Annotated in this window: 47 protein-coding genes and 1 pseudogene; 34 read left to right on the top strand and 14 right to left on the bottom strand. The window is 66.6% G+C overall.

Annotated features, from left to right (window positions below):
• Positions 1 to 1,465, top strand: a 1,465-nt coding sequence (locus MRY84_RS08245; RefSeq protein WP_291505243.1) for a dipeptide ABC transporter ATP-binding protein, incomplete at its 5' end; no start/stop codon positions are given.
• Between the two features lie 370 nt (positions 1,466 to 1,835).
• On the opposite strand, the gene MRY84_RS08240 is transcribed toward MRY84_RS08245, so the two are convergent.
• Both MRY84_RS08240 and MRY84_RS08235 read right to left on the bottom strand, forming a co-directional pair.
• Positions 1,836 to 2,423 carry a lipocalin family protein gene (locus MRY84_RS08240; RefSeq protein ID WP_291505246.1) on the bottom strand — a complete coding sequence of 196 codons (588 nt, stop codon included), beginning with the start codon at positions 2,421 to 2,423 and terminating at the stop codon, positions 1,836 to 1,838.
• Between the two features lie 282 nt (positions 2,424 to 2,705).
• Positions 2,706 to 3,080 carry a FlxA-like family protein gene (locus MRY84_RS08235; RefSeq protein WP_291505242.1) on the bottom strand — a complete coding sequence of 125 codons (375 nt, stop codon included), beginning with the start codon at positions 3,078 to 3,080 and terminating at the stop codon, positions 2,706 to 2,708.
• A gap of 171 nt (positions 3,081 to 3,251) precedes the next feature.
• On the opposite strand from MRY84_RS08235, the gene MRY84_RS08230 reads away from it, so the two are divergent.
• The 9 genes from MRY84_RS08230 to MRY84_RS08190 all read left to right on the top strand — a co-directional run bounded on the left by MRY84_RS08230 (position 3,252) and on the right by MRY84_RS08190 (position 13,558).
• Positions 3,252 to 3,680, top strand: coding sequence for a VOC family protein (locus tag MRY84_RS08230; protein WP_291505241.1), 429 nt, complete (start codon positions 3,252 to 3,254; stop codon positions 3,678 to 3,680).
• Between the two features lie 156 nt (positions 3,681 to 3,836).
• Positions 3,837 to 4,790: a hypothetical protein gene (locus tag MRY84_RS08225; protein ID WP_291505240.1), complete on the top strand. Its 954-nt coding sequence runs from the start codon at positions 3,837 to 3,839 to the stop codon at positions 4,788 to 4,790.
• 30 nt (positions 4,791 to 4,820) lie between these two features.
• On the top strand, positions 4,821 to 5,273 hold the full coding sequence (locus MRY84_RS08220) for a hypothetical protein (protein ID WP_291505239.1): 453 nt from the start codon (positions 4,821 to 4,823) through the stop codon (positions 5,271 to 5,273).
• Between the two features lie 203 nt (positions 5,274 to 5,476).
• Complete coding sequence (locus tag MRY84_RS08215) at positions 5,477 to 6,703, top strand: hypothetical protein (protein ID WP_291505238.1); 1,227 nt, start codon at positions 5,477 to 5,479, stop codon at positions 6,701 to 6,703.
• On the top strand, positions 6,700 to 8,916 hold the full coding sequence (locus MRY84_RS08210; RefSeq protein ID WP_291505237.1) for an ATP-binding protein: 2,217 nt from the start codon (positions 6,700 to 6,702) through the stop codon (positions 8,914 to 8,916). Before MRY84_RS08215 ends, MRY84_RS08210 begins: the two co-directional genes overlap by 4 nt.
• 10 nt (positions 8,917 to 8,926) lie before the next feature.
• Entirely contained in the window at positions 8,927 to 10,357 is a 1,431-nt protein-coding gene (locus MRY84_RS08205) for a hypothetical protein (RefSeq protein ID WP_291505236.1), read from the top strand.
• 79 nt (positions 10,358 to 10,436) lie between these two features.
• Positions 10,437 to 11,846 (top strand): leucine-rich repeat domain-containing protein, encoded by a 1,410-nt coding sequence (locus MRY84_RS08200; protein WP_291505235.1) that lies wholly within the window; start codon positions 10,437 to 10,439, stop codon positions 11,844 to 11,846.
• 60 nt (positions 11,847 to 11,906) lie between these two features.
• The gene (locus MRY84_RS08195) at positions 11,907 to 12,827 is read left to right on the top strand and encodes an ankyrin repeat domain-containing protein (protein ID WP_291505234.1); all 921 of its coding nucleotides are present in this window, start codon (positions 11,907 to 11,909) and stop codon (positions 12,825 to 12,827) included.
• Positions 12,779 to 13,558 carry an ankyrin repeat domain-containing protein gene (locus tag MRY84_RS08190; protein WP_291505233.1) on the top strand — a complete coding sequence of 260 codons (780 nt, stop codon included), beginning with the start codon at positions 12,779 to 12,781 and terminating at the stop codon, positions 13,556 to 13,558. The genes MRY84_RS08195 and MRY84_RS08190 overlap by 49 nt, the downstream gene beginning before the upstream one ends.
• A gap of 75 nt (positions 13,559 to 13,633) precedes the next feature.
• Here MRY84_RS08190 and MRY84_RS08185 read toward each other — a convergent pair whose 3' ends face one another.
• Positions 13,634 to 14,527: a LysR family transcriptional regulator gene (locus tag MRY84_RS08185; protein ID WP_291505232.1), complete on the bottom strand. Its 894-nt coding sequence runs from the start codon at positions 14,525 to 14,527 to the stop codon at positions 13,634 to 13,636.
• 106 nt (positions 14,528 to 14,633) lie between these two features.
• Here MRY84_RS08185 and MRY84_RS08180 point away from each other — a divergent pair, with 106 nt between their 5' ends.
• The 4 genes from MRY84_RS08180 (at position 14,634) to MRY84_RS08165 (ending at position 19,860) form a co-directional block, all read left to right on the top strand.
• Positions 14,634 to 16,028: an acyclic terpene utilization AtuA family protein gene (locus MRY84_RS08180; protein WP_291505231.1), complete on the top strand. Its 1,395-nt coding sequence runs from the start codon at positions 14,634 to 14,636 to the stop codon at positions 16,026 to 16,028.
• A 143-nt stretch (positions 16,029 to 16,171) separates the two neighbouring features.
• The gene (locus MRY84_RS08175; RefSeq protein WP_291505245.1) at positions 16,172 to 16,522 is read left to right on the top strand and encodes a hypothetical protein; all 351 of its coding nucleotides are present in this window, start codon (positions 16,172 to 16,174) and stop codon (positions 16,520 to 16,522) included.
• Positions 16,523 to 16,564: 42 nt separating this feature from the next.
• Positions 16,565 to 17,557, top strand: a complete 993-nt coding sequence (locus MRY84_RS08170) for a tripartite tricarboxylate transporter substrate binding protein (RefSeq protein ID WP_291505230.1) — start codon at positions 16,565 to 16,567, stop codon at positions 17,555 to 17,557.
• 182 nt (positions 17,558 to 17,739) lie between these two features.
• Positions 17,740 to 19,860, top strand: a complete 2,121-nt coding sequence (locus MRY84_RS08165) for an alpha/beta hydrolase domain-containing protein (RefSeq protein ID WP_291505229.1) — start codon at positions 17,740 to 17,742, stop codon at positions 19,858 to 19,860.
• Between the two features lie 193 nt (positions 19,861 to 20,053).
• On the opposite strand, the gene MRY84_RS08160 is transcribed toward MRY84_RS08165, so the two are convergent.
• Together MRY84_RS08160 and MRY84_RS08155 are read right to left on the bottom strand one after the other, a co-directional pair.
• The gene (locus tag MRY84_RS08160; protein ID WP_291505228.1) at positions 20,054 to 21,205 is read right to left on the bottom strand and encodes a zinc-binding dehydrogenase; all 1,152 of its coding nucleotides are present in this window, start codon (positions 21,203 to 21,205) and stop codon (positions 20,054 to 20,056) included.
• 129 nt (positions 21,206 to 21,334) lie between these two features.
• A complete protein-coding gene (locus MRY84_RS08155; RefSeq protein ID WP_291505227.1) occupies positions 21,335 to 22,234 on the bottom strand; it encodes a LysR family transcriptional regulator in 900 nt (299 codons plus the stop codon).
• A gap of 89 nt (positions 22,235 to 22,323) precedes the next feature.
• Here MRY84_RS08155 and MRY84_RS08150 point away from each other — a divergent pair, with 89 nt between their 5' ends.
• On the top strand, positions 22,324 to 23,280 hold the full coding sequence (locus MRY84_RS08150; protein ID WP_291505226.1) for an EamA family transporter: 957 nt from the start codon (positions 22,324 to 22,326) through the stop codon (positions 23,278 to 23,280).
• Between the two features lie 66 nt (positions 23,281 to 23,346).
• On the opposite strand, the gene MRY84_RS08145 is transcribed toward MRY84_RS08150, so the two are convergent.
• From MRY84_RS08145 to MRY84_RS08120, 6 genes are all read right to left on the bottom strand, one after another.
• A complete protein-coding gene (locus MRY84_RS08145) occupies positions 23,347 to 23,670 on the bottom strand; it encodes a hypothetical protein (RefSeq protein WP_291505225.1) in 324 nt (107 codons plus the stop codon).
• 148 nt (positions 23,671 to 23,818) lie between these two features.
• Positions 23,819 to 24,397 (bottom strand): ATP-binding protein, encoded by a 579-nt coding sequence (locus MRY84_RS08140; RefSeq protein ID WP_291505224.1) that lies wholly within the window; start codon positions 24,395 to 24,397, stop codon positions 23,819 to 23,821.
• A gap of 205 nt (positions 24,398 to 24,602) precedes the next feature.
• Positions 24,603 to 25,589 carry a dienelactone hydrolase gene (locus MRY84_RS08135; protein WP_291505223.1) on the bottom strand — a complete coding sequence of 329 codons (987 nt, stop codon included), beginning with the start codon at positions 25,587 to 25,589 and terminating at the stop codon, positions 24,603 to 24,605.
• Complete coding sequence (locus tag MRY84_RS08130) at positions 25,586 to 26,449, bottom strand: AraC family transcriptional regulator (RefSeq protein WP_291505222.1); 864 nt, start codon at positions 26,447 to 26,449, stop codon at positions 25,586 to 25,588. The genes MRY84_RS08135 and MRY84_RS08130 overlap by 4 nt, the downstream gene beginning before the upstream one ends.
• A 201-nt stretch (positions 26,450 to 26,650) precedes the next feature.
• Positions 26,651 to 27,613, bottom strand: coding sequence for an NAD(P)/FAD-dependent oxidoreductase (locus MRY84_RS08125; RefSeq protein WP_291505221.1), 963 nt, complete (start codon positions 27,611 to 27,613; stop codon positions 26,651 to 26,653).
• On the bottom strand, positions 27,576 to 28,064 hold the full coding sequence (locus MRY84_RS08120; RefSeq protein ID WP_291505220.1) for an Rrf2 family transcriptional regulator: 489 nt from the start codon (positions 28,062 to 28,064) through the stop codon (positions 27,576 to 27,578). Before MRY84_RS08120 ends, MRY84_RS08125 begins: the two co-directional genes overlap by 38 nt.
• Before the next feature lie 250 nt (positions 28,065 to 28,314).
• Here MRY84_RS08120 and MRY84_RS08115 point away from each other — a divergent pair, with 250 nt between their 5' ends.
• A complete protein-coding gene (locus tag MRY84_RS08115) occupies positions 28,315 to 29,037 on the top strand; it encodes a class I SAM-dependent methyltransferase (protein ID WP_291505219.1) in 723 nt (240 codons plus the stop codon).
• A gap of 121 nt (positions 29,038 to 29,158) precedes the next feature.
• Here the strand turns inward: MRY84_RS08115 and MRY84_RS08110 are convergent, their stop codons facing one another.
• Entirely contained in the window at positions 29,159 to 30,097 is a 939-nt protein-coding gene (locus MRY84_RS08110; RefSeq protein ID WP_291505218.1) for a LysR family transcriptional regulator, read from the bottom strand.
• Positions 30,098 to 30,215: 118 nt separating this feature from the next.
• Here MRY84_RS08110 and MRY84_RS08105 point away from each other — a divergent pair, with 118 nt between their 5' ends.
• The 10 genes from MRY84_RS08105 (at position 30,216) to MRY84_RS08060 (ending at position 40,936) form a co-directional block, all read left to right on the top strand.
• Positions 30,216 to 30,614, top strand: a complete 399-nt coding sequence (locus tag MRY84_RS08105) for a 4-oxalocrotonate tautomerase family protein (protein ID WP_056063965.1) — start codon at positions 30,216 to 30,218, stop codon at positions 30,612 to 30,614.
• Between the two features lie 53 nt (positions 30,615 to 30,667).
• On the top strand, positions 30,668 to 31,141 hold the full coding sequence (locus MRY84_RS08100; protein ID WP_291505217.1) for a cupin domain-containing protein: 474 nt from the start codon (positions 30,668 to 30,670) through the stop codon (positions 31,139 to 31,141).
• A gap of 309 nt (positions 31,142 to 31,450) precedes the next feature.
• Positions 31,451 to 32,749, top strand: a complete 1,299-nt coding sequence (locus MRY84_RS08095; RefSeq protein WP_291505216.1) for a hypothetical protein — start codon at positions 31,451 to 31,453, stop codon at positions 32,747 to 32,749.
• Between the two features lie 156 nt (positions 32,750 to 32,905).
• Positions 32,906 to 34,117, top strand: coding sequence for an ROK family transcriptional regulator (locus MRY84_RS08090; RefSeq protein ID WP_291505244.1), 1,212 nt, complete (start codon positions 32,906 to 32,908; stop codon positions 34,115 to 34,117).
• A complete protein-coding gene (locus MRY84_RS08085; RefSeq protein ID WP_291505215.1) occupies positions 34,114 to 35,604 on the top strand; it encodes a sugar ABC transporter ATP-binding protein in 1,491 nt (496 codons plus the stop codon). Before MRY84_RS08090 ends, MRY84_RS08085 begins: the two co-directional genes overlap by 4 nt.
• The gene (locus tag MRY84_RS08080) at positions 35,585 to 36,637 is read left to right on the top strand and encodes an ABC transporter permease (RefSeq protein WP_291505214.1); all 1,053 of its coding nucleotides are present in this window, start codon (positions 35,585 to 35,587) and stop codon (positions 36,635 to 36,637) included. The genes MRY84_RS08085 and MRY84_RS08080 overlap by 20 nt, the downstream gene beginning before the upstream one ends.
• Before the next feature lie 193 nt (positions 36,638 to 36,830).
• Positions 36,831 to 37,808: a substrate-binding domain-containing protein gene (locus MRY84_RS08075; protein ID WP_110961224.1), complete on the top strand. Its 978-nt coding sequence runs from the start codon at positions 36,831 to 36,833 to the stop codon at positions 37,806 to 37,808.
• Between the two features lie 114 nt (positions 37,809 to 37,922).
• A complete protein-coding gene (locus MRY84_RS08070; RefSeq protein ID WP_291505213.1) occupies positions 37,923 to 38,927 on the top strand; it encodes a sugar phosphate isomerase/epimerase in 1,005 nt (334 codons plus the stop codon).
• Positions 38,928 to 39,081: 154 nt separating this feature from the next.
• The gene (locus MRY84_RS08065; RefSeq protein ID WP_291505212.1) at positions 39,082 to 40,245 is read left to right on the top strand and encodes a Gfo/Idh/MocA family oxidoreductase; all 1,164 of its coding nucleotides are present in this window, start codon (positions 39,082 to 39,084) and stop codon (positions 40,243 to 40,245) included.
• Between the two features lie 121 nt (positions 40,246 to 40,366).
• A complete protein-coding gene (locus tag MRY84_RS08060; RefSeq protein WP_291505211.1) occupies positions 40,367 to 40,936 on the top strand; it encodes a sugar O-acetyltransferase in 570 nt (189 codons plus the stop codon).
• Between the two features lie 22 nt (positions 40,937 to 40,958).
• Here the strand turns inward: MRY84_RS08060 and MRY84_RS08055 are convergent, their stop codons facing one another.
• Entirely contained in the window at positions 40,959 to 41,315 is a 357-nt protein-coding gene (locus tag MRY84_RS08055) for a hypothetical protein (RefSeq protein WP_291505210.1), read from the bottom strand.
• Positions 41,316 to 41,520: 205 nt separating this feature from the next.
• A complete protein-coding gene (locus MRY84_RS08050) occupies positions 41,521 to 42,987 on the bottom strand; it encodes a PLP-dependent aminotransferase family protein (protein WP_291505209.1) in 1,467 nt (488 codons plus the stop codon).
• Between the two features lie 133 nt (positions 42,988 to 43,120).
• On the opposite strand from MRY84_RS08050, the gene MRY84_RS08045 reads away from it, so the two are divergent.
• The 8 genes and pseudogenes from MRY84_RS08045 to truB all read left to right on the top strand — a co-directional run.
• A complete protein-coding gene (locus tag MRY84_RS08045; protein WP_291505208.1) occupies positions 43,121 to 43,897 on the top strand; it encodes a c-type cytochrome in 777 nt (258 codons plus the stop codon).
• A 16-nt stretch (positions 43,898 to 43,913) separates the two neighbouring features.
• Positions 43,914 to 45,194: a c-type cytochrome gene (locus MRY84_RS08040; protein WP_291505207.1), complete on the top strand. Its 1,281-nt coding sequence runs from the start codon at positions 43,914 to 43,916 to the stop codon at positions 45,192 to 45,194.
• 47 nt (positions 45,195 to 45,241) lie between these two features.
• Positions 45,242 to 45,640 (top strand): thioredoxin family protein, encoded by a 399-nt coding sequence (locus MRY84_RS08035; RefSeq protein WP_291505206.1) that lies wholly within the window; start codon positions 45,242 to 45,244, stop codon positions 45,638 to 45,640.
• Between the two features lie 319 nt (positions 45,641 to 45,959).
• The gene (gene rimP, locus MRY84_RS08030) at positions 45,960 to 46,553 is read left to right on the top strand and encodes a ribosome maturation factor RimP (protein ID WP_291505205.1); all 594 of its coding nucleotides are present in this window, start codon (positions 45,960 to 45,962) and stop codon (positions 46,551 to 46,553) included.
• 77 nt (positions 46,554 to 46,630) lie between these two features.
• Positions 46,631 to 48,118 carry a transcription termination factor NusA gene (nusA, locus tag MRY84_RS08025; protein ID WP_291505204.1) on the top strand — a complete coding sequence of 496 codons (1,488 nt, stop codon included), beginning with the start codon at positions 46,631 to 46,633 and terminating at the stop codon, positions 48,116 to 48,118.
• Between the two features lie 24 nt (positions 48,119 to 48,142).
• The gene (gene infB, locus MRY84_RS08020) at positions 48,143 to 51,004 is read left to right on the top strand and encodes a translation initiation factor IF-2 (RefSeq protein ID WP_291505203.1); all 2,862 of its coding nucleotides are present in this window, start codon (positions 48,143 to 48,145) and stop codon (positions 51,002 to 51,004) included.
• 18 nt (positions 51,005 to 51,022) lie between these two features.
• A complete protein-coding gene (rbfA, locus tag MRY84_RS08015) occupies positions 51,023 to 51,403 on the top strand; it encodes a 30S ribosome-binding factor RbfA (RefSeq protein WP_291505202.1) in 381 nt (126 codons plus the stop codon).
• Positions 51,400 to 51,698: pseudogene (gene truB / locus MRY84_RS08010) on the top strand (tRNA pseudouridine(55) synthase TruB); the annotation flags it as partial. The gene rbfA and the pseudogene truB, both read left to right, overlap by 4 nt.

The raw sequence follows: 51,698 nt of genomic DNA, 5'->3' as shown, positions 1-51,698 counted from the left end.
TCTGGCGGGAGATGCAGCCATCACCGGCCAAGCACACCTGCAGGGCCGTGGTGACTTGCTGGCTTTGAGCGAGCGCGAAATGCGTGGTGTGCGCGGCGGCGACATCGCCATGGTGTTCCAGGAGCCCATGACAGCACTCAACCCGTTGATGACCATCGGCGCACAGATCGCAGAGATCCTGCAGCTCAAGAAGGGCCTCACGGGGGCACAGTGCGCCCAGGCGGCCATCGAGTTGCTGGCCAAGACGGGCATCCCCGAACCCGCGCGGCGGGCGAACAGTTTTCCGCACCAGCTCTCGGGCGGGCAGCGCCAGCGCGCCATGATCGCCATGGCCCTGGCCAGTGAGCCCCAGCTGCTGCTGGCCGACGAGCCCACCACCGCACTCGATGTGACGCTGCGCGGCCAGATTCTCGACCTGCTGTCCGAGTTGCAGCGCAAGAGCGGCATGGCCGTGCTGCTGATCACCCACGACCTGAACCTGGTGCGCCGCTTTGCCGACCGCGTGGCTGTGATGGAGCAGGGCGTGCTGGTGGAGCAGGGGCCCGTGAGCGAAGTGTTCGGCGCGCCGCAGCATGACTACACCCGGCGCCTGATCGCCAGCCAGCCGCGCCGCGAAGTGGCGCCAGCCCATGCGCCAGCCGGCGCGCCTCCGGTGGTGAAGGCGCAGGATCTGCGCGTGGTCTATCCCACGCCCCTGCCTGGCATTCGCGGTTGGTTCAAAAAAGGTGAATTCGTGGCGGTGCATGGCGCCACGCTTTCGCTGCTTCCGGGCGAGACGCTGGGCGTGGTGGGTGAGTCCGGCTCGGGAAAGTCCACGCTGGCGCAGGCCATCCTGGGCCTGCTGCCTTGTGCGGGCCACCTGCAGGTGGGCGGACAGGCGTGGCAGCAACCCGCCATGCGCAATACCCCGGCCAACCAGCAGTTGCGGCGCCGTGTGCAGGTGGTGTTCCAGGACCCGTTCTCCTCGCTCTCGCCACGCCTCACGGTGGAGGAGATCGTGGGCGAGGGCCTGAAGGTCCACCAGCCCGCCCTGGGCACGGCCGAGCGGCGCGCCCGGGTGGAGGCCGTGCTCGCCGAGGTGGGCCTGACCGAAGCGCAGTACCCGCGCTTGCTGGAGCGCTATCCCCACGAGTTTTCGGGCGGCCAGCGCCAGCGCCTGGCCATTGCGCGCGCACTCATCGTGCAGCCGCAGGTGCTGGTTCTCGACGAGCCCACGAGTGCGCTGGACGTCACCATCCAGCAGCAAGTGCTGGGCTTACTGCAGCGGCTGCAAAAGGAAAAGGGCCTTTCCTACCTGCTCATCACCCACGACGTTCAAGTCATCCGGGCCATGGCGCACAACGTGCTCGTGATGAAGGACGGCGTGGTGCTGGAGAACGGCAGGGTCGATGCCGTGCTGGACGCGCCAGAGCACCCCTACACCCAGCGCCTGGTGGCGGCTGCTGGTGTGGCGGACGGCGCGTGAAGTTCGGATGGATGGGGTGAAATGGTCTACGGATCCCCTGCGCGAATCCCACTGGACACCAGTGTGCGCTGCGGATGGGCTGCAAGGCGCAAACCCAGCAATAGCCGTAGCTATTGCGAGAAGTTGCAACGCTGCAGACCGCCCGAAGCCGCAGATGCACGCGGCGCGGTGATTCGTGCAGAGGGTCCCTGGCGCTTGAGAATAAAGCGCATTTTGCTATTTAACTTGTAGCAAACGCCGGGTTGCTATTGAATATCTCAGGCTTGGTACCAGGGGTGGCCCGCATAACTCCCTGCGGTCGGCGATGGCGCGGCCGGAAAAATCCGCACTACCGCCGACTCGCGAGGGTTGGGCGGGCCATCCCCCGTCTTCAGGTCATGACCGCACGGCGCGCGAGTTGCTCGCCAGCCGGCGGTGCCCACTGAATCCGATGCACATCGATGCCCATGGCCTGTGCGCGCTCCAGCAGGTGCTCCTGCACATGCCCTGGCAGAGTGGGGGTACGCGACAGGATCCACACGTAATCCTTGCTGGAGCCCACCACCATGGCCCATTGGTAGTTCTCGTCCAGCGCCACCACGTTGTAGCCGCCATAAAAGGGCCCGAAGAAGGAGACCTTGAGTGCCGCGCGCGTGGGTTCGTCCACAAATCGGGCTACGCCTTCGGCTTCCTTCCATTCCTTGCGCACCGGGTCGTAGCCTCGGTTCACCACCTTCACGGTGTTGTCTGCGCTGCGCGTGTAGGTGGCGCTGGCTTGGGTGAGACCGCGCTCGAACGTGTTGTCGACGCGGGCGACCTCATACCAATGGCCGGTGTAGCGATTCACGTCAAATCCCGTGACAGGCTGGATGCCATCAGGCGTGCGTGGTGTGGAGCATGCGGCCAGGGCCCACAGCGCAGCCAGCGCCGCCAGCCACAGCAGCCCCCGTGGCAGTACTCGCCACAGTGACACCAGCATGCGGGTTTGCTTGCCAACTGGCGTGGCCGGTGATGCTGGGCTGGCGGTGCGAGAGTCGGCCGGGACAGCGGCGCTGCGGTCGTCGGCAGTGCAGGCTCCCACGACAAGAAGCCAAGGGGAATGGCGGCTGGAGGGGGTGGACATGGGGGCTCGCTTTCTGTGGAGCTGTGGTGCGCCCAATGTCGCAGCACCCGCGGCTGGCACCTGTAGGTGCGCGCTGGCAGGGGTTGTCGGTTCGGTGCTCAGGCCGGTTCTGGCGCGAGGACCAGCGCCGTGCGCCCCTCAGGCAAAGGTATCGACCGACTTTCCCAGGCCCGGCTGCGCTCCGGCGCGGCGCGGCTGCACCGTGGCACTGCCTGTCCTTTCCCGCGCTGCCCGTGCGTCTTGCTGCTGCTGCAGCTGGGCCTGCGCCTTGTCCATCTGCTCCTGCTGCATCTGGCGCTGCAAGGCGGTAATCTGCTGCTGCACCATCTGGATCTGGCTTTGGAGCAGCTTGGCCTTCTCCTGCTTGGCCTTCGCGTCCATATCGGAGCTGGCCACGCCGCGCAGTTCCTCGGTCAGGTCGCGCAGCTGCTTCTGCAGGCGGTTGATGTTGCTGGCATTGCCCGCGCCGGCCCCGGCGTTGGACGAAGATGAGGTGGCGCTGGTGATCTGCATGCAGCGTTATCGGCAATCTGGCGGAGAACTCAAGGGTTGGCACCTGGCAGCGCCGTGGTCAAAACCCGCATGACGCGGTGACCGCGGCAGGCGAAGAGAGAATGCAGCTGCAGCTGCAGCTGCAGTTGCGCCCTTTTCGACGCCACGCGCTTTGTTGCAGGAGGAGTGTTGATGTCCATCCATCTCGATCACCTCATGGTGCCCGCGCGTGACAAGATCGCCGCGGCCCGTCTTCTGGCTGAACTGCTGGGCGTGCCCTGGTCCGCCACCGGAGTCGGACCTTTTGCGCCCGTGTTCGTGAACGACGGCTTCACCATCGACTTCGATGAGTGGCCCGAGCCCATCCCGCGCATCCACTACTGCTTTCGAGTGAGCGAGGCAGAGTTTCACGCCATCCTGGCGCGCATCCAGGCGGCAGGCATTCCGTACCGCAGCGCTGTGCATGGCCCGGTGGACAGGCAGGTGGATACGACCCATGGTGGACGCATCGTGTACTGGAACGAGCCAGATGGCCACCAGTGGGAGATGCTGACGGTGAGCTATGCGCGTCCACCGCGGCGCGCACCTGAAGCGTCAAGCGATGCGGTCAATGGACCTTAGCGGCGGCATGGCATTTCGCGGTGGTCTGAGGGTCAAGCCGGTTGACGGCGTGTCAACCGGAACGAGGTCGGGCAATGGACAAGCTGGTGAGGGCGAAGCTCGGTTGAAGTCGCAACAATTCGTGCACTTCAACGCGAACACCCTGATCGCCGAACCATGTCGCAAAACGCTCATACCCTGCACCTGTTCTTCGAAGACGCCATCAAGCTCAAGATGGCCCAGCTGGCCTTCCAGTACCTGGCCGCTGACAACACCGAAGAAGCGCGGCGCTGGGCCGCCATGCTCGGTGTCGAAGACCTGGAAGCTCTGTGGGACCCAGAGTGGTTCAACCAGCAGGTGACGGCCGCCCGCACCCATCTGCTGCTGTGCTTCGATACCGGCACGAGCGGCGATCTGCCCCTGCGCGCACTTGAAGCACTGTTCGCGCATGGCCTGCAGTCCGCTGTGCTCGAAGTCTTCTACGACCAGGTCGGCGAAACCGAACGGATGCACTTCGACCAGGGCCGCTGGGTGTCGCGCAAGGACTTCTTCAGCGCCCACCCGCAGTGGCGCACCGTGGTGGAGCCTATGGAGGAGCACAGCACGCCGGGCGAGGGCGTCAGCGGCGCTGCCCAGGGTGAAGAGGAGGGCGACCGCTACGCCTGCTCCAAGGACCCCGCCAAGCCCACCAGCGTGGCCCAGCTGCGCAAGGATGCGGCCCGTCGCAAGAAAGAAGCCGAGGAGGCCGCCCAGGCCTTCATCAACATGGCCCGCACCATGGGCAAGGCCGGCAAGTCGCCCGTGCAGGGGCTCGTCGCCGTCCTGCTGCTGCGTGCCGGGTTCAAGGGGCTGCTCCAGGCCATCGTCTTCGCGGTCGCCACCATCCTGCTGTTCAAGGGCTTTTGGCTGTGGCTGGGCCTCGGCCTGGTGCTGGCCATCGTGCTCCCGCTGTACTACATGCTGAGCGAGTACAAGGACATCCACGGCGACGATGACGAGGACGAGGACGACAAGGGCGAGGGCAATGACGGCGGCGATGCAGGCGACGGCGACACCAGCGCCAACCCAGCCCCCGACCACGGCAAGCCCGCCGCCCTCGGCGCACCCACTGCCGATCCTGCCGGCCGCTGAACCGGTGCACGCCAGCAAGGAGCAGACGACATGCTGACGCCAATCGAATGGTGGGGTGGGCTGATCTTCGTGCTGGGCGCGGCCGCCTACAAGCTGGTGATGGGCGCGCTCGAGAAGAACGACGAGGGCATCTCCTGGTACCGCGGGTTCATGCACGCCTTCTTCGTGCTGCCCGCCGTGGTGCTGGCCGCATCCTTCTATCCGCTACAGGCCCCATGGCTGCAGTACGGCTATTTGGGCGTGCTGGGCGCGTCGCTGCTGATCGTCGCGGTCATGCTGGTGCAGGAGATCTCGGGCAACGGTGCGGGGCCAGAGGAGGTGGCAACAAAGCAGAAGACGCCGCAGGCCCACGACCACGATGCGGGTGAGGAAACAGACGGGCTGATGACGCTGGTTGGCGCGGTGGTGCTCTACAGCCCCGTGCTGGCGGCGTGCGGCCTGGGTTGTACCAAGGCCTGGCCCCTGGTGCAGCAGCTGCTGTGACGTCTGTGGTTCAACTCGCGTTTGGTGGCCCTGGGGCCTTTCGGCGGCCGCTCGAATGCGGATCACAATGGTGTCAGTGAACATTTGGTAACTTGGCCATTGCAGATGGCAACTGGGTACCCGACGCCGACCGGCCAGCCCTGTTTCCTTTTTTCTTGACTTTCATATCGTCCGGCGCCGCTGTGCGCCACCTTTCCCAGTCCATGGCCAAAGATTTCTTCTCCGACTTGCTTTCGCTGTACATGCGGCGCATCCGCGCCAGCGCCTCCGGTGTCGCTACCGAGATCGGCCTGAGCCGCGAGGCCGTCAACAACTGGCGCAACGGCGTGTCGGTGCCCAATCCCCGCTCGCGCGACAAGGTAGTGGCCTGCACGCGATACCTGCGCCTGACCGAGGGCGAAGCCAACCGGCTGCTCAGCGCTGCGGGCTTCGAGCCCGAGTTCCCTCTGCAGGCCGAATCCTCCGGTGTGGCGCAGCAGCCCTTTGCGGCGTTCCAGGACCGGCTGTTCGCCCAACTGGCGCAGGCCGTGCCGTACCCCATCTCGCTGCTGCTCTCGCCCGCGCACTGGGGGCAGCCACCGTTCCGTCAGGAACTCCTGCAGCGTGCCCGGGCGCAGTACGGCGACGGCGCGGTGCTGCACATCCAGCCGCCGTACAGCGTGAGCACCGTGCCGGCCGAGTACTTCGCCGCCATCGGCCGCCAGTGCGGGCTGGGCGACGTGGCCTCTGACTACGAGTTCGAGTCCGCGCTGGAGCGCCGCCTGCTCGGAGGCGAGCGCCTGTTCTGCCTGGTCAGCCGCTTCGAGCAGGGCACACCCGCGTTGCGCGAGACCCTGGCCGGCATCCTGCGCAGCCTGAGCGAAATGCACAGCGGCCGCCTGCACCTGCTGCTGTGCGGCGGCGAGGCGCTGGCCGACCTCAAATACCGCAGTGGTGATCTGTCGCTGCTCAACATCGCGCAGGTCAACCACTGGCCCGACCCGTCGCTGGAGGACCTCACCGCACTGGCCCGCCAGCGCTGGCCCGAGCAGCCCTGGGCGCAGCCCGTGCTGGCCGCGCTGCAGGATCTCAGCGGTGGCCATCCAGCGTTGTTCGAGGAGGGGCTGCAGTGGCTGGTCGACCAGGGGGCGGACGAGGCGCAGGCCCGCTCCCCCGCGCTGCGCAGCCACTTGGCCAGCAGCGCTCGCCTGTGGCAGACCTTCTTGCCGCTGGCCCAGGCGCCGGCCACGCGCGAGCGCCTGGCCCAGCTGCTGCAGGCCGACGAGCTGGGCCGCGCGCGCCCCTACCTGCAGGACGACGAACTGCGCCGCCTGTTCTGGGGCAACCTGTTGCAGGTGCGGGGCTCGGGCGAAGCGGCACGGCTGCATTGGCGCAGCGCCACCATCCGCGAGGCAGGCCGGATGGTGCTGGACTCGTGCCCGGCTGCATGAGCGCGCTGCCCTCCAAAGCCGTGGTCCGCGCGGTGTTGATCGCAGTTGTCACGCTGTTCGTGGCGAGCGCTCTGCTCACGCCCAAGCTCAATCCCTTCACGCGCGAAGCCGTGCTGGGCTCGGAGAACGCGGGCGTCGTGTGGGGCGAGCTGGTGCAGTGGCGCGTGGCGATGATGCAGGCCCACAACGAGCTGGACGGTTGGCCCGAGGACATTCGCCAATACGCGCCGCCCATTGGCAACCCGCAGCTGCGGGTCAGCTCCCCGCGGCCGTATGTGCTGCAGGCCGACATCGCGGCCAACCCGGAGCTGGGCAAGCTCGCTGGCACGCAGGTGGTGGTGCAGCTGAAACCCGGCACCACTACCTGGAGCTGCCGACCCGGGCGCCCGCCCATCCCGAGCGGCTACCTCCCCATCAACTGCCTGGAAGGCCAGAGCGACGACTTCGCGCCAGTGCCAGGGTCCGAGCGCGACCCGTTCGACGGCCTGCGCAAGCTCATTTACTGGTGCGCCGCGATCTTCGCGGCGGGCGCCGTGGTCTGGGTGGCGCGCCACCCGTTGCTCGGGCCCGCGCAGCTGCAGCCTGCGCGCCTGCGTCGCACGCCGCTCGCGCGCCTGCCGCGGCTGGACCGCCTGCTCGCGTGGACGGGGCGGCGCGAATCCACGCTGCTGGCCGCCGACATCCGCCTGGTGGACTGGCGGCGCGCGGTGCAATGCGCCCAGCCCGGCGCGCGCGATGCGGCCGCGGAGCTGGTGCGCGCGCTCGCCGAGCGCGTGTCCGCCCGCAGCCAGACCAGCACCGGCTGGTCGCTGCCGGGGCTGGTGTTCGAGTGGCAGTTTCCGCCCGATCTGCCCGTGTCACTGGACCGGTGCCTGGTCTTTGCGCCCACGCCCGGCGTGGACGAGGCCACCCTGGTGCGCCAGCTGCGCGCCGCGCAGACGGGCAGCGACGTGCTGCTCGTCCTGGGTCAGCACAGCGTGGAAACGCCCGAGCCGCTGCTGCAGGCGCATGGCGACGACCGCGCCAACCTGCACGTGCTGGTCGACAGCGCCAGCCAGACCGAATGGCTGGTGAGCGGCCAGGCGCTGCAGGTGCTGCTGCGCCTGCTGGCGGCGCAGCTGCGCATCACCCGCATCTCGCCCTACCAGACGCGCGGCGGCATCACGCGCGAAGGCTCGTTCTTTGGCCGCGCGCAGCTGCTGGCCCGCGTGGTCAGCCGCGAGCCCGCCAACTACTTGGTGGTGGGCGGGCGCCAGTTGGGCAAGAGCAGCCTGCTCAAGGCCGTGCAGCGCCGCCTGCAGGGCCACCCGCACACCGTGTGCCACTACGTCTCGCTGCGCGACCACCGCCTGGCGCCGCGCATGGCGCTGCAGTTCGGCCTGCCGGCCGACACTCCGCTCGAAGCCATCGTGGACCATCTGCAGGCGCAGTACCAGGGCAAGCGTCTGGTGCTGCTGATCGACGAGGCCGACCTGTTCTTCCGCGCCGAATCGGGCGGCGGCTATGCGCAGCTTTCCACCCTGCGCTCGCTCAGCGAAGAAGGCCGCTGCTGGTTCATGCTGGCCGGCTTCTGGGATCTGTACGCCACCGCCGTGCTGGACTACCAGAGCCCTCTGCGCAATTTTGGAGAGGTGCTGGCCATTGGCGGCCTGGAGCGCACCGCCTGCCGTGAGTTGGCCACCGAGCCCCTGCGCCGCCTGCGCCTGGGCTTTGCCAGCGACGCGCTGGTGGAAAAGCTGGTGGACGCCAGCGGCCAGCGCGCCAACCTGGTCGCCATCCTGTGCCAGGAATGCCTGGAGGCGCTGCAGCCGGGCGAGCGCGCCATCGAGCAGCGCCATCTGGATCAGGCGCTGGCCTCGCAGGCCGTGCAAGACGCGCTGGCCGGCTGGGCGCGCCTGAGCCAGGACGACGCCGCCTGCCGGCTCGACCGCATCGTGGTGTACCACACGGCCCAGGCCGGGCAGAGCAGCTTGGCCAGCCTGGCCCAACTGCTGCAAAGCCATGGCGTCATGGCCGACGCGCAGGCCCTGCGCCAGTCGCTGGCGCGCCTGCAGCTGGCTTATGTGCTGCGCAAGCACGAAGGCGGCGAATACCGCTTTGCAATCCCGCTGCTGCAGGACCAGTTCGAGCCCAGCGAGGTGGAGCTGTTGCTGCACCAGGAACTCGCCGTCGCGGCCCAGGCCCGGCCAGGCTCCGCTCCGTCATCCGATTGAATCTTTTTTCATGGCCACCGCATCTTCCTCCGTCACCCTAGAACACGACATCGGATTCGACATGCTCATTGCAGAGATAGAGCGCCTGGTCCGCTCCGGCGTGCACCCAGACCGCATCAGTGTCTCCCAACAGTCTGCAATGCAGTGGGCGTGCTCGGCGCGCTGGGCCTATTACGACCGTCAGGACGATGCCTGCGTGCCCCTGCGGGTAGACACCCAGTTCGCGCTGCTGCGTCTGTTACTGGAGAAGGGCGGCGACCCCAACCGGCGAAAAAACCGCAATTCCACCCCCTTGGCCGAGTGCTGCACGGAGTTTTCAAGCTATGCCGAACACCGCGCGCTGGAGCGGCTGGCGCTGGTCCTGGCAGCTGGCGGTGACCCGCGCAAGACCAAGGACGCGGCGCTGTGCCTGGTCCTCGGGCTGGGGGACATGCGCGGCGAAATTTTCAGCATGCCCTTTCGCGACGACGCCCCAGTCAGGCATGCGGAGGCGATCTATCAGGCCATCGACCTGCTGCTCAAAGCGGGGGCCTATATCGAAGCCATGGACCACCGTGAAATGTTCAACCCGGTGCTCATGGCCGCCTCCATGGGCAGCGTGCCGCTGTTGCGCTTCTTGAAGGACCGCGGCGCCAATGTGCAGTTCACCACGCCCGCAGGCACCAATGCGCTGATGCACTGCGCTGGCGACGTTGCCGGGCTGAACCAGAGCCGTGCGGGCATCTCGGTGGCATGGCAGCGCGAGGGCGACCCGGTCGCCGCCACCCGCCAGCTGCTGGAGTGGGGGCTGGACCCCGCCGCCGCCAATGCGCGCGGCCGCACTCCGCTGCGCCTGGCGGTGAGCGCCGGCAACTTCGACGTCGCGGTCGTGCTGGCCGAGGCGCTGGCCGCGCGCGGCCAACTGCTCGCAGCAGATGTGCGCCTGTTCCGCGGCACGCCTCAGCACGACGCTGTGGCCGCTCTGGGCGCAAGTGCGCCCCCCAAAAAAGCCAGCACACCCAAGCCCGCGGCCGGTGGTGCCGCCCAGCGCGCCACCTGGGCGCGGGCGCCCGGCCTGATCGACGGCCTCACCGATTGGCAGCCCCGCCAGTACCCGCAGTGGTTGCGCGACTGCCTGAGGTCTGCGGTCGAGAAGCTGGCTTCCGGCGCAGACCAGCGTGTTCCGCCAGACCTGTTGTACCTGGAGTACGACGGGCACTTCCGCAGCCTGCGCCTTTCGCGCACCAAGTCGTACCTGAGTCGCAGCGGTGCCGTGGAAATGGAGGCGCAGGTTGTTGACTGGAAAAAGATGACCGTGCGCTTCGCCCAGCTGGACGGTGACGACTGGGTGCGCCGCGAGGAAATCGACTTTCCCATGGAGCCCGGCGTTCCTCCCGCCACCGATCTACTGTGCGACGCCATCGGCCAACTGTGTGCGCGCTACTTCCCCACCGGAGCGTGACTGCCAGGAGGGCCTCCCGCCAAGCTTCAGCTGCCTTCACCGAACCATGCCCGCATCCACCTTGCCGCCGAATCTCCCCATGACCGCCAAACCCAAGTGGACCAACCGAATCTATGGCCCCATCCGCGTGCTGAACCACGCAGATGGCCTGCATCTTGAAAAATTCACCGACGCCGACCTGGCCCAGATCGCAGCCTGTGACGACGTGCTGGAGATCGACCTGCGCAGCAACCGCACCGCGCAGCCGGTGGACCTGGCGCGCCTGACGCACATCACCGGACTGCGGCACCTGAGCCTGGAACGGGTGAAGTTCACCAACCTGCAGGCGCTGCGGGCGCTGCCTCGTCTGCAGTCGCTGCAGATTGCGCACTGCGAATTCCAGGACTTCGAGGCGTTGAACGGCCTGCAGATCGAAACGCTGTTCCTGTGGAACAACAAGCTCAAGGCGTTTCCGCCCGGACTGGACCTGCCACGTCTGGAGAGCCTGTACCTGTCGCACAACCGCATCGCCGACGTGGCGTTCGCCGCAAGCTACCCGTCACTCACCCAGCTGCACATCAACGGCAACCAGGTGGCCGACCTCTCCCCCCTGGCCGCCTGCACCGGGCTGACGCGGCTGTGGGTGGACGACAACCCGCTGAGCTCCTTGGCGCCGTTGGCGGGGCGGCACTTTGAGCGCCTGCACGTGGACAACGCCTTGTCGGCCGAGCGCGCCGCGCTGCAGCTGGAGCTGCCGGAGGCCTCGTACGAGCAGGACGCCGAGAGCAGCGAGGCTTGGCTCGTGGCACAGTTGATGGAAGCTCAGGACTGGCCACAGCTGTACGCCATCACTTCATCGGCGGTGCTGGGCCGGGCGTTCGCCAACCTCGTCCACGGGCATGCCAACGCCGACATGATGCGCGGTGCACTGGCGCATCCTGCCCCTGGCGCGTTTGAGGCCATGGTGGCACAGGGCCTGCGGCCGCACTACGTCTCGGTGCGCGAGCAGCTGGTGGAGGTGCTCAGCGCCCATGGCGAGCGGCTGGTGCCGCCGCTGGCCCAGGCGTTTGAGGATCTTCTGGCCCAAGGCTACGTGCATGACCCGGTGTTCTACGCGGGCAAGTTCAAGCAAGAGCACTTCACGCTGGCGCGCATCCTGCAGCAGGTGGCTGGCCCGGCATTTGCCGGGCTGTTCGAGGCCTTCTTCGCGCAGCGCGCGGGCTTTTCGCAACTGCACCTGGACTTGTACAAGGGGCTGCTGGACGCGGTGGGTAAAACGCAGTCGCCCGCGCTGGTGGAGCCACTCATCGATCTGCTGCGCTTTGAAAAGCACATCCTGGGCGGGGACGCAGCCTTCATGAAGAAGATCTTCAAGGCCGTCGGTCAGCTGGGCAGCCGGGCTGACGCGGCCCTGCTGGCCAGCCGATTTGATGCGGCGGCCGAGGCGCGGCCTGATGTGGCCGAGGCTTGCCTGGCCACCCTGAAGAAGCTTGAAAAGAAAAAGGCCTGACCCCGTGCTCGCGGGCGGCCGGGCGCCCCCGTGTTTTCATCCTTGCGCTGCATTCTCCCCATGTCCGAGTCCCTTCTTCGCTACACCGTCTACTTCTCGTCCCGCGCGCAAGCGGCTGCCTGGGCTGCCGAAGCGCAGGCCACTGCGGATCTTCCGCCCAAGGAGCAGGCCCGCTTGCTGGGCGCCATGCTGGGCCTGGGCGAGGACTCCGGGATCTCTTTTGAGTTTGCGGGGGCCGCGCAGTTGTGCGCTGAGCTGGCCGTGCTGGGGCCGTGGAACCTGCTGCCTGATGAAGACTGGCCGCCCGGGCTGATGGAGCAGGGCGCCAAGCTGCTGAGCTGCGAATGGCACGACGGCCCGAAGGCGAAAGGTATTTTTCTCAACGCTTCCAAATCCGTCACGCGCAAGCAGTTTGAGGCTGCCGTGCGCAAGCTGGACCCGCTGGAGGAAGTGCACCAGTTGCTCTCCAAAGAACAATACGGCGAGGTCTTGAACCTGGTGCACCACCACGGCCTGGACCCCAACACGGTGCTGTACCACCGGCCGCTCATCGTGCATTTGCTCACGCCGCAGGCGGGCAAGGCCAGCGGCGTGTTGCCCACCGACGCCATCATCGCCCTGCTGCAAGCCGGGGCGCGGCCCGACCCGCTGGCATTGTTCACCCGCATGCCCAGCTTCACCCTGCCCGTGTTTCCGCTGCATTGCGCGGCCCACGCGTTTGACATTGCACTGATGCAGGCGCTGGTGGACGCGGGCGTGGATGTGAACGCCGTGGACGATGAGGGGCACACGCCCTTGATGCAACTGGCCGAAGCAACGCACTATTTGAGCAAGCCAGTCTCCATGACGGTGCAGGCCGCGCAGTGGTTGCTGGATCGGGGCGCGGAGGTCAACGCCGTAAGCCAGCACGGGGATTCGGCCCTGGCCGGGGGGTGCACCAGGCATTGCGCGAACTGCTGGTGGCACACGATGGCCGGGTGATCTGGCCGCACTACGCGCTGGAGTACGACACCCCGCGGCAGCAACGCAGCGCGATCTGTTACCACGACCATGTACGCCTTGATGAGCTGTTGGCGCAAACCCCGCCAGACGAGGCCTACCGGCATCAGTTACTGAGCAGTGCTGTGGATGCAGGGAATGGACATGTGCTGGACCGCCTGTGGCGGCCGGGGGACCACGCACTGATGTGCATCGAAAAAATCCCGGAACCTCGCTTGCTGGTGGAGGGCATCACGAAGCACGAAGGCACGGACGTGGCCACGCTGCGAAACCTGGTGCTGCGCAGCGCCCCCGAGGCATTTCCTGCGCGCGACGCCGTCTGGCTGAATGCCGCCAACAGCTGCCTGAAGGATTTCACCAGCCGCATCGTGGAGCGGCCTGAGGCGTTGCTGAAGATGGTGCTGGCGCTGGGCTTGCCCGCCGATCCCCCCGCCGATGCGCAGCGCACTCCCTTGGAGGGGGCGATAAAGGCCCTGTCCGAATCCAAGGTGGCGCTGCTGCTGGCCCACGGCGCCAACCCCAACAGGGCGCTGTACCACGGTGGCAATACCTTGCACGAGGCGGTGCTGCACAAGGCGAACGGTTGCATTCCCCTGCTGCTGCAGGCGGGGGCGGACCGCACCCAGTGCGACCGCGAAGGCCGCACACCGCTGCAGCTGGCGGTGGTCAAGCGCAACAAGGCGGCCCAGAAGCTGCTTGCGGCCTTAATTTGAGCCAAATTCGCCTGTGGCGCTTTGCCAGTAAGCGCTAGAAGCTATCAGTAGAGTAGCAAAGTTGTCCGGTTCCCATCATGGCCGCTGCGCCATCACCAGCGCATACAGCGCCTGCGCCGCCACCGACAAGCTCTCGTCCCGCCGCCGCACTAGGTAGATCTGCCGCGTCAGCCCTGGCAGCGACAGCGGTCGTGTGACCAGCCCCGGCTGCTCGAAGTGGAACAGCGTGAGTGCAGGCACCACGCTGATGCCCAGCCCGGCGCGCACCATGCCCATCACGGTGGCCAGCTGCTCCACCTCCATCAGCGTGTGCATGGCCTGCGGGTGCAGGGCGGCCTCCAGGTACTGGCGCACGCTGCTGGTGCGCGCCAGGTGAATGAAGGGCCAGGCGGCCAGATCCTGCGCGGAGATGGCCTTGCGGCGGCGTGCCAGCGGGTGGTCGGGCGGGCACACCAGGTAGAAGTTGTCGCTGCAAAACGGCTCGGCCTGCAACGCGGGCGTGTCGGCGCGGATGGCGGCCAGTGCAAAGTCGGCATGGCCGCTGGCCACGCGGTCGATGCAGGGCTCGGACAGCACATCGGCAATGTCGATCTCGATGCCTGGATGTGCGGTGCGGTACTGCGCCAGCACGCCCGGCAGCCAGCCCGCCGCCAGTGACGGCAGCAGCGCCACGGCCACACGCCCGCGCTGCAGCGTGGCGGCATCGCGCACGGCCGACAAGGCGTTGGTGATCTCGGCGCGGATGCGGCGGGCCGACTCCAGAAAGTTCTGTCCCTCGGGCGTGAGATCCACATGCCGCGTGCTGCGGTCGAACAGGCGCAGGCCCAGGTCTTCCTCCAGCGCGCGGATGAGGGCGCTGAACGCGGGCTGCGACAGGTGGCACAGCGTGGCGGCGCGCGTGAAGCTGCGCTGCTCGGCCAGCGCGAGGAAGGCGTCGAGCTGGCGGCTGGAGAGGTGGGGGGCGCTCATCCGGGGCTTCTCTTATTCATCTGCATTTCAGATGGATTCATCGTAACAATCGATTTCACAGAATACCGCCATGTTCCTACAGTCACGCTCAGGAGACAACGGATTCATGCCGAACGACCAAAAAACCAACCTGCTGGTGGGCTGCGCCGCCGGCTTCTCAGGCGACCGCACCGACGCGGCCCTGCCCGTGGTGCAGGCGCTCATCGCCAGCGGCCAGCCTGCGGTGCTCATCTTCGAGACGCTGGCCGAGCGCACGCTGGCGCTGGCCCAGCTGGCGCGCCGCACTGACCCCGATGCTGGATATGAGCCGCTGCTGGTGGACCTGCTGCGCCCCGTGCTGGCGCAGTGCCTGGCGCACGGTGTGCGCATCGTCAGCAACTTTGGCGCGGCCAACCCGCACGGTGCCGCGCGCCGCATCCACGCGCTGGCGGCCGAACTGGGCCTGGCCCGCCCGCGCATTGCCGTGCTGCAGGGCGACGACCTGAGCGGCCCCGAACACCGCGCGCTGCTGCGGGGCGCACTGGGCAGCGCCATGCCCACCGAGCCCATCGTGAGTGCCAACGCCTATGTCGGTGCTCAGGCCATTGCCGATGCATTGCGCGCGGGCGCCGACATCGTGGTGTGTGGCCGCGTGGCCGATCCGTCGCTGGTGCTGGGCCCGGCGCTGGCGCACTACGGGTGGGCGCTGGACGACTGGGACCGGCTGGCCCGCGCCACCATGGCGGGGCATCTGCTGGAATGCGGCGCACAGGTCACAGGCGGCTACTTTGCCGACCCTGGCTATAAGGATGTGGCGGGCCTGGCGCACCTGGGCTACCCCATCGCCGAGATCGACGCCGACGGCCACTGCGTCATCACCAAGCCCCAGGGGACGGGCGGCTGCATCACCGAACGCACGGTGAAAGAACAACTGCTGTACGAGCTGCACGACCCGGCGGCCTACCTCACGCCCGATGTGGTGGCCGACATCACCACCGCCCGCGTGACCACGGTGGGTGCCGACGCGGTACGGCTGGAGGGCGTGCAGGGCCATGCGCGGCCCGCCACGCTCAAGGTCAATGTGTGCTTTGAATCGGGCTGGTTTGCCGAGGGCGAAATCTCCTACGCCGGCCCGCGCGCAGATGCCCGCGCCCGCCTGGCGGGCGAGGTGCTGCGCGAGCGCTTGCACGGCCTGGGCCCGCTGCGCATCGACCTGATTGGCGTGACCAGCATCTTTGGCGACGACACCAGCCGCTGGCTGAATGCATCCGCCCACGGCAACGACGAAGCCCGCGATGTGCGCCTGCGCGTGGCCCTGCAGCACCGCGACCACGCAAGCGCCCAGCAGCTGGTACGCGAGGTGACCGCGCTCTACACCTGCGGGCCCGCGGGCGGCGGCGGCGTACGCACCGCCATGCGCCCGCGCCTGGGCACCGTGTCGTGCCTGGTGCCGCGCGAAGCTGTGGCCGTGCGTTTTGAGATGGTGGAGCCCGCACTGCAGCCACTGGAGGTATCACCTTGACCGACGTAAAAAGCGAATCCCCGAGCCCACAGCCCTCCAACATGGCGCAGCCCGTGCCAGCGGCCGCCGTGCAAGGGCCGCCCCGCCGCACGGGCGGCGTCCCCCTCGAGGGGGAAGACGCGCAGCGTCTCAGGGGGGGCTTCCTGTCTGTTCCCCTCTACCGCCTTGCCCACAGCCGCACCGGCGACAAAGGCAACCGCTCCAACATCAGCGTCATCGCCTGGCATCCCGCGCTGTGGGATGTGCTAGTCGAACAAGTCACCGAGACCGCCGTGGCACAGCAGTTTGCGCAGCGCCGCCCGCGCCAGGTCACGCGCTACCTGCTGCCCCAGTTGCAGGCCATGAACATCGTGCTGGACGATGTGCTCGACGGCGGCGTGAACGACTCGCTCAACCTCGACAGCCATGGCAAGGCGCTGAGCTACCTGCTGCTCGATATGCCTGTCACCGTGCCCGCACACCTGTCGACGTACTTCGGCGGCCCTTCCGTGTAGCCCGTTTTTTCTTTCCTATCCATACCAACACCAGGAGACAACATGACCCATTCATCCCCCCGCCGCGCTCTGCTCGCCACCGCTGCCGTGCTGGCGCTCGGCACACTGCAGGCCCCCGCCGCCCTGGCCCAGGCGGCCGGTGCCTACCCCGCCAAGGCCATCACCTTTGTCGTGCCCTTTGCCGCAGGCAGCGCCACCGACCAGCTGGCCCGAGCGCTGGGCCAGTCCATCACCAACGACACCAAGCAGCCCGTGGTCATCGACAACAAGGCGGGCGCCAGCGGCATGATCGCCGCGTCGGCCGTGGCCAAGTCGGCGGCCGATGGCTACAGCGTGCTCATCACCACCAACACCACACACGCCGCCAACGAGCACCTGTACAAAAAGCTCTCGTACGACCCGGTGAAGGACTTTGCACCCGTCACCGGCCTGGGCAAGGGCGGGCAGGTGCTCGTGGTCAACGCCAGCGCGCCGTACAAGAACGTGGGCGAGCTGCTGGCTTTTGCCAAGAAGAACCCCGGCAAGCTCAGCTTTGGCAGCGGCAGCTCGTCGAGCCGCATGGCGGGCGAGATGCTCAAGCAGCTGGCGACCGTGAACATCCTGCATGTGCCCTACAAGAGCAACCCGCTGGCCATCACCGACCTGCTGGGCGGGCAGATCGATTTGATGATCACCGACACCTCCACCGGCGTGCCGCAGGTCAAGGCGGGCAAGCTGCGTGCGCTGGGCTACTCCACGCAAAAGCGCAGCGCGCAATTGCCCGATGTGCCCACGCTGGACGAAGCGGGCGTGAAGGGCTACGACATGGGCTACTGGTTTGCGGCCTACGTGCCGGCGGGTACACCCGCGCCGGTGGTGGCGCGCCTGAACGAGCTGCTGACCGCCGCCACCAAGAGCGCTGCGGCCAAGAGCTTCTATGACAACGCCGGCTCCGAAGCCTGGACCACCACACCCGATGAACTCGCCAAGTTCCAGGCCGCTGAAACCCAGAAGTGGGGCAAGGTGATCAAGGCCGCTGGCATCGAGGCCGAATAAGCCACCGGCCCACCCACAAGCCCACCCACCGGGCCGTTTCATTCCCGTTTTGCTTCTCGCAGCCTGCCTTTACCGGCAGGTCTGGGCGAAGCCTTGCCCGCGCGCAGCGCAACAGACGCTGCCGCTTTGTTCCAGAGCCGCCCAAGCGGCCCACGCCACCACCATCCAAGGAGACAGACACCATGAAACCGCTTCGTGCATTCACCAAACTCGCGTTCACGGCCGCCGCCGCAGCCGCCATCACCGCCTGCGGGGGCAGCAGCAACGATGAGCCCAAGGGCCCGGCCCTCAAGCTGGCCATTGCCGCTACCGAAGCCTTCCCCGGCACCTACGGCGATGTGGGTGAATACGAGCGAGTGACCGGCACCATCAGCGGCGAGGTCGACCCCAAGGACCCCAAGAACGCCGTCATCCAGGACCTGGCCCTGGCGCCCACCAACGCCAACGGCATGGTCGAGTACCAGGCCGACTTCGTCATGCTCAAGCCCAAGAACATGGCCAAGGCCAGCGGCGTGCTGCGCTACGACGCACCCAACCGGGGCAACATCCTCACCATGCTCAACCCCACGGCCACGCCCAGCGATGCGGTGTACCTGGAGCGCGGCTATGTGATGCTGTATTCCGCCTGGCAGGGCGATGTGCCCAAGAGCACCGCCGCGCGCCTGACGGTGACGGTGCCCGTGGCCAAGAACAAGGACGGCAGCAGCATCACCGGCCCCTACCGCGCTGAGCTGGTGCCCACGGCCGCCAGCCCCGCAATGACGCTGCCCGGCGGCGTGTTCAACGGCACCATGATTCCGTACGAACCCGCCAGCCTGGACAACACCCAGCCTGGCTACTCGCTCACCCGCCGTGCCAACGAGACGGATGCGCGCGTGCCCGTGCCCGCGAGCGACTGGAAGTTCGCCACCTGCGACACGGGCACCAACGCCTTCCCCGGCACGCCCAGCCCCACCAGCGTGTGCCTGAAGGGCGGGTTTGACCCAGCGTATCTGTACGAGCTGGTCTATGTCGCCAAAGACCCCAAAGTGATGGGCGTGGGCCTGGCTGCGCTGCGCGACACCGTCAGCTTCTTCCGCAGCAAGGCGGCCGATTCCAGCGGCACCCCCAACCCGCTCGCAGGCCGCATCACACACACGCTGGGGCAGGGCACCTCGCAGTCGGGCAACGCCATGAAGACCTTCCTGCACCTGGGCTTCAACCAGGCGCTGGATGGTGGCAAGGTGTTTGACGGCATGTATGCCCACGTCGCCGCGCGCCAGACCAACATCAACACGCGCTTTGCCGTGCCCGGTGGTGGCGGTGGCCTCCGCACCGACCACACCGCCTTTGGCCAGACGGCACCGCGCGGGCTGGACAAGGACTACCAGGACGACATCAGCGGCCGCCAGGGCGGCGTGATGAAGCGTTGCGCCGCCACCAACACCTGCCCCAAGTTCTTCCTGGGCTTGTCGGGCACCGAGTTCTGGCAGCTGCAGGGCTCGCCCGTGCTGACCGACGCCAACGGCACCAAGGACCTGGCGCAGCCCGACAACGCCCGCATCTACTACTACGCCAGCACCCAGCACGGCGGGGCAGGGGGCACGGCCAGCATTGCCTATGCGCCCACGCGCGCCACGTACCCCACGGGCACGGTGGTGCACTTCAACGACACCTTCCGCGCGCTGTTTTTGAGCCTGGAAGACTGGGTGGTGCGCGGCACGATGCCGCCTGAGAGCCAGGTGCCGCGCATCGACAACGGCACGCTGGTGCGACCGGAGGCGCTGACCTTCCCAGCCATGAAGGGCCTGACCTGGGCGGTGAACGGTGTGCAGACGCCCATTCCGGACTTCAGCTACCGCGGCCTGTACAACAACTTCCCGCTGTTCGACTTTGGCCCGCAGTACATCCCGCAGGACGAGGCCGGCATTGCCACCGTGCTGCCCCCGCGCAACCTGGGCCGCGACTACGCCATCCTGGTGCCGCAGGTCGATGCCTCCACCGGCCTCACCCGCGCCGGCATTCGCAGCGTGGAAGCGCGTGCGCCGCTCGGTACCAGCATCGAGTTCAACTACGTGGCCACACCCGGCATCACCGACCTAGCCAATCTCACAGGCAGCTTCATCCCCTTCCACAAGACGCGCGCCGCGCGGCTGGCTGCGGGCGATGCACGGCCGTCGCTGGAGGAGCTGTACGGCACCCAGGACGGCTACGTCGCTGCGGTGACCCAGGCCGCCAACGACCTGGTGGCCCAGCGCCTGCTGCTGCAGCGCGATGCGGACCTGCAGATTGCGCGCGCCAAGGCGACGGCCATGCTGCCTTGAGGAGAGGTGGGGCCGCCGATTCAGGCGGTCCCGGCTTTGATCCGCTTCACGTTCTCATCGAACGCAGGTTTGAATGCAAAATGGCCTCCAGCGCTTTACCGACAAGCGCTGGCAGCTATCAAAAGCGAAGCTTTTGCCACGGAAGCAGGCGACGAGAACATCGGCTGTCCACGCCCCCAGTCCTTGGCACGCGCTATTTGGACGGATCAATCAACACCTTCGCCCCGGTGTTCCGCGCGCCGTAGAACGCAATCGCATCAGCGCTGAGCGCCCCCGCCAGCGACACCGTGCGCGCATAGTGGCTGGCAAAGGTCGTCTTCAGCTCGGCCGCCACGCGCGCGCGCAGTGCCTGGGCTGCAGGCTCGCCGATCTTGGCCAGAAACGGAAACAGCAGCCAGCCGCCCACGCCCCAGGCCATGCCGAAGGTGCGGTGGATCTCGGTCGGGCGCGTGTCCAGGTGGCCGTACAGGTACACCTGCTTGTGCACCGCCGATCCATACCGGCTGTACTCCTTGGCGTTGCGGTTGATGGCGGCCTCCATGCACTGCAGGATCTGCCCGGCCAGCGTGCCGCCGCCCGTGGCGTCGAACGCGATGGTGGCGCCGGTGGCGGCCAGCGCGTCCGTCAGGTCGGCCATGAACGTGGGTGCGCTGCTGTCGCAAACGTATTGCGCGCCCATGCCGCGCAGCAGCGCCGCCTGCTCGGGCTTGCGCACGATGTTGACCAGGCCGATGCCGTCCTTCTGGCAGATCCGGTTCAGCATCTGGCCCAGGTTGCTGGCCGCAGCGGTATGCACCAGCGCGGTATGGCCCTCGCGCTTCATCGCCTCCACCATGCTCAACGCCGTGAGCGGGTTCACAAAACACGATGCGCCCTCGGCCGCCGTGGTGCCGGGCGGCAGCGGCAGGCACTGCGCCGCGGGCATGGCGCGGTATTGCGAATACATGGCGCCGCCGATCACGGCCACCGTGCGGCCCAGCAGCGCCTGTGCAGCGGGCGACGAACCTGCCGCCACCACCAGGCCCGCGCCTTCGTTGCCCACCGGCATGCTTTGGCCCAGGCGGGCGGCCATGTTGGGCATGGCGCGCTCGGGGATGCGGGCCGTGGCCACCGGCCGCTCGGCCGTGCCGCTGACCTCCACGGTCGACAGATCGGCCGAGCCCAGCAGCAGGCCGATGTCCGACGGGTTGATTGGCGTGGCCTGCACCTGGATCAGCACCTCACCAGGCCCCGGCGCGGGCGCGGGCACGGGCGTGGGCTCCAGGCTGAGCTGCAGCGTGCCGTCGGGCTGGACCAGGGAGCGCAGTTGCAGGGCGGTGTTGGGGATGTTGGCAGTGGTGGTCATGGCTGGCTTTCGGTAGGACGGCGGGAGCGCCTGGCTTGGCCCGGCGCGGCTGATGCCGGTCATTAGAACGCGACCGGGTCGCCACTGCGGTCGCGCAAGTGCCTTGTGGCCGCAGGATTGCTGTGGTTGTCAGCGTTGCCTTAACCCGCCGTCAACGTGCGCACCTCTTCCCAGCGTCCGCACCACCTGTTCATACATCGCATCCACCGCCGGCTGCCGCTGCGACACCTTGCTGCGCAGCACCGCCACGTGCATGGCATCCAGCGGCGGCAGCTCAAACTCCGCCGGCAGGTTCTGCAAAATCTGCAAATGCGCCGGCACGCTGCAGCGCGTGAGCACGGCCACGGCCAGTCCGCTTTCCACCGCGGCCAGCTGGCCCGCCAGGCTGGGGCTGTGGTACACGAGGTGGTAGCCGCGCCGGCGTGTGCCCAGCGCGGCCAGGGTGGCCTGCCGCGCCATGCTGGTTGACTCGTACACCGCAATCGGCAGCGGGTCGCGCCGCCACACCTCAAACTGCGGAGAGCCCACCCACACCAGCGGCTCGTCAAACAGAAAGCGTCCACGCTGCGGCTTGTCCTGCGAGACCAGGGCCAGGTCCAGTTCGCCGCGCGTGATGCGCGGAATCAGCGAGGTGGACTGCTCGCACGTCAGCTCAATCTCCACCCCCTGGTAGCGGTGGGCAAAGCTGCGCAGCACCGGCGTGAGGTAAGCCGACGCATAGTCGTCCGGCACCCCCAGCCGCACCCGGCCCGCCAGCTTGGGGCCGAACAGGGCAGCGTGCGCCTCAGCCTGCAGATCGAGCACACGGCGCGCGTACGACAGCAGCTCGGCCCCGGCGGGCGTCACCTCCAGGTGGCGCGGCCCGCGCAGCAGCACAGGCCGGCCCAGCGCGGTCTCCAGCTTCTTGATCTGCATGCTTACTGCCGACTGCGAGCGGTGCACCAGCGGCGCCGCGCCCGAGAGCGAGCCCGCATCCACCACGGCCACAAAGGCGCGCAGCCAGTCGATCTGGAAATCCGGGTAGTTCATGCGCGCGTTGAAGTGAATTCGTTTATCGAATGGTATCCGTTCGATTTATCCGTTTTACACCATGGCCCAGATGCCCGAGCATCGACGCCATGACTTCTTCCCAAGCCAGCGCAGTCACTACTGAGCCCGTTGCCGCCGCGTCACCGCTACCCCCACCGGCCCGCGAGCGCGACGGCCAGTGGCTGCTGATCGCTGGCGGCGTGCTGCTGGGCACCATCGGCGTGTTTGTGGAGGAGGCGGGCCAGCACCCGCTGGTCACCGTGTGGTTCCGCTGCGCCTTTGGCGCGCTGGCGCTGCTGGCGTGGTGCCTGGCCACAGGGCGGGGGCGCGAGCTGTTGCTCAGCGGCAAGGCGCGCTGGGTGGCCTGCGCCACGGGCGTGCTCATGGTGATGAACTGGGCCATGTTCTTTGCGGCCATCCCGCGCACATCCATTGGCGTGGCCACGGTGGTGTTCCACATCCAGCCCATCTGGGTCATCGTGATCGGCGCGCTCTTTCTGCGCGAGGCCATCTCGCGCACGCAGTGGCTGGCCACGCTGGTCGCGCTGGGCGGCTTGGTGCTGACCACCGGGCTGCTGGATGGCGCGGCGGCCACGCCGGAAGACGCCCACGCCAGCAACGGCAGCTACCTGGCTGGCGTGCTGCTGTGCCTGGGCGGCTCGCTGTGCTACGCGGGCGTTACGCTGCTGGCCAACACGCAAAAGGCCATCAGCCCTTTCGCCATGGCCATGTGGCAATGCCTGGTGGGCGCGGTGGCGCTGGCGTGGGCGCCCTGGGCGCTGGGCTGGCCTCCGCTGGGCGCCGCCTGGGGCTGGCTGCTGGGCCTGGGCGTGCTGCACACGGGCCTGGCCTATGTGGTGCTGTTTGCGGGCATGGCGCGCCTGGGGCTGGGGCGCATTGCGGTGCTGCAGTTTGTGTACCCGCTCACGGCGGTGCTGGTGGACTGGGCCGTGTACGGCCGCACGCTCAGCCCTGTGCAGCTGGCCGGGGTGGCGCTGATGGCTGCTGCGCTGTGGACGCTGCGGCGGCCCCGGCAGGCAGGCTGAAGGCTTCAGATCATCCGGGCCATGGGACCACCGGCCGCACCACCACCGGCCGACGGTCACCGCACGTCAGTGGTTTGTCCATCTCACTGCGTAAAGGAGCAATGCGGTTCCACGGATCTCGACTTTTGCCTCCCCGCCATTGAACTCCACAGCCGGTTGCGGCCAAAGCAGCGTCCCAGTGTCGCGCCGGGGTTGCCAAACCAAGTTCGTTTCGTGTTGTACCTGCAGCTGCAGATTCCGGATGTTGCCTTCCGGCAAGGTGAAAGACCAGGTCATGCCGCTGGTCATGCGCTGCTCGTCCAACTGCTGCTGCACGTCATCCTGAAGCCAGCTCAGGCGGCAGTGCGCAACAAAGGCGCCATGGTTATCAACGGTGATTCGAAGGGACACGTTTTTCTCCTGCTGGATTGAACATGATGAGCGAGGCCGCTGTCGGCCTGGTGTTTGTACAGCAGCTGGGTGTACGCCTTGGAGCCCGTCGTCGGCGCGGATGCGGGCCATCCGTCGGATGCGGTGCCTGCCAGAGTCTTTGCTGATTTCAGCGCCGCAGTGCTCCCGGTGGCACGATAACGACCTTCCGCTCTGCGCACTCCGCTTCGTCGGGCGGTTGCCACAAATCGCTCGCCAACTCAAAGATGTGCGGTGGCACCACCATCGAAAACGTTGCGCCCTGCTGAGTATTTCGCCGCAACACACGCTCGCGCCGCAGCTCGCGCGGGGCGTCCAGCACGTACACCACCACGGCATCCGCCCATGGTCCCATGCGTGCATAGAAGGCGTCGCGTTGTGCCTGCTGAATCAGGCCCACCTCCAGCACCACATCGCCCCCCGCATTCAGCACGGCCTCTGCCGTTTTCCAGATCTGCGCAAGGCAGCGCAGCGTGCGCGGCACGTACCAGGCCATCACGTCCGCCGTGTCTGGGCTGCTGGGCCGGTCCGGCGAAAACAGCGTGGCCATCCAGTCGTCCAGGTTCAATGGCACAGCGCGGTGCTGCTGCACCAGTTGACGCACAAAAGTCGATTTACCCGCGCCGACCGGGCCAATGACCAGGTGAATGCGGGGCGGGGTGGCGCTGGCAACGCTTGCAGCGGCGGGTTGCGTGAAGGACGTGGGCATGAGAAACGGCTCCAGAAATGCAAAAAGCCCTCTCTGCAAGCAGGGAGAGCTTTCAAACGAAGGGCGAAAAAAAGCCCTCGACGGTGGTGGAGGGCTTGGTGGTTCGCTCCGACCCAAGGGATCAGACGCGATGAGGCAGTGTAGGTGCCCGCTGCGGGTTGCGTCAACCCAAGGGTCCTGCGGCGTGGGGATTGCGGAACAGCGCTCAGGGCGCTTTGGATGCCGCGATGTGCCGCTGAAAAAAGGCCAGCACCTGCGCGTTGAACTTCTGGTGAAAGGCCACCCGGTCAAACCCCGGTGCATCGCGGCAAATGTCCGGCGCTGCCTCGGCCAGCGCTGGCGAGCAGGGCGCCAGAAAGGCGAAGTGCCCGGCGTTGGCCGCCAGCTGCCAGTCGGGCGCGCTGGGCAGACCCTGGCGCACCGTCTCCACGCTTTGCAGCGTGACGCCATCACCACCCAGCGCCGAGGCCCACAACTGGATGGGGGTTTTGACGTGCCTCAGGCCCTTGGCATCGAAGACGCTCAAGGGGTCGACGATGACTGCCGCCCGAATGCGCGGGTCCGGCGCGGGCGTGGCGGGGATTTCTTTGCGCCGGATCTCGCCGCACAAGGGCCGGGTGGATAGCGGCGAGCACAAGTCTTGCCGTGACGTCCAGTCCGGCACGGCGCCGATGGCCACCAGGCCCGTGTAGCCGCCGCGTGAAAAGCCAAAGAAACCGACCTTGCCCGCGTCCAGCTGCGCGCGCTGGGGCCAAGCGCCCAGCATGTAATCCGTCAGCCGCTTCATGTCCACTGGCCGCGTGGCAAAGGCCGACAGGTAGCCCTGGCGGCTCAGATCCTGAAAGTTGTCACCCGGGTGGCTGATGGCGGCCACCACATAGCCCGCATCGGCCAGCGTGGCCGCCGTGTCGTGGTGCCCCAGGGCCGATCCGCCGGCGCCGTGCGACACCACAACCAGCGGCAGGCCCTGGCCAGCTACGGGGCAGTCACGCGTGCCTTGCAGCACCAGCGGCGCCAGGTCAATGCGGCCCGGCGGCGTGCTGCAGGGCGACCACACGGCGCCGCGCAGCGCGGGCCCGTCCTTGTCTGCAGGCACCTCGATGAAGGCAAAGCCTGCAGCGTGGGCCAGGGTGGCGGCGCAGCACAGCGCTGCGGGCAAAAGGGAACGAAAGAGCCGGCGAAAACGGGTCATAGGGAGGTGGTGGGGCGGATGGGAATCAGCAGGTCGGTGCGCAGGTCCGCCTGCGCGGCGTTGCGCGGGGAGTTGAGGTAGTGCTCCAGCGTGGGGCGGTCGTCCGGCTCGTAGCCGCTGGCGGGGAGCCAGCGCGTGTGGATGGCCGCCAGTGCAGCGTTGATGCGCGAGTAGGGGCCGGTGAGCGTGTGGCGTGCATACAGGCCTGCCGGGATGTCCAGCCGTTCCAGCCCGTTGTCTGCCGCTGAGGGCGCTTCGGGGAGCACCACGGCCGCGTAGTAGCGAAAGCTGCCGCCCAGGTCCTGCGGGTCTCCGCACGATGCGCCCAGCCGGTGGACTGCGCGCTGGCCGCACTGCAGGTACAGCCGCCGCTGCGTGTGGGGGATGGTGGATGGCGGCCCCTGGTGGCGCAATGCATGCAGGCGCTGCGCCGGGCGCTCGACGATCTGCACGGCCAGCGTTTGCTCGGCCTTTGCATGCGCGTTTGCGGCGCCGGGATCAAGGATGAGGCGGTGCATGTCCCGCTGGAACGCCCGTGGCGACTGCCCGGTGAACTGGCTGAACGCGCGGGTGAAGGCCTGCGGGCTGTCGTAGCCCACCTCCAGCGCCACCTGCGTGATGCTCTGCCCGCCTTGCTCCAGCAGCCGCGTGGCTAAAGCCAAGCGCACGCGGCGCACCGTGGCGGCCACGGTTTCACCCGCAATGCTGCTGTAGACGCGGTGGAAGTGGAAAGGGGGAAAGTGGGCAATGGCGGCAAGGTCCTCCAGCCGATGCGCTGCCAGCGGGTGCGCCACGATGTGGGCGACCACGCGGGCCACGCGATCGCGGTAGTGCTGATCGGCGCTCTGGTCCAGGCTCATGGCCGCAGAGTGTGCCGCAGCTTGCGCGCCGGTACTTAGCCGATCTTGCTAGTTTGTGGCCTGGTGCGGCGGCAGCGCCGCGCTACTTGGAGCGGCTGACAAAAATCAGCGAAGCGGTTCTGGCTAGGCGCTGTGTCGCACGCAGTACGAGCAGTACGACAAGACGCGGCAACAACGCCAGAAGAGTTTTGTTAGCTGCTCTTATTGCCCAAACACCAGCGCGTGGTGCGCCCCCACGCCCGCCAGCACCCCTTCGGCCGAGGCCAGCGTGGCGTTGTGCCGCATCAGCGTCAGGTCGCCCGCCGCATACACGCCGGGCACGGTGGTCATCCGGGTGTTTGCGTCGGTGCGGATGCAAGGCCCCATGGGCCCATCGTCGAACGCGCAACCCAGTTGCTCGGCCAGCGGGCTGGCGGGGCGGGTGGTGGCGGCCACATACAGCGCATCCAGCGGCACCAGCCGAGCATCGCCGCCGCCTATAGTCTGCAGCCGCACGCCCTGCAGAACCTGGCCTGGGCCTTCCAACGCGGCGATGGGCGCGGGCTCGATGGTGATGCCCAGCGCCAGCAGCCGCTTGCGCTCGGTGCTTTCCAGCGTGGTGTCGCCATTCAGGAAGAGGGTGGTCGGGCCCCAGTCGGCAATCAGCTGCGCGTGCATGGCCGAGCCTGCCGAGTGGTACAGCACGCCCAGCCGCTGACCTGCAAATTCATAGCCGTGGCAATACGGGCAGTGCAAGACCGATGCGCCCCAGCGCTCGCGCAGGCCGGCAATCTCGGGCAAACCATCCTGCACGCCAAAGGCCAGCACCAGCTTGTGGGCCTCCAGGGTTGCTCCATCGTCCAGCACCACTTCAAACCCGTTCTCTGGTGACCCGGCGCGTTGCTGCGCCGTGGCCGACACCGCCGTGCCCTGCACAAAACCCACCGTAGGGTAGGCCGCCAGCTTGCGGCGGGCCTGCTCGAGCATCGCCAGCGGCGGCTCGCCGTCTTGCCCGAAGAAGCCGTGCGACGCTGCCGCAAACCGGTTGCGCGGCTGGCCTGCATCCACCACACACACCCGCCGCCGGGCACGCGCCAGCTGCATTGCGGCCGACAGGCCGGCAAAGCTGCCGCCTATCACGATCACCTCATACGCCTGGGTGGTTGTCATTGCTGCCGTCGCCATGCTCAATCTCCTTGTGACCGTGGCACCCGGCCACCATGCGTTCATGAAACTCGGCCGACAGCTGCGCCAGCGTCACCTCGCCCAGCCGCGCCAGCAGCGCTTCTTCGGCCGCCTGGTAGGCGTCGGTCAGCGCGCGGTTCACCGCCTGCTCCACGATGCAGCCGGGGCTCTCCACGCGGTTGCCCACCGCCAGCAGCGTGGGCGCGCCCAGCGCCTCGTAGATGTCGCGCAGCGTGATGTCGGTGAGCGGGCACGACAGCACCCACCCGCCGCCATGCCCCTTGGCCGACGACACAAAGCCCGCATACCGCAGCCCCGCCATCAGGCGGCGCACCACAACGGGGTTGGTCTGCATGGCCTGCGCCATCGCCTCGGACGTGGCGGGCCCCTCCATCTCTGCCATGTGCAGCAGTGCGTGGAGGACATTGGAAAGGCGGCTATCTCGTTTCATGCAACATTTAAAGTTGCGTGATGCTAGCATGCAACCAGAAACAGTGCTGGCGCACGAACAGACAACTACTGAATTGATAGCTGCTAGCGCTTGAGGGATAAGCGCTAGAGGCCAATTTGGCTTGATTTCTTTGATACGTTGCCCACCCCAACCGTTCGGGCTGAGCCTGTCGAAACCTTGCGCGGGCTTGGCAAACCGGCGGACCCAGCCCATCGCCAACCGTCGCACCCACCGCACACCAGACCCCCCCATGTCTCATCCCACCGCATCCCCCTTCACCGACCCCGCCGCCGTCGCCCGCTACGCCGATGGCCCCCACCGCAACGTGCCCGGCTACGACAGCTTGCTGCGCATGTCCCGCATCCTCTTGGCCGAGCATGTGCCCGCCGATGGTCGCGTGCTGGTGGTGGGCGCGGGCGGCGGGCTGGAGTTGGAAGACATGGCGCTGGCGCACCCCGGCTGGCGGTTTGACGGCGTGGACCCCAGCCAGCCCATGCTGGACCTGGCGGCGCAGCGGCTGCAGAGCGCCGGCGTGCCCGGCGACCGTGTGGCGCTGCACCACGGCTATGTGCAGAGCGCACCGGCCGGGCCGTTCGATGGCGCCACATGTCTGCTGACTTTTCACTTTGTGCCGCGCGAGGACCGTGTGCCCATGCTGGCGGAGATCCGGCGGCGGCTCAAGCCCGGCGCGCCGTTGGTGTTGGCGCATCTGAGTGCGGCGGATGGTGCAGGCCGTGGCGGCGAGGGCGGGGCAGGGGAGCGCGACCTATGGCTGTCACGCTACGCCGCGTTTCAGGGGGCGTCCGGTGTGCCGCCGGAGCACGCGGCCAAGGCGCGGGACAAGGTGGCTGCAGAGCTGGCGGTACTGACGCCGCAGGAAGACGAGGCGATTCTGCGCGAGGCTGGGTTCACCGATGTGCAGATGTTTTACATGGGCTTTGCGTTCAGAGGCTGGGTGGCAACGGCCTGCTAGCAACCAACGAAAGCGGGCCAACTCATTGACCCACATGCCCGCACCTTGCTCACCCCCAGGCTGTCTTGCAGCTGGGGTCAGCAGCCCCCGGCCAGCCAGCTGGGTGGTGCATAAAACGCCCTCAACGCACAGGCGCCAGCGCCCACCGGTCCTTCGACGCCTTCACCAGAAAATCAATCACCGCCCTCACCCTGGCCGCATTGCGCCGGCCCGGTGACGACACCGCGTACAGCGTGTGCACGGTGCGCGACGCAAAAGGCGCCAGCACCTCCACCAACTGGCCCTGCGCCACATCGGCTGCCGCAAGTGGGCTGGACAACATTCCAATCCCCGCGCCGCCCACCAGCGCGTGGTGCACCAGGGCCGAACTGCTGGCGGCCAGACGCGAGCGCACGGTCACCTCCAGCGGCTTGCCTTGTGCATTGCGAAACGCCCAGGTCACGGCAGGCCCCTGCGCTGTGTGCGTCACGGTGTGGTGCTGCTGCAGCTCGCTAGGCTCGGCGGGCGTGCCGTGCTGTTCCAAATATCCAGGGGCCGCGTACAGGCGCCGCTCGAACCGGCCCAGTTCGCGCGCCACCACCAGGTCGCTGTGGCCTACGGTGGTGCGCAGCGCCACGTCGATGCCCTCCGTCACCAGGTCGGCCACACGGTCATCGGCCAGCAGCTCCACCCGCAGCGCGGGGTAGCGCGCCTGCAGGTCCGCCAGGTGGGGCAACACCAGCGCCTCGCAAATCTCCTGGCTGGAGGCCAGGCGCAAGGTGCCCGCCACGCGGCTGCGCTGGTCCGACAGTGAAGCCCCAATGTCCTCCAGCTGCGCCAGCAAGGCACGCGCCTCCTGCGCCAGCTCTGCGCCCTCGGGCGTGGCCGACAGGCCGTGCGTGGACCGGCGCAGCAAGCGCACGCCGTAGCCGGCCTCCAGCCGGTCCACACCACGCGCGACGACTGACACCGCCACATCCATTTCACGCGCCGCCGCAGAAAACGAGCGCAGGTCGAGCGACCGCACTAACCACCGCAGGTCGGCCGGATCGGGGAGGAAGGAGCGGGGTTCTTTTTTCATCGTGCGCGCCTTTGCGTGCGGAGCAAAAGCCATTATCGCCACGGGCGGTTTCCGTGGCGGGGTGCAATTTCTACAGTGAAGGCTCGTTCAACCCCATGAGTCTTTACAGGAGCCCTCCATGCCCATCCTCAACGTCAAAGTGTCTGCCCAACGCACGCCCGAGCTGTCTGCCCGCATTGCAGAAACCCTGCTGGACCTGACCACCCGCGTGCTCGGCAAGCGGCGCGACCTCACCGCTGTGGTCATCACCTTTGTCGACCCGGCCGATTGGTACGTCGCCGGCCGGTCGCTGGCCGACCTGAAACAGTCGAGCTTCTACTTCGACGTCAAGGTGGTGGACGAGACCAACACCAAGGCCGAAAAGGCGCGCTACATCGCCGAGGCGTTCGCAGCCTTCGAGGGCCTGCTGGGCGCGCTGCACCCCGAAAGCTATGTCTACGTGCAGGACGTGCGCGCCACCGCGTACGGCTTCGGCGGCCGCACGCAGGAATACCGCCACCAGCACCCCGAGCAATAAGCGGTCAAGCAATCAAGCAATCCACCAACCAACAACTGCCCAGGAGCACCGACATGACGATGACGACAACGAACAACCACCTTACCGACGTGATCGTGGCCCAGACGCTGGAGCGCGCGGGCCTGGCGGATTGGATTCCTGAAGGCGAAGGCAAGTGGTCCCTACCCATTCAATTCTTGCCCGACGATGCCGGTTGGGTGGAACTGATGCGCCTGTCGCCCGGCACGCGGCTGGGCCTGCACCGCCACACAGGCGAAGTGCATGCCCTGACGCTGGCGGGCGAGCGCCGCCTGAACGACGGCCGCGTGGTGCGGCCGGGCGACTACATCCACGAGCCTGCCGGCAATGTGGACTGGTGGGAGGCGACGGGTACCGAAACGCTGCTTGTGCATGTGGTGGTCAAGGGGAGCGTGGAGTACCTGGGGCCGCACCATGCGGTGCTGCAGCGGATTACTACGGCGGATCGGCGGGCTGACTACCGCCGATGGTGCGAACAGGTGGACGTGCCGGCCCGAGATTTGCGTTGAGGATGTGCTTCCTATATCGCGCTCGCGGTTGCGCTGGGGGCTGGACTCGGATGGGCCGGAGCTGGAAGACATGGCGCTGACGCACCCCGGCTGGCGCTTTGACGGCGTGGGCCCCAGCCAGCCCATGCTGGACCTGGCGGCGCAGCGGCTGACGCCTGGGGAGGATGAGGCAATTTTGCGAGAGGCGGGCTCAGCGATGTGCGGATGTTTTATATGGGGTTTGCATTAAGGGGCGGGTGAGTTACTGCTGGGATAATATCGTGCAATTTAAATAAATTGGGGAGTGCGAGACCTCTCCTTGGTCACATCATGCTAAGTATTGAACTTCATACTAAAGACATTCCAGAGATATATGACCGCTTCTCGAAAGAGATAGGAGAGGGTTGTTGGAAGGAGCGTGTTGCGAGTATTCGGCAAGAGATCAAGGGAAATCCATTCTTGCACGAATATCATCAACAGGAGAGCTCAATCGCTTTTCAGTTGGAGCAACTTCGAGATTTGAAGGGGCGCTTCGGAGGTGTTGCGGTCCAGCAGTACAACGATCACAGCCACTACTCAGCATCTAGCTTTGCGGCGCAAGTATTGTCAGTAATCCAGGCGGTAAATGGGTTGGGTGCTGAGAGATTTCGCTCCCGGGTGCGAGCCTGCATAAAAAATAACCCTTCGGATCTTCGTGCGTTGCGCCTCGAGTTGGCGACGGCGACCCATTTTTTGCGACAGGGTAAGAAGGTGTCCTGGCCTGAGATGGCGCAGTCCTATGTGGAGGGTCAGCGGATCTACGATCTGCTAGTTGAGGATATTGGTCCCAACGGTCTGGAGTTAGAGTGCAAGTCGTTCTCGGAAGACAAAGGACGCAAAATAACGCGACGTGAGGCTCTGGATTTCTTTTGGTTAATTCGCTCCCAAAATTGGAAAAAATTGAAGTTGTCGCCTGACGGTGTGGCTGTCGTGGTTACTGTCGAAAAGAGACTGCCTGTCGCTTATAAAGATCGGGTCGCCTTGTCTGATTTGGTTAGTTCTTTAGCATTGTCAGGAAGAACGGGGATTGCGGAATTTAATGGTGTAACTGTAAATGTAATTCGGTTTGAACCGTCGCCCTTCAATGCCTTGATTGCAAAATCTACACAGAGTGAGCATCGTAGATTACTTGATCAACTCACTGGCACAGAAAACAAGGAGATAGTGGCGATGTCTACCGGTTTAAATGGTGCCCTGGTGTTTGTGTTGCAGAGCAAAGAGGATGACACCCTCATGAGTAGTATCGAACGTACATTAAAAGATTCTGCGTCCAATCAGTTTAGTCGCAGTCGTGCTGGAGTAATGGTTGCTGGCCTCGAGGGGCTAAATCCTGATCAGTTAATAAGTCTGGCAATGCAAGATAAAGATGGGGGGGATTTGCCTACTGCGCTGCGCGTTTATGCAAGCCGTATCCTGGACTCGCCGGGCAGAGATCATCTTGTTGGAACTGTTTTTTTGAGTTCCAGTGATTTGCGTCACGTCACGAACGACGCGGTTAGTTCATCTAGCACGTCGTACCACTTCCTAAAACGAGAAAGCCCTTTTTGGTCTGATGAGTTCAGCGGGTTATTTCAACAAAGCGAAGACTGAACTTTGACCATTAATTGTCCAAAGTTCAGTCTTGCCCGGCCAAAGTAGACCGCATAGCATTCCTGTCAAGCACCCACCCCCATGAGGTGCTGCACAAAAACATGACAGGAGACAAGCTTGCCATCCACCCGCTGGAGTCACTGCGGCGCCGAAGACCTGAGCGTCTTGCAGACGATCTTCTGGTCTGCCGGCGCGTCGCGCAATGCGCTGGCGCAGCGCCTGGCCTATTCCAAGAGCAAGGCCAACGCCATGGTGGCGGCGTTGCTCGATGAGGGCCTGCTCGACGAGGTGGGCCTGCAGGAATCCTCTGGCGGCCGGCGTGCCGAAACCCTCCGGTTGAGCGAAACCCTGGGCGTGGTGATTGGCGCCGACCTGGGCGCCACCAGCATGCAAATCGCGGTGATGCGGCCCGACATGACGGTGCTGGCGCGGCACCGCGAGCCGATTGATGTGCGCCAGGGGCCGGGCGTGATCCTGGCGCGGGTGCGGGGGCTGATGCGCGAGCTGCTGGCGCGCTGCGGGCTGGCGCCTAACCAGGTGATTGCCATTGGCATGGGCGTGCCGGGGCCGGTGGATTTTGAAAGCGGGCAGCTCGTCAACCCGCCGCTGATGCCCGACTGGGACGGCTTTTCCATCCGCGACTACCTGCGCGAGGCGTTTGCCGCGCCGGTGTTTGTGGACAACGACGTGAACCTGATGGCGCTGGGCGAGATGTACCGGCTGCAGCGGAATCTGCCCAACTTCTTGGTCATCAAGGTGGGCACGGGCATTGGCTGCGGCATCGTGTGCCACGGGCAGGTGTACCGGGGCGCCAATGGCTCGGCGGGCGACGTGGGCCACATCTGTGTGGACCAGCACGGCCCGCGCTGCCACTGCGGCAACCAGGGCTGTGTGGAGGCGATGGCCGCAGCGCCCGCCATGGCGCGCATGGCCACGGAGGCGGCGCAGCGCGGCGAAAGCGCGCTGCTGGCCGAGCGGTTGCAAAGCACCGGCACGCTGACCATTGAAGACGTGGCCCAGGCCAGCCGCACGGGCGATGTGGCGGCCAACGCCATCATCCAGCGCGCGGGCAGCCTGGTGGGGCAGATGCTGGCGTCCATCGTCAACTTCTTCAACCCGTCGCATGTGTTCATTGCGGGGCGGGTGACGGACATGGGGCCGCTGTTCCTCGCGTCGGTGCGGCAAAGCGTGTACCACCGGTCGCTGGCGCTTTCTACGCGGCACCTGGAGATTCAATACGCGCCGCTGGCCGACGATGCCGGTGTGGTGGGCGCGGGCGTGCTGGCCATGCAAGAGAGCCTGTCGCGCGTGGGCTCGATCTCCGGGGCGGGGTCGGCTGCGGGCGTTGGTGTGGGGGCTGTGCGATGAGCGTAGCCGTCGAGTTCCGCAACGTCACCAAAGAGTTTGGCCCCGTGCGCGTGCTGCACGGCGTGGGCTTTGCGCTGCAGCCGGGCCGCGTCTATGGCCTGCTGGGCGAGAACGGCGCGGGCAAGTCCACGCTGATGAAGATTCTGGCGGGGTACGAGAGCCCCACCACCGGCGAGGTGGTGGTGGATGGCGCGGTGCGCGCCCCGGGCGGCGGCTCGCGCGCGGCGGAGGCGCAGGGCATTGTGCTCATTCACCAGGAGTTCAACCTGGCGGACGACCTGACGATTGCGCAGAACATCTTCCTGGGCCATGAGATCAAGCGCGGCCCCTTCCTCGACGACAAGGCGATGCGCGAGAAGACGCGCGCTGCCCTGGCACAGGTGGGTTTGCCACTGGACCCCGACACGCGCGTGCGCAAGCTCATCGTGGCCGAAAAGCAGCTGGTGGAGATTGCCCGCGCGTTGGCCCGCAATGCGCGCCTGCTCATCATGGACGAGCCCACCGCCACGCTGACCCCCGGCGAGACGGAGCGCCTGTTTGCGCTGATGGCCGGGCTCAAGGCCGCGGGCGTGACCATCATCTACATATCGCACAAGCTCGACGAGGTGGAGCGCACCACCGACGAGGTGGTGGTGATGCGCGACGGCCTACTGGTGGCGCGCGAGGCCACGGCCAGCGTGACGCGGCGGCAGATGGCCAACCTGATGGTGGGCCGCGAGCTGGCGGATTTGTTCCCGCCCAAGCTGCCTGCGCCTGCGGGTGGAGAGCCCGCCATCAAAGTGCGCGGCCTCACGGTGCCGGGCTGGGCCGAGGACGTGAGCTTTGACGTGCGGCGTGGCGAGATCCTGGGCTTTGCCGGGCTGGTGGGCGCGGGCCGCACCGAGCTGTTCGAGGGCCTGCTGGGCCTGCGCCCGCGTTCGGCCGGCACGGTGGAGCTGGCGGGCAAACCGGTGAATTTGAAAAGCCCGCGCGATGCGGCGCGCCACGGCCTGACGTATCTGAGCGAAGACCGCAAGGGCAAGGGCCTGCATGTGCACTTTGGCCTGCGGCCCAACCTGACGCTGATGGCGCTGGAGCGCTATGCCAAGCCCTGGCTGGACCCGGCGGCCGAGCAGGCCGCGCTGCGCGATGCGGTGCAGGAGTTCGGCATCCGCACCGGGTCGCTGGAGGTGCGCGCGTCGTCGCTGTCGGGCGGCAACCAGCAAAAGCTGGCGCTGGCCAAGGTGCTGCACCCCGGCCCCAGCGTGGTGGTGCTGGACGAGCCCACGCGCGGCGTGGACGTGGGCGCCAAGCGCGAGATCTACCACCTGGTGCAGCGCCTGGCAGAGCAGGGGCTGGCGGTTGTGGTGATTTCGTCCGAACTGATGGAGCTGATCGGCCTGTGCCACCGCGTGGCGGTGATGCGCGCCGGGCGGCTGCAGACCACGCTCCAAGAGCCAAATTTGACCGAAGAGGAGTTGATCGCACATGCCACAGGTACCCGTTAACGCACCGGCGGAAAACGCCGCAGCCCCGCAGGCAGGCGGCAGCCGCCATGCCGCTGCGGCCGCCACAGGTGCCAGCGCCTGGTGGGGCAAGCTGCACGGCCTGGGCCCGGTCATTGGCCTGGTGCTGCTGTGCATTGTCGGCACGCTGCTCAACAGCAACTTCGCCACTTACGACAACGTGATGAACGTGCTCACGCGCACGGCCTTCATCGGCATCATCGCGGTGGGCATGTGCTTTGTGATCATCTCGGGCGGCATCGATTTGTCGGTGGGGTCGATGGCGGCGCTGATCGCGGGCTCGGTCATCTTGTTCATGAACGCCATGGCGCCCGTGCTGGGCTCGCCCATGGCGGCCGTGGTGGTGGGCATGCTGCTGGCGGTGGTGCTGGGTGCGGTGTTCGGGCTGGTGCATGGCCTGCTCATCACCAAGGGCCGCATCGAGCCCTTCATCGTGACGCTGGGCACGCTGGGCATCTTCCGCGCGTACCTCACGTATTTTTCGAACGGCGGGGCCATCACGCTGGAGAACGATCTGTCGGACATCTACAGCCCGGTGTACTACGCCAACCTGCTGGGCGTGCCGATTCCGGTGTGGGTCTTTCTGCTGGTCGCCATCGTGGGCGGCGTCATCCTGAACCGCACGGCCTATGGCCGCTATGTGCAGGCCATCGGCTCCAACGAGCAGGTGGCGCAGTACGCGGCGGTGGATGTGCACAAGATCAAGATCCTCACGTACATGCTGCTGGGGGTGTGCGTGGGCATTGCCACGCTGCTGTATGTGCCGCGCCTGGGCTCTGCATCGCCCACTACGGGCCTGCTGTGGGAGCTAGAGGCGATTGCCGCCGTCATCGTGGGCGGCACGGTGTTGAAGGGCGGGGCGGGCAGCATCACCGGCACGGTGGTGGGTGCCATCCTGCTGTCGGTCATCAGCAACATCCTCAACCTCACCAGCATCATCAGCGTGTACCTGAATGCTGCCGTGCAGGGCTTCGTGATCATTGCGGTGGCCTTCATGCAGAGGGGCAAGCGGTGATGGAGTGGTTGGAACAACTCTCCTGGCGTTGTTGCTGTGTCTTGCCGTGCTACTCGCACTGTCTGCGACACAGCGCCTAGCCAGGACCGCTTCGCTGAGTTTTCCAGCCACTCTTTGCGTGCATTTGTTTTTCAAGGTGTTCCCCAGCCGGCCAGCTTCCATGGCCATATTCCAAAGCAACAGGAGACAACGCATGAACAGCCAACTTTCTTTCACCCGCCGCCTGGCCCTCTCGGCCGTGGGCGCCGCCGCCTTGGCATTGGCCGCCCCCGCCATGGCGCAGGCCAACAAGACGGTGGTGGGGGTGGCCATTCCGTCGGCCACGCACGGCTTTACCGGCGGCATCGTGTACTGGGCCAACCAGGCCAAGAAGGACCTGGAAAAGGCCCACCCTGGCCTGCAGGTCATCGTGAAGACGGCAGGCGGCGCGCCCGAGCAGGCCAACCAGTTGCAAGACCTGGTCACGGTGAACAAGATCAATGCCCTGGTGATCTTCCCGTTCGAATCGGCGGCGCTGACCAAGCCAGTGGCCCAGGTCAAGGCCAAGGGCGTGTACGTGACGGTGGTGGACCGGGGCCTGACAGACACCAGCGCGCAGGACGCGTATGTGGCGGGTGACAACACTGCGTTCGGCAAGATTCCGGCCGAGTACATCGCCAAGGCGCTGGGCGGCAAGGGCAACGTGGTGGCCATGCGCGGTATTGCGACCACGCTGGACAACGAGCGCATGGACGCGTTCAACAGCGTGCTGAAGAACCACCCCGGCATCAAGCTGCTGGACGCCAAATACGCCAACTGGAACCGCGACGATGCCTTCAAGGTGATGCAGGACTACCTGACCCGCTTCCCGCAGATCGACGCCGTGTGGGCCGCCGACGATGACATGGCCGTGGGCGTGCTCAAGGCCATCGAGCAAGCCAAGCGCAAGGACATCAAGCTGGTGTTCGGCGGCGCGGGTGCCAAGGGCATGATCAAGACGCTGATGGATGGCAGCAACCCGCTGATCCAGGCCAACGTGTCGTACAGCCCCAAGTTCATTTATGACTCGATCAAGCTCACGGCCGAGGCGCGGATCAAGGGCGAGAAGCTGCCCGCCAACACCATCATTCCGTCGGTGCTGATCACCAAGGAAACGGCGAAGGACTTCTACTTCCCGGACTCGCCGTTCTGATGGTTTTTTGAATCAAATAGGCCTGTAGCGCTTATTCATCAAGCGCAAGCAGCTATTGAAAAGATAGCTGCTTGCCGCTTGTACATCCGCAACCACACGCCCCTTGGAGCCGCCATGCCAAGACCCGTCACCCTCTTCACCGGCCAGTGGGCCGACCTGCCTTTGGCAGAACTTGCTCCGCTTGCCAAAAGCATGGGCTACGACGGCCTGGAGCTGGCCTGCTGGGGCGACCATTTCAACGTGCAGGAGGCGCTGTCGTCGCCCCAGTACGTCAAAGACAAACATGCACTGCTGGCCCAGCACGGCCTTGCGTGTTTTGCCATCGGCAATCACCTGGTGGGCCAGGCCGTGTGCGATCTGATCGACGAGCGCCACCAGTCCATCCTGCCACCCCATGTGTGGGGCGATGGCGAGCCCGAAGGCGTGCGCCAGCGCGCAGCGGCCGAGCTGTCGGACACAGCGCGCGCTGCCGCCAAGTTTGGCGTGAAGACGGTCACGGGCTTCACCGGCTCATCGGTGTGGCATTCGATCTATGCCTTTCCGCCCACCACGCAGGCGTATTGGGACAAGGGCTTTGCTGATTTTGCGAAGCGCTTTGGCCCCATCCTCGATGTGTTCGAAGAGCACGACATCAACTTTGCACTCGAAGTGCACCCCACCGAGATCGCGTTCGACATCGCATCGGCCGAGCGCGCGATTGCAGCCGTGGGCTGCAACAAGCGCTTCGGCTTCAACTTCGACCCCAGCCACCTGGCCTACCAGGGCGTGGACTACATCCGGTTTATCCGCCAGTTCGGCAATCGCATCTACAACGCCCACATGAAGGACGTGTGGTGGGGCAAGGGCGATGGCACGGTGGGCGTGTTCGGCGGGCACACCAGCTTTGGCGACGCGCGTCGGAACTGGGACTTTCGCAGCGTGGGGCGCGGGATGATCGATTTCGAGTCCATCATCGTTGCGCTCAACGACATTGGTTACCAGGGGCCGCTCTCGGTGGAGTGGGAAGACAGCCGCATGGACCGCGTGCACGGCGCCACGGAGAGCGCGGCGTTCTGCAAGCGGCTGGATTTCAAGCCCGCCGCCGGTGCGTTCGACGCCGTGTTCGCGCGGGATAGATGAAGTGCAACCCCCTGAGCGGCCGCCAGCGCACGCAAGCGAAGTGCTGCCTGCGCAGCTTGGCGGCCCTTGCGCGGCGGCCCTGGCCTGGGTCGCGCCAGTTTCGTCGGTCCCGTGCAACGCAATGGATAACCACAACCAAGAAATAAGGCTCTCCATGTCTTCTGAACGCAAGCTCCGCTACGCCATGGTCGGCGGCGGCCACGGCGCCTTCATCGGCGCGGTGCACCGCAAGGCGATGGCGCTCGACGGCCAGTTTGAACTGGTGGCGGGCGCGCTGTCATCCTCGCCCGAGCGGGCGCGCGCGTCCGGCGCCGAGCTGGGCCTGGCGGACGACCGCAACCACGGCAGCTGGCAGGACCTGCTGGCCGACGAACTGCGCCGCCCGGCGCACGAGCGCATCGACCTGGTGAGCATCGTCACACCCAACCACATGCACCACCCGGTGGCGCTGGCGTTTGTGCAGGCAGGCTTCCACGTGGTGTGCGACAAGCCGCTGGTGCACACCACCGCGCAGGCCGACGAGCTGGTGGCCGCCGTGAAGAAGGCGGGCACCGTGTTTGGCGTGACCTACAACTACACCGGCTACCCGATGGTGCGCGAGGCGCGCCACCTGGTGCAAATCGGCGCCCTGGGCGTGCTGCGCAAAGTGACCGTGGAGTACAACCAGGGCTGGTTGGCCACGGCGGTGGAGCAGGGCGGCGGCAACAAGCAGGCCGACTGGCGCCTGGACCCCGCGCGCAGCGGCGCGGTGGGCACCATGGGCGACATCGGCTCGCACGCCGAGAACCTGGCCGCCACCGTCACCGGCCAGCGGCCCGAGGCCCTGTGCGCCGACCTCACCCGCTTTGGCGCGGGCCGCCAGCTGGACGACGATGCGCAACTGCTGCTGCGCTACGCCACCGGGGCGCGCGGCGTGATCGTGGCGTCACAAGTGGCGGCGGGGCTGGAGAACGACCTGCGGCTGCAGGTGTCTGGCACGCTGGGCACACTGACCTGGCGGCAGGAAGACCCCAACCACCTGGTGCATTCGCCGGTGGACGGGCCGCGCCGCATCCTCACACGCGGCTCGCCCTGGCTCAGCCCGGCGGCCCTGCGCGCGGGGCGCATTCCGTCCGGGCATCCCGAGGCGTTCATCGAAGCATTCGCCAACGTGTACCTGGGCGTGGCGGCGGACATCCGCGCCCGCCGCTCGGGGGTGGCTGCAGACACGCTGGCGGCCGACTACCCCGGCGTGGAAGACGGCGCGCTGGGCGTGCGCTTCATCGAGAAGGTGGTGGAGTCGGCCGCGAGCGAGCGCAAGTGGACGCTGCTCGACTAGGGCTCGCCTTCATGCCGCGTCGCGCCGTGCGGCCGGGGGCCGGGGACCGCGGCCGCGTCCTACGGTAGAGCCGGTGTGCGGGGCTCAGACTTCCTCCCTCGCACCGTGAAAGGAATGCCCTGTGACCACCGAGAAGTCCAAGATGATCGCTGGCGAGCTGTACAACGCCAATGATCCCGAACTCATCGCCGACCGCCTGCGCGCACGCCAGCTGTGCCACGACATCAACCATGCGCGGGCCAACTCGCCGGACTACCTGCAGGGCCTGATCGGCCAGTTGATCCCCGGCGCTCCGGCCAGCGCGTACATCACGCCGCCGTTTCACTGTGACTATGGCTACAACATCACGCTGGGCGAGGGCGCGTACTTCAACTTCAACTGCGTGGTGCTCGATGTGGCACCGGTGCGCATTGGCGCCCGCACGTTGATGGCGCCGGGTGTGCAGATCTACACCGCATCGCACCCCATGTCGGCCGAAGTGCGGGCCCAGGGCCTGGAGCTGGGCCTGCCGATCACGATTGGCGACGACGTATGGATTGGCGGCGGCGCCATCGTGTGCCCGGGCGTGACCATTGGCGATGGCGCGGTGATCGGCGCGGGCAGCGTGGTCACGCGCGATGTGCCGGCGCGGGTGTTTGCGGCGGGCAGCCCGTGCCGGGTGATCCGGTCGCTGGAGCCGCTGGTGGTGTGAATGGAGCGGCGCTGGTGTTGGCTCAGGCGCTGCCCAGCTGGAACCGTTGGTCGAAATTCATCTTGCCCAGCACCCGCAGCGCGGCGGCGCGCGTGGCGCCGTCCACCCGGCTGATGTCCAGGCTGTAGCGTTTGGCGGTGGACACCACGTCCACGCGGTGTGATCCCCATTGCACAGCCACGAGCAGGGCGGGGCGCTGGCCTGCCTCCGCGCAGCCTACTGACACCCCGCGCTGCTCGGGGCGCAGCATGAATTCCAGGTGCGGCGTCCGGGTCAGCGTGAGGCGGGGGCTGCCCAACGGACCCAGCGCGAACGAGACAACCCAGTCGTCTTCGTCTTCCACAGTCAGGAACGGCACGGGCCGGGGCAAGTGGGCCATGGAGGGATCAGGGCGAAAAGTGAAAGTTGGGTTGCCTGCGTTGTGCACCAGGTCTCCTGCGGAGGAGCGCGCGCCAGTATGCCGTTGCAAGCTGTATGCCAATGCCGGGAGAACCCGAGGTTGGGTGCTTCCAACAGGGCGGGAGGTTCAGGTTCCTGCGTGCTGGCGCGTGACGGTCATGCTTAGGTAAAAGTGCCTTCGGCGCTTATCCAGAAAGCGCTGGAAGCTCCTTTTTCAGGAGCGCCGTGGCCAGGCGCCCCACACACTCCAGCGCGGGCAGCAGCCGCCCTTGGGCCGGGTGGCCGTAGTTGATGCGCACGCAGTGGGCAAAGCGCCGGTCGGCCGAAAAGAGCTGGCCCGGCGCCAGGCTGATGCCGTGCTGCAGTGCGTGGCGGTGCACGTCCAGCGCATTGACGGCGGGCGGCAGTTCCACCCACAGAAAGTAGCCGCCTTCGGGCCGCGACACCCGCGTGCCGGGCGGGAAGTGCGCCGCCACCGCGTCCAGGGCGATGGCCTGCTGCTCGGCCAGGCCGCGGCGCAACTGGCGCAGGTGCCGGTCGTAGCCGCCCTGGGCCAGGTATTCCGAAAGCGCCAGTTGCGACGGCGTGGCCGCCGAGAGCGTGGTCATGAGCTTGAGCCGCTGCACTGCCGTGGCATACCGGCCCGCCGCCACCCAGCCCACGCGGTAGCCGGGCGCCAGGTTTTTGCTGAACGAGCTGCAGTGCATCACCAGCCCCTGCGTGTCGAACGCCTTGGCGGGCACCGGGCGTTGCGGGCCGTAGTGCAGCTCGCCATACACGTCGTCTTCGATCAGCGGCACGCCGTAACGCGCCAGCAGGGCCACCAGCTCGCGCTTCTTGGCTTCGGGCATCAGGCTGCCCAGCGGGTTTTGAAAGCTGGGCATCAGCCAGCAGGCCTTGACGGGCTGGCCGGGGGGCTGGCGGGCCAGCGCCTCGGCCAGCGCAGCCAGGTCGATGCCGTCGCGCGGGTGGGTCGCAATTTCCAGCGCCTGCAGGTTCAGCCGCTCCAGCGCCTGCAGCGCGGCGTAGAAGGTTGGGGATTCGACCACCACCACGTCGCCCGGCTGGGTGACGGCTTCGAGGCACAGATTGAGCGCCTCCATGGCGCCGTTGGTGATGAGGATTTCTTCCACATCCACCGCCGTGCCGTGCAGGCCGTAGCGCAGCGCGATCTGCTGGCGCAGGCGTTCGTCGCCGGGCGGCAGGCTCTGCACGATGCTGGCCGGGTCCAGCCGGCGCATGCCGCCCGACAGGCACCGCGCCAGCCGCTCCAGCGGAAAGAGTTCTGGCCCTGGGAAGGCCGAGCCCAGCGGCACCAGGGTGCTGTCGCGGGTCTGGCCCAGCACCTCGAACACCAGGTCGCTGATGGCCACGCCGGTGGATGTGCTGGCGGGCTGCGAGGGCAGGGGCTCGGCCGGGCGTTCGCCGCCCGGGGCCGCGGGCCGGGCGCCGCTGACGTAGTAGCCGGAGCGTGGCCGCGCATGGATCAGGCCCTGGGCTTCCAGCAGGTAGTAGGCGGCGAACACGGTGGATGGGCTGATGCCCCGCGTGCGGCTGGTCTCGCGCACCGAGGGCATGCGGTCGCCGGGGCGCAGGGCGCCGCTGTGGATGAGCTGGGCGAGGACGTCGGCGTGGCGTTCGTAGCGCTTCATGGGGGCGGCTGGCTGGGTTGGCTAACTGATCTGTATTTTTAGATTGAAACTGAATCTGTACTGAATTGAAGGGGCGGCGTAGAGTGCGGACTGTGTTTTCCTCTTGTGTTCCTCCCCATCCCCACGTTTGCCAATGATTCAATACCTGCGCCGCTGGCTGGCCCTGGGCTGGGCGGCCACGGTCTGTGCGGCGGCTCTGGCTGCGCCCCCAGCGCCTTCGCTGCCCGTTGAACCGTCTGCCATCTCGCGGCCATCCACACCTTCCGTGCAGGCCGCCGGCATGGCCTCGCGTGTGCTGGCCTGCACCGTCTGCCATGGCAAGGAAGGCCGGGCCACGCCGGACGGGTACTTTCCGCGCATCGCCGGCAAGCCGGCAGGCTACCTGACCAACCAGCTGCTCAACTTCCGGGACGGGCGGCGCAGCTATCCGCAGATGAGCTACCTCATCGAGCATCTCACCGACGACTACCTGCGCGAAATGGCCGAGCACTTTGCCGCGCTGGAGCTGCCGTACCCCCCGCCGCCCCCGCCTCAGGCCGCGCCCGCCGTGCTGGAGCAGGGCCGCCAGCTGGTGCAGCAGGGCGACGCCGCCCGCAACATCCCCGCCTGCGTGGCCTGCCATGGCACGGCGATGACCGGCGTGGCACCCTCCATCCCCGGCCTGCTGGGCCTGCCGCGCGACTACCTCAACAGCCAGCTGGGCGCCTGGAAGACCGGCCAGCGCCGCGCGCAGGTGCCCGACTGCATGGCTGCCATTGCGCGGCAGCTCACACCGCAGGAGGTGAGTGCCGTGTCCGCCTGGCTCGCCGCCCAGCCGGTGGCGGCGGGCGGCAAACCCGCGCACAGCCTGCCCGCCGCCATGCCCGCCCGCTGCGGCGGCGTGGCCGAAGTGCCCGTGGCGGCGCGCTGAAAGGAGGGTGCCCCCGATGAAACGCATCCTCTGGACGATCTCTTCCGCGCTGGCGGCCATCGGCATCCTGGCGGCAGTGCTGGTCACGTTGAACCTGCGCGGCGAGGAGCCGCTGCCCGCCACTGAGTCCCTGCAATCCACGCCCGAGCTGGTGCAGCGCGGGGAATACCTGGCCCGTGTGGGCAACTGCATGGCCTGCCACACCACGCAGGGCGGGGCCTCCTACGCAGGCGGGCGGGGCATCGAGACACCATTTGGTGTGGTGTACAGCTCCAACCTCACGCCCGACAAGGCGCGCGGCATTGGCGCCTGGACGTCCGCCGAGTTCTGGCGCGCCCTGCACCATGGCCGCAGCAAGAACGGGCGGCTGCTCTACCCGGCCTTCCCTTACCCCAACTACACCCAGGTCACGCGCGCAGATTCCGATGCCATCTTTGCCTACCTGCAAAGCCTGCCCGCCGTGGCCGAGCCCAACCGGCCGCATGCGCTGCGCTTTCCGTACAGCACGCAGGCGGCGCTGGGCGTGTGGCGAGCCCTGTTCTTCTCACCTAGCGAGCCGTTGGCCGAGCCAACCCAAACGGCCGAGTACAACCGCGGCGCCTACCTGGTCAACGGCCTGGGCCATTGCACCGCCTGCCACACGCCACGCAACGCGCTGGGCGCCACCACGGAGGCCCGGGCCTTCAGCGGGGGGCTGATCCCTGTGCAGAACTGGTATGCACCGGCCCTCAATGCCGCGCACGAAGCGGGCGTCAAGGAATGGCGCACCGAAGACGTGGCTGCATTGCTGCAGACCGGCGTGGCGCCGCAGGGCTCGGTGCTCGGCCCCATGGCCGAGGTGGTGTTTCGCAGCACGCAGTACCTGAGCGATGCCGATGCCCGCGCCATGGCCGTGTACCTGCAGGGCCTGACGCAGCAGCCGCCTGCGGAGCGTGCCCCGCCGCCCGCACCGCCCGCCGCCGCCATGGCGCGCGGCGCCAAGGTGTATGAGCAGCACTGCGCCGCCTGCCACGGTGACCAGGGCCAGGGCGAGCCCGGCGCCTTCCCCGCCCTGGCGGCCAACCGTGCCGTGACCCTGGCCGACCCCACCAACCTGGTGCGCGTGGTGCTGCAGGGCGGCTACCTGCCCGCCACGGCCGGCAACCCGCGCCCGCACGGCATGCCGCCCTTCCAGCAGGTGCTGTCAGACGAAGACATCGCAGCCGTCACCACTTTTGTGCGCAACCAGTGGGGCAACCAGGCGCCCGGGGTGGGTACCATCGAGGTTTACCGCGCCCGGGAACGGCGCGGTCTGTAGCGGGGCCTGCGCCTGGGCCTCGCGCGCCAGCCCCAGGAGCCCTTTTGATGTCCAGCCCCGCCGCACTGCCCACGTCCACTCCGTCCAGCCCAGCGGCGGCCACGCCCGGTGGCTGGTGGGCTGTGTGTCTGTGCGCAGCCTGGTGCGGCACCTGCGGCATTTACCGCCCCCTGTTCGACGAGTTGGCTCGTGCACATCCGGACGTGCGTTTTGAGTGGGTGGACATCGAGGACGATGCAGAGATCGCGGGTGACCTGGACGTGGAAACCTTTCCCACCCTGCTGATCGCCGACGGCCAGCGCGCGCTGTTCCTGGGGCCGCTGCTGCCCCAGGCGCCCGTGCTGGCGCGCTTGCTGGCGAGCCTGCAGGCGGCGCCCAGCTCAGGCCGGGCGGATGCGCAGGCCCAGGAGGTCTTCGAGCGGGTGCGCGCCGCGCGCAGCCGGTGAACGCTGCAGCGATAGGTCTGCTGCAATCGCTATCGTCCTGGTAGCTGCATGCGCTTGCTGAACAAGGCCCCGGCTTTAATTTCAATGTTGGCGGCCGTGTGGCCCCGCGCTGGTGCATTAACAACAGTCTGCTCACGGCGCTGCCTGCACTGTCTTTGCAAATCAACGCGTTACACGCTACAATAAGAGCCTCACGACCAAGCGGGCGGGTACCAACCGCCCGTTTTTTTTGGTCGAACGCTTTTGGAGCTCGAAGCTGTCGGGGAATGATCTCCGGGGGTTATCGGGTTTTTTGTTTTTCCGGGATTGAACTGAACACGTGGCATTGCAGCAAGTCGTTGAACAAGTAGTGACGGGTCTGGGTTATGACCTGGTGGAGATCGAACGCTCTGCCGGGGGTCTGCTGCGCGTCACCATCGATTTGCCTTGGGTGCCGCCCGCAGTTGATGCGGCTGTTCCCCCCGTCGAACAGTTCGTCACGGTCGAAGACTGCGAAAAAGTCACACGCCAGCTGCAGTTTGCGCTGGAGGTCGATGGGGTTGAGTACAAGCGCCTGGAAGTCTCATCCCCCGGCATCGACCGCCCCTTGCGCCACGAACAGGACTTCGTGCGCTTCGAAGGCTCGGTCATCGACATCACTTTGAAGGCGCCCATTGGTGCCGCAGCAGGGGGGCAGGTCAATGCCACCCGCAAGAAATTTCGCGGCACGCTGGAGCGTGCCGAAACCGGAGGCTGGCAGATCGTCTGGAGCGATGAGCCACCGGTCAAGCCAGGTCAAAAAGTGAGCAAGAAGCGCGTCCCCGCCCCGTTGCAGGCGCTGGGGTTTACCTTGGATGAGTTGCGGGATGTGCGCCTGGCGCCCATCGTGGATTTCAAGGGGCGTGCGGGCAAGGCTGGCTCAGCACCTGCCTGAATTGCTGAATTGAATGAACGGGGTGGCCGCCACGCAGCGCGTCCGTCCTCAGGTGATTGAAATAGGAGAGTCCTCGCATGAATCGCGAACTGTTGATGTTGGTTGAGGCCATTTCGCGCGAAAAGAACGTGGAGCGTGATGTGGTCTTGGGCGCCGTGGAGTCGGCCCTGGCCCAGGCTACCAAAAAGCTGTACCAGGGCGAGGTGGACATCCGCGTGTCCATCGACCGCGACAGCGGCAACTACGAGACTTTCCGCCGCTGGCTGGTGGTGCCCGACGACGCCGGCCTGCAAAACCCCGATGCAGAAGAGCTGCTCATGGATGCCAAGGAGCGCATCCCCGACATCGAGGTCGGCGAGTACATCGAGGAAGGTGTCGAATCCGTGCCCATCGGCCGCATCGGTGCCATGGCCGCCAAGCAGGTCATCCTGCAGAAGATCCGCGACGCCGAGCGCGAAATGCTGCTCAACGACTTCATGTCGCGCGGTGAGAAGATCTTCACGGGCACCGTCAAGCGCATGGACAAGGGCGACATCATTGTCGAATCCGGCCGTGTGGAAGGCCGCCTGCGCCGCTCCGAGATGATCCCCAAGGAAAACCTGCGCAGCGGCGACCGCGTGCGGGCCATGATCATGGAAGTGGACCTGACGCTGCGTGGCGCGCCCATCATCCTGTCGCGCTCCGCACCCGAGTTCATGATCGAGCTCTTCCGCAACGAAGTGCCCGAGATCGAGCAAGGCCTGCTGGAGATCAAGTCCTGCGCCCGCGACCCCGGCTCGCGCGCCAAGATCGCTGTGCTCTCGCACGACAAGCGTGTGGACCCCATCGGCACCTGCGTGGGTGTGCGCGGCACGCGTGTGAACGCGGTGACCAACGAACTCGCCGGTGAGCGCGTGGACATCGTGCTGTGGTCCGAAGACCCCGCACAGTTCGTGATCGGCGCGCTGGCTCCCGCGAATGTGTCCTCCATCGTGGTCGATGAGGAAAAACACGCCATGGACGTGGTGGTGGACGAGGAAAACCTCGCCATCGCCATCGGCCGGGGTGGCCAGAACGTGCGCCTGGCTTCGGACCTCACGGGCTGGAAGATCAACATCATGGACGCTGCCGAGAGCGCCCAGAAGCAGGCCAACGAAACCGACACGGCCCGCAAGCTGTTCATGGAAAAGCTGGATGTGGACGAGGAAATCGCCGACATCCTGATCTCCGAAGGCTTCAACAGCCTGGAAGAAGTGGCCTATGTGCCGCTGCAGGAAATGCTGGAGATCGAAGCGTTCGACGAAGACACCGTCAACGAGCTGCGTGCCCGTGCCAAGGACGCGCTGCTCACCATGGAAATCGCCCGCGAGGAGAGCGTGGAAGAGGTCTCCCAGGACCTGCGCGACCTCGAAGGCCTCACGCCCGAGCTGATTGCCAAGTTGGCTGAAGGCGGAGTGCATACACGTGACGACCTGGCCGATCTGGCCATTGATGAACTGACCGACCTGACCGGACAGTCTGCAGAGGATGCCAAAGCCTTGATCATGAAGGCGCGCGAACATTGGTTCGCAGGGCAGCAAGAGTAAGGGTCAGGGAGGCACGAACCACATATGTCCAGTAACACTGTCGCCGAGTTCGCCACCGAACTCAAAAAATCGCCTGAAATCCTGCTCGACCAGCTCAAGGCTGCCGGGGTGGGCAAGGCCGCGCCATCCGACGCATTGACCGAGTCGGACAAGCAAAAACTGCTGGCCTACCTGCAGGCCAGCCACGGCACAGCATCGGCTGACCGCAAGAAGATCACCCTGGTGAAGAAGTCCACCAGCGAAATCAAGCAGGCCGATGCCACGGGCAAGGCGCGCACCATCCAGGTGGAAGTGCGCAAGAAGCGCCCCGTCATCCAGCGCGATGAAGGTGCGGAAGCCGTCTCGGAAACCCGCGAGCAAGTCCCTGAACAGGCCGCGCCATCCAGTGAAGATCTGGAACTGGCCCGCCGCGAGGAGGAAGCCCGCCGCCAGGCCGAGCTGATCCGCCGCCAGGAAGCCGAGTTGGCGGAAAAGCGCGCGGAGCGGGAAGCCCGCGAGAAGCGCGAGCGCGAAGCAGAAGAGCGCGCGGCTGCTTACGCCGCCCAGGAAGCCGAGAGAAAAGCCCAGGCATCCGCTGTCAAGCAGGAGGCCACCCGCGAGCAGGCGGCTGAAGCCGCCGCGCGTGCCGCGGCGCAAGCCGAGGCTCGGGAAAAAGCCGCAGCCGAGTCGAAGGCGCGTTCTGAGGAAGAAGCGGCCCGTGCGGCTGATCTGGACGCCCGCCGCCGCAAGGCCGAGGCTGAAGCTGCCGCCATCCGCTCGATGATGGCCACGCCCAAGAAGGCGGTGATGGTCGCGAAGAAGCCCGAGGAGCCCAAGCCGGTGGCCAAGCCTGCCGTTGCGGGTGACGCCAAGAAGGGCACGCTGCACAAGCCTGCGGTGGGTACGGGTGTGGCCCGCGCTGGTGCTCCGGCTGCAGGCGCTGGTGCACCGGGTGCAGGCAAGGAAGTCAAATCGGCCAAGCTGTCCTCCAGCTGGGCCAACGACACGGCCAAGAAGAAAGAGATCAAGACCCGCGGCGACAGCAGTGGCGGCGTGGGTCGCAACAACTGGCGTGGTGGCCCGCGTGGCCGCCGCGGTGACAACCGCGACCAGCGTGACGATCACCAGCCATCGGCCCCAATCGAGGCACGCGTGCTGGAAGTCCACGTGCCCGAAACCATCACCGTGGCCGAATTAGCGCACAAGATGTCGATCAAGGCGTCTGAGGTCATCAAGGCGTTGATGAAGATGGGCCAGATGGTCACCATCAACCAGCCGCTGGACCAGGACACCGCCATGATCGTGGTGGAGGAAATGGGCCACAAGGCTGTGGTGGCGGCGCTGGACGATCCGGAAGCCTTTACCGACGAGGATTCGGGTCAGAAGGACGCCGAACTGCTGCCCCGCGCTCCGGTGGTCACCGTCATGGGTCACGTGGACCACGGCAAGACCTCGCTGCTGGACTACATCCGCCGCGCCAAGGTGGCTGCGGGCGAAGCTGGCGGCATTACGCAGCACATCGGTGCCTACCATGTGGAAACACCCCGCGGCATGGTGTCGTTCCTCGACACCCCTGGCCACGAGGCCTTCACGGCCATGCGTGCCCGTGGCGCCCAGGCCACCGACATCGTGATCCTGGTGGTGGCCGCCGACGACGGCGTCATGCCACAGACCAAGGAAGCCATCAAGCACGCCAAGGCAGCCAAAGTGCCGATCGTGGTGGCCATCACCAAGGCCGACAAGCCCGATGCCAACCCCGACCGCGTCAAGCAGGAGCTGGTGGTGGAAGAGGTGGTGCCTGAAGAGTACGGTGGCGACTCGCCCTTTGTGGCCGTTTCGTCCAAGACCGGCATGGGCATCGACGAGCTGCTCGAGCAAGTGCTGCTGCAGGCCGAAGTGCTGGAACTGAAGGCTCCGGTGGATGCCATGGCCAAGGGCCTGGTGATCGAAGCGCAGCTGGACAAGGGCCGCGGCCCGGTGGCCACGGTGCTGGTGCAGTCCGGTACGCTGAAAGTGGGCGATGTGGTGCTGGCCGGCCAGACCTCCGGCCGCGTGCGCGCCATGCTGGACGAAAACGGCAAGCCGGCCAAGACGGCGGGCCCGTCCATCCCGGTGGAAATCCAGGGCCTGTCGGATGTGCCTCAGGCGGGCGACGAGTTCATGGTGCTGTCCGACGAGCGCCGTGCGCGCGAAATCGCGACCTACCGTGCCGGCAAGTTCCGCAACACCAAGCTGGCCAAGCAGCAGGCCGCCAAGCTGGAGAACGTGTTCTCCGAGATGACTGCAGGCGAGGTGCAAACCCTGCCCATCATCATCAAGGCGGACGTGCAGGGCTCGCAGGAAGCGCTGGCAGCCTCGCTGCTCAAGCTCTCCACCGACGAGATCCGCGTGCAGCTGGTGTACGCCGGCGTGGGCGGCATCAGCGAGTCCGACGTGAATCTGGCGATTGCCTCCAAGGCCATCGTGATCGGCTTCAACGTGCGTGCCGATGCCGGTGCGCGCAAGCTGGCCGAGTCGAGCGATGTGGACCTGCACTACTACAACATCATTTACGACGCCGTGGATGAGTTGAAGGCGGCCATGTCCGGCATGCTGGCTCCCGAGCAGCGCGAAGAAGCCATTGGTACGGCCGAGATCCGGACTGTGTTCGTGGCGTCCAAGATCGGTACCGTGGCGGGTTCGTACGTCACCTCCGGCCAGGTCACGCGCAACTGCAAGTTCCGCCTGCTGCGCGACAACGTGGTCATCTACACCGGCGAAGTCGAGTCCGTGCGGCGCCTCAAGGACGATGTCAAGGAAGTCAAGGAAGGCTTCGAGTGCGGTATCAAGCTGCGCAACTACAACGACATCAAGGAAGGCGACCAGCTCGAGTTCTTCGAGATCAAGGAGATCGCTCGGACGCTGTAAAGCGTCTTGCGAACCGCGATGGCTGCGAAAAAGTCCTCCACGCCCAATCGTTCCTTCAAGGTGGCCGATCAGATCCAGCGCGATCTGACGGAGCTGATCGCGCGCGAGTTGAAAGACCCGCGCGTAGGCATGGTGACGCTGCAGGGGGTGGAAGTGACGCCGGACTATGCGCACGCCAAGGTGTTCTTCAGCTTGCTCACGGGCGACCCTGAAGAAACCCAGGCGGCGCTGAACCAGGCTGCGGGCTTCCTGCGCAACGGCCTGTTCAAGCGCCTGCACATCCACACGGTGCCCACGCTGCATTTCGTGTTTGACCGCACCACCGAGCGTGCGGCCGACATGAACGCGCTGATTGCGCGCGCCGTGGCTTCCCGTTCCAAAGACGACGAGAACACATGACCGAGCGCGCTCCCCGCACCCGGGTGCAGCGGCGCCCGGTGCACGGAGTGCTGCTGCTCGACAAACCCCTGGGCCTGTCCAGCAATGACGCCTTGCAAAAGGCGAAGTGGCTGCTGCGCGCCGAAAAAGCCGGCCACACCGGTACGCTGGACCCGTTGGCGACTGGCGTGCTGCCGTTGTGCTTTGGCGCAGCCACCAAGTTCAGCCAGCTGCAGCTCGATGCGCCCAAGACCTACGAGGCGATTGCCTTGCTGGGCGTGACCACGTCCACTGGTGATGCCGAAGGCGAGGTGCT

Source organism: Acidovorax sp. (genome assembly GCF_022763525.1).
Lineage (GTDB): Bacteria > Pseudomonadota > Gammaproteobacteria > Burkholderiales > Burkholderiaceae_C > Acidovorax.
This window is presented reverse-complemented; position numbering and strand designations above follow the sequence as displayed.

Coding starts and splice junctions, on each gene's coding strand:
- MRY84_RS08065 (WP_291505212.1), top strand. CDS start 39,082: ATGTCTTCTGAACGCAAGCTCCGCTACGCCATGGTCGGCGGCGGCCAC.
- infB (WP_291505203.1), top strand. CDS start 48,143: ATGTCCAGTAACACTGTCGCCGAGTTCGCCACCGAACTCAAAAAATCG.
- MRY84_RS08130 (WP_291505222.1), bottom strand. CDS start 26,449: ATGAGCCTGGACCAGAGCGCCGATCAGCACTACCGCGATCGCGTGGCC.
- MRY84_RS08135 (WP_291505223.1), bottom strand. CDS start 25,589: ATGACCCGTTTTCGCCGGCTCTTTCGTTCCCTTTTGCCCGCAGCGCTG.
- MRY84_RS08035 (WP_291505206.1), top strand. CDS start 45,242: ATGTCCAGCCCCGCCGCACTGCCCACGTCCACTCCGTCCAGCCCAGCG.
- MRY84_RS08110 (WP_291505218.1), bottom strand. CDS start 30,097: ATGAAAAAAGAACCCCGCTCCTTCCTCCCCGATCCGGCCGACCTGCGG.
- MRY84_RS08080 (WP_291505214.1), top strand. CDS start 35,585: ATGCCACAGGTACCCGTTAACGCACCGGCGGAAAACGCCGCAGCCCCG.
- MRY84_RS08050 (WP_291505209.1), bottom strand. CDS start 42,987: ATGAAGCGCTACGAACGCCACGCCGACGTCCTCGCCCAGCTCATCCAC.
- MRY84_RS08055 (WP_291505210.1), bottom strand. CDS start 41,315: ATGGCCCACTTGCCCCGGCCCGTGCCGTTCCTGACTGTGGAAGACGAA.
- MRY84_RS08040 (WP_291505207.1), top strand. CDS start 43,914: ATGAAACGCATCCTCTGGACGATCTCTTCCGCGCTGGCGGCCATCGGC.
- MRY84_RS08235 (WP_291505242.1), bottom strand. CDS start 3,080: ATGCAGATCACCAGCGCCACCTCATCTTCGTCCAACGCCGGGGCCGGC.
- MRY84_RS08075 (WP_110961224.1), top strand. CDS start 36,831: ATGAACAGCCAACTTTCTTTCACCCGCCGCCTGGCCCTCTCGGCCGTG.
- MRY84_RS08240 (WP_291505246.1), bottom strand. CDS start 2,423: ATGCTGGTGTCACTGTGGCGAGTACTGCCACGGGGGCTGCTGTGGCTG.
- MRY84_RS08150 (WP_291505226.1), top strand. CDS start 22,324: ATGACTTCTTCCCAAGCCAGCGCAGTCACTACTGAGCCCGTTGCCGCC.
- MRY84_RS08105 (WP_056063965.1), top strand. CDS start 30,216: ATGCCCATCCTCAACGTCAAAGTGTCTGCCCAACGCACGCCCGAGCTG.
- MRY84_RS08085 (WP_291505215.1), top strand. CDS start 34,114: ATGAGCGTAGCCGTCGAGTTCCGCAACGTCACCAAAGAGTTTGGCCCC.
- rbfA (WP_291505202.1), top strand. CDS start 51,023: ATGGCTGCGAAAAAGTCCTCCACGCCCAATCGTTCCTTCAAGGTGGCC.
- MRY84_RS08115 (WP_291505219.1), top strand. CDS start 28,315: ATGTCTCATCCCACCGCATCCCCCTTCACCGACCCCGCCGCCGTCGCC.
- MRY84_RS08160 (WP_291505228.1), bottom strand. CDS start 21,205: ATGACCACCACTGCCAACATCCCCAACACCGCCCTGCAACTGCGCTCC.
- MRY84_RS08180 (WP_291505231.1), top strand. CDS start 14,634: ATGCCGAACGACCAAAAAACCAACCTGCTGGTGGGCTGCGCCGCCGGC.
- MRY84_RS08185 (WP_291505232.1), bottom strand. CDS start 14,527: ATGAGCGCCCCCCACCTCTCCAGCCGCCAGCTCGACGCCTTCCTCGCG.
- MRY84_RS08220 (WP_291505239.1), top strand. CDS start 4,821: ATGCTGACGCCAATCGAATGGTGGGGTGGGCTGATCTTCGTGCTGGGC.
- MRY84_RS08125 (WP_291505221.1), bottom strand. CDS start 27,613: ATGGCGACGGCAGCAATGACAACCACCCAGGCGTATGAGGTGATCGTG.
- MRY84_RS08195 (WP_291505234.1), top strand. CDS start 11,907: ATGTCCGAGTCCCTTCTTCGCTACACCGTCTACTTCTCGTCCCGCGCG.
- MRY84_RS08165 (WP_291505229.1), top strand. CDS start 17,740: ATGAAACCGCTTCGTGCATTCACCAAACTCGCGTTCACGGCCGCCGCC.
- MRY84_RS08205 (WP_291505236.1), top strand. CDS start 8,927: ATGGCCACCGCATCTTCCTCCGTCACCCTAGAACACGACATCGGATTC.
- MRY84_RS08070 (WP_291505213.1), top strand. CDS start 37,923: ATGCCAAGACCCGTCACCCTCTTCACCGGCCAGTGGGCCGACCTGCCT.
- MRY84_RS08225 (WP_291505240.1), top strand. CDS start 3,837: ATGTCGCAAAACGCTCATACCCTGCACCTGTTCTTCGAAGACGCCATC.
- MRY84_RS08045 (WP_291505208.1), top strand. CDS start 43,121: ATGATTCAATACCTGCGCCGCTGGCTGGCCCTGGGCTGGGCGGCCACG.
- MRY84_RS08230 (WP_291505241.1), top strand. CDS start 3,252: ATGTCCATCCATCTCGATCACCTCATGGTGCCCGCGCGTGACAAGATC.
- MRY84_RS08120 (WP_291505220.1), bottom strand. CDS start 28,064: ATGAAACGAGATAGCCGCCTTTCCAATGTCCTCCACGCACTGCTGCAC.
- MRY84_RS08095 (WP_291505216.1), top strand. CDS start 31,451: ATGCTAAGTATTGAACTTCATACTAAAGACATTCCAGAGATATATGAC.
- MRY84_RS08210 (WP_291505237.1), top strand. CDS start 6,700: ATGAGCGCGCTGCCCTCCAAAGCCGTGGTCCGCGCGGTGTTGATCGCA.
- MRY84_RS08140 (WP_291505224.1), bottom strand. CDS start 24,397: ATGCCCACGTCCTTCACGCAACCCGCCGCTGCAAGCGTTGCCAGCGCC.
- MRY84_RS08170 (WP_291505230.1), top strand. CDS start 16,565: ATGACCCATTCATCCCCCCGCCGCGCTCTGCTCGCCACCGCTGCCGTG.
- MRY84_RS08215 (WP_291505238.1), top strand. CDS start 5,477: ATGGCCAAAGATTTCTTCTCCGACTTGCTTTCGCTGTACATGCGGCGC.
- MRY84_RS08200 (WP_291505235.1), top strand. CDS start 10,437: ATGACCGCCAAACCCAAGTGGACCAACCGAATCTATGGCCCCATCCGC.
- MRY84_RS08100 (WP_291505217.1), top strand. CDS start 30,668: ATGACGATGACGACAACGAACAACCACCTTACCGACGTGATCGTGGCC.
- MRY84_RS08155 (WP_291505227.1), bottom strand. CDS start 22,234: ATGAACTACCCGGATTTCCAGATCGACTGGCTGCGCGCCTTTGTGGCC.
- nusA (WP_291505204.1), top strand. CDS start 46,631: ATGAATCGCGAACTGTTGATGTTGGTTGAGGCCATTTCGCGCGAAAAG.